This is a genomic window from Streptomyces sp. NPDC031132, assembly GCF_055570595.1.
On record NZ_JBVIGX010000025.1, the window covers coordinates 1 to 57,024 of the forward strand.

Sequence of the window (57,024 nt, forward strand, 5' to 3'; positions counted from 1 at the left end):
CCCCCCCCCCCCCCCCCCCCCCCCCCCCCCCCCCCCCCCCCCCCCCCCCCCCCCCCCCCCCCCCCCCCCCCCCCCCCCCCCCCCCCCCCGCCCCGCCTAGAACACCGCAACCCCGGCCCGGGTCAGCCGCCAGTCCACCGACGCGAACTGCGCCGGGTCGATCGTCCCCTTCGCCTTCACCCACTGGATGATCGTGTTACGGATCTCCTCCGAATTCGCCCACAGCTGCTTCGCCTGCGGCACGTGCGGGAAGTTCCCGCCACCCGACGCCCGGTAGTTGTTCACCGCCAGCACGAACTCCGCAGCCGGATCCACCGCCTTCCCCTGGAACGACAACCCCGAGATCCGCGAACCCACCGGCTGCGCGATGTCGATGTCGTACGCCAGCCCGTACACCGCGTCGTAGTTGTAGTCCGGGACGCTCTCCGAGTTCGTCAGCTTCGCCGGGTCCACCGGAGCACCCGGCGCCGTCTGCACGTAGTACCGCGCCGAGTACTCCAGATAGTCCTTCAGCTGCGCACCCGTCAGCAGCCGCGCCTCCATCGTGTTCTCGAACGGGTACAGCCCCGCCGCATCCTTGATCGTCACCTGCCCGGCCGGAATCGACGCCGTACGCGAGAAACACGACGCCTGCGACAGCACCGGCAGCGCCGCCCACTGCGTACCCGCCAGCGCCCCCTTCACCGTGTCCGCCTGCACATGGTTGATCAGATCTATGATCGCGACGTCCTTGACCGGCCCCTCCGCCGAAGACATCGCCTGCGTGGACGTACCGATCACCTGGTTCACGTACGCCACGACCTTGCGGTGCTCGTCCGACAGCAGCCCGGTGATCTCCGGGTCCTCGGCGACCGTGTTCGAGTTCAGCACCTGCGCCGACACCTTCGCCACCGACCAGCAGCCCTTCGACCACGTCAGCTCGAAGTCGAACAGCGTCAGACGCTGCCCCCACTTCAGCGGCTCCGACAGCACCACGTCCTTGCCGGTCGCCTTGTTCTTCACCCGGTACTCCGGGATCTCCGTGTGCGCGTGCCCCACCAGGATCGCGTCGATCCCCGGCACCTGCTCCGCCACCAGACCCGCCGCGTTCTCGACGTACGGCAACTGGTCACCGTACGAGGACGTACCGCTCGAACCCGAATGCGCGGACACGATCACCACGTCCGCACCCATCGAACGGAGCTTCGGCACGTACTTCGCCGCCTGCTCCTCCAGCCCCGGGAACGTCATCTTCCCCTGCACGTTCGCCTTGTCCCAGATCGCGATCCCCGGGTTCGTCAGCCCCAGCACCGCCACCTTCACGTCCCGCCCGTGCGGGGTGCGCAGCCGGTGCATGCTGTACGGCGCGAACGCGGGCCGCAACGTCTTCGCATCCAGCGCGTTCGCGCCCAGCAGCGGGAAGTCGCACTGCTCCTCGAACTTGCGCAGCACCGGAATGCCGTAATTGAACTCGTGGTTCCCCAGCGCCGCCGCGTCGTAGCCGATCGCGTTCATCGCCTGCGCCATCGGATGCACCGGACCGCGCCGCGCGGTGATCGGATCCACCTTCGCGTAGTAGTACGACAGCTGCGTGCCCTGGATCGTGTCACCCGCGTCGATCAGCAGCGTGTTGCAGCGCCCCTTCTCCGCCCGCACCCGGTTCACGAGCGTCGAGATCTTCGCCAGGCCGACGTCGTTGTGCGCCTTGTCGTCGAACTCCTTGTCCGTGAAGTAGTCCCAGTTGAAGACGTTCCCGTGCAGGTCCGTCGTCCCCATCACCGTGAACGAGTACGTACGCGCCTTCCCGGCGCCCCCGGCGCCGCCCCCGGCGGCCCCGGGAGCCACCTCCGCCGCGGCGGCCGGAGCGCCCGCAGCCCCCGCCAACGCAACAGCCGCACCCGTCGCAGCCGAAGTACCCAGAAACGTCCTACGGTCGAACGCCATGCCATCTCCCCTTGTGAGGCGAACCCATCTCGAAGCGTGAACAACGCGCGTAGATTCTGACCGATCGGTAACAACCAGCAACACCCCCACCAGGTTTCGATCCGATGACCACCGACCCACCCGGCCGACAGTGCGACAGTGGAAACCATGACCCAGGACGCACCGCACCAGCCCTACGGAACCCCCGAAGTCCCCCGCGTCGCCGTCCGCGGCGAAGCCCGCCTCGAAGTCGACCCCGAAATCGCCCGCATCGGCATCACCGTCACCGCCCGCGGCACCGACCGACGCACCGCACTCGAAGACCTCACCCGCCGCAACAACACCGTCCTCGACCTCGTCAAAAGCTACGGCGACCCCGTCGAAAAACTCGAAACCGGCGCCTTCTCCATCAACCCCGAACTCACCCGCCACGGCCGCGCCGAACGCATCCGCGCCTACCACGGCCGCGTCCACATCACCGCCGAACTCGCCGACTTCACCGCCCTCGGCGAACTCACCACCCGCCTCGCCGACCTCGAACTCACCAGCGTCGACGGTCCCTGGTGGGCCCTGCGCCCCACCTCACCCGCCCACGGCGAAGCCCGCCGCCAAGCCGTACTCGAAGCCGTCCAACGCGCCCGCGAATACGCCCACGCCCTCGGCGCCGACCTCGCCGCCCTCGTCGAACTCGCCGACCTCGGCGCCGAAAACGCCCTCCCCTTCCAACCAGCCGCCCCGGGCACCGGCATGCGCACCATGGCCTTCAGCGCCTCCGAAGAAACCGCCCCGCCCCTCGACCTCGAACCCCAACGCCAGACCGTCTACGCCCAGGTCAACGCCCGCTTCACCATGACCCCTCCCCAGCTGTGAACACCGCCGCCCCGACAGGCGAATGGACCCTGGAACGCCTCCGCGCCGACCACGCCCCCGCCCTCCTCGACTTCGAACGGCACAACCGGGCCTACTTCGCACGCAGCATCCCCGACCGCGGCGACGCGTACTTCACCGAATTCGCCGCCCGCCACCGCGCCCTGCTCGCCGAGCAGGACACCGGCCTGTCCCGGTTCCACGTCCTCGTCACCCGCCACGGGACCCTGGCAGGCCGCGTCAACCTCGTCGACATCGAAGACGGCAGCGCCGAGCTCGGCTACCGCATCGGCGAACACGCCGCCGGCCGCGGCCTGGCCACCGCCGCCGTCGCCGAAATCTGCCGCCTCGCGAAGAACACGTACGGGCTCTCCCGCCTCACCGCCCTCACCACCCTCGACAACCCGGCGTCCCTGACCGTGCTCCGGCACAACGGATTCACCCAGATCGAGACCACCACCGTCGACGGCCGCCCCGGCATCCGCCACGAACGCCCGCTCGCCCCCGAGAACGGTTGAAAACGCGTACGCACCACACCCCACGGGGGTGCTCATCAGAGCACCCCCACGCACATTCAACAATTGTCAACAAGCTTTTGCCCAAAGGTTGTTGAGCGGACACCCGGAACCAATTTCCTACCGCCTGGTAGGGGCATACGCTCGCCCCATGCGCCGAGCAAAAATCGTATGTACCCTGGGCCCCGCCACCGACTCATACGACCAGATCAAAGCCCTGGTCGAAGCCGGAATGGACATCGCCCGCCTCAACCTCAGCCACGGCACCTACGCCGAACACGAGGAGCGCTACCAGCGCGTACGCAAAGCCTCCGACGAAACCGGCCGCAGCGTCGGCATCCTCGCCGACCTTCAAGGACCGAAGATCCGCCTCGGCCGATTCGCCGAAGGCCCCGTACTCCTTGAACGCGGCGACGAATTCACCATCACCGTCGAAGACCACGAAGGCGACCGCCACACCTGCGGCACCACCTACAAAGGCCTCGCCACCGACGTCACCACCGGCGAACGCATCCTCGTCGACGACGGCCGCGTCACCCTCGAAGTCACCGGCGTCGACGGCCCCCGCGTCCAGACCCTCGTCATCGAAGGCGGCATGGTCTCCGACCACAAGGGACTCAACCTCCCCGGAGTCGCCGTCTCCGTCCCCGCCCTCAGCGAGAAGGACATCGACGACCTCCGCTGGGCCCTGCGCACCGGCGCCGACGTCATCGCCCTCTCCTTCGTCCGCAGCGGCCGCGACATCGAAGACGTCCACCGCATCATGGACGAAGAAGGCCGCCGCCTCCCCGTCATCGCCAAAATCGAAAAACCCCAAGCCGTCGAAAACATCGACGACATCGTCGCCGCATTCGACGCCATCATGGTCGCCCGCGGCGACCTCGGCGTCGAAATGCCCCTCGAACAAGTCCCCATCGTCCAAAAGCGCGCCGTCAAACTCGCCAAGCGCAACGCCAAACCCGTCATCGTCGCCACCCAGATGCTCGACTCGATGATCGACAACTCCCGCCCCACCCGCGCCGAAGCCTCCGACGTCGCCAACGCCGTCATCGACGGCACCGACGCCGTCATGCTCAGCGGCGAGACCAGCGTCGGCAAATACCCCGTCGAGACCGTCAAGACGATGTCCCGCATCGTCGAAGCCGCCGAAGAAGACATCCTCGCCAAGGGCCTCCCCCCACTCACCGACCGCAGCAAGCCCCGCACCCAAGGCGGAGCCGTCGCCCGCGCAGCCGCCGAAATGGGCGACTTCCTCGGCGCCAAATTCCTCATCGCCTTCACCCAGAGCGGCGACACCGTCCGCCGACTCTCCCGCTACCGCTCACCCATCCCCCTCCTCGCCTTCACCCCCGACCCCGCCACCCGCTCCCAGCTCAACCTCACCTGGGGCGTCGAAACCTTCCTCGGCCCCCACGTCGACTCCACCGACGCCATGGTCGCCCAAGTCGAAGAAGAACTCCTGCGCATCGGCCGCTGCGTACCCGGCGACATCGTCGTCATCACCGCCGGCTCACCCCCCGGAGTCACCGGATCCACCAACCTGGTCCGCGTCCACCACATCGGCGACCCCGTACGCTGACCCCCCTCCGCACCACCCACCGCGTCGGGCCCCGTCCCGCCCGACGCGGCCACCGGCCGGCCGGCGCCGCATCAGGGAAACGCCCGCCCCCGCCACCGCCGTCGGGCCGAGCCACCCGCATGGCTGCCTCTGGGTGAACATCCACCCCGTTCTGGCGTGCCGATCGGCCGGCCACGGGAGCCGGCGGGCGACGATGCGAGCCGTATGTGCCGCTCCGGCGAGGTGAATGAACGCGCAGAGAGGTCCCCATGTCCACCGAGGAGAACAAGAAGCTGGTCCGCCGCTTCTATCGGGAGATCGACGCGGGCAACGTGGATGCCATGGACGATCTCGTCGCCGAGGACTACAAGGACCACTCACCGCCACCGTTTCCGGGTTTCGCAGGCGGGCGTGAGGGGCTCAAGAAGGCGTTCCGTCTGTTCTGGGAAGCCACACCCGGGACGCACGAGATCGAGGACCAGATCGCGGAGGGCGACAAGGTCGTGACCCGGATGACGGCCCGCGGAGTCCACGAGGGAGACCTCCCCGGCATCCCCGCCACCGGCGCGCAGCTCACGATGACCGCGACGGTGATTCACCGCATCGAGGACGGCAAGCTCGCCGAGAAATGGTCGAACAAGGACGAGCTCGGCTTCCTGCAACAGCTCGGTGTCATCCCCCCGCCCGGCGCGGCACCGCAATAGCCCAGGCCCGACCTAGTACTTGGGCCCGATGTGGGCATCCATGAGGGCCACGGAGGCCTTGCGGGCGACGGAGACGTTGAGGGGGTCGCTGCCCCTGGCCAGGATGGTCCACTCGACGCCGACCTTGGCGAGGGTGTCCGTGCAGAGCCGACGGATGTCGTCGGACCTGTTGGTGAAGAAGTACCTCGGATACTCGTACCGCTTGCCGTTCCGGACGGTCCAGTTGGTGATCCGGCACCCATCGGAGTGGATGAGCCCCCGGATGAACTCCCAGGGGTGGGCATCGACGATCTCCTGTTGCCACCGCTCGAGCACGATCCGCCGCTCGTGTTTCCTGCCCGGCCCGTGCTGCGGGAACATACAGGTCCAGTGCCGCCCGTAGCTGGTGACGGCGACGCAGCCCTGACGCTGCAGCACGTAGACCTTGTCGTCGGGCCGCACGGCCGTGATCGCCGCGCGGCATTGCTCGATGAGCCCCGGCCACGCGTCGGCGCAGGCGATCCGGAGGAGGTGCCCGCCGCGGGGGTGCGAGCTGATGCAGCCGTCACCGAGATAGAGGCCCAACAGGTACGCGTACGAGGCCCTGTCGGTGGGTGCTGCGCATGGGAGGGCCTGAGGGAGCAGGCGGGGGAGGGGCTCCAGGCGGGACTGCCACGCCCGGATCGCGGAGCGGGATATCCCCGTTTCCTTGCTGACGGAGTTCATACTGCGCCCGTCGGCGAGCAAGTCGAGCGTGTGCATGCGGGTAGCCAAGTCGTACATGTGGCCGACGCTGCCGCACGCTATTCGCTCACGTGGCGCATTTTGGAAGGCTTCGCTGAAACGAGTGAAGGTCACGCGATTATCGCGTGACCTTGGAAAAGAAGGAAAGTGCCCCGGGTCGGACTCGAACCGACACTGAATGGGTTTTGAATCCATCGCCTGCTGCCAATTGGGCTACCGGGGCCCAACGAATCGAAGGTTAACCCCGACCCGCTGCGAGTCCACCATACCGCAGCTAGGTAGGCTCGGGGGAGCTTGTTATGCCCCGCACCGAGGAGCCATCGTGACCGCCGAGCACGAGTCGACGCCCACGCCCGACGCCGACCAGCCGCACGTTCCGCCGCTGACGACCCGCGTCGTCATCGCCGAGGACGAGGCGCTCATCCGTCTCGACCTGAAGGAGATGCTCGAGGAGGAGGGCTACTCCGTGGTCGGCGAGGCCGGGGACGGGCAGACCGCCGTCGAACTGGCCCGGGAGCACCGCCCCGACCTGGTGATCCTCGACGTGAAGATGCCGGTCCTGGACGGGATCTCCGCGGCCGAGAAGATCGCGGAGGAGTCCATCGCGCCCGTACTCATGCTGACCGCGTTCTCGCAGCGCGACCTGGTCGAGCGGGCGCGGGACGCCGGGGCCATGGCGTACCTGGTGAAGCCGTTCAGCAAGAGCGACGTGGTGCCGGCCATCGAGATGGCGGTGTCGCGTTTCGCGGAGCTGCGGGCGCTGGAGAAGGAGGTCGCGGACCTCTCGCTGCGGCTCGAGACCCGCAAGCTCGTGGACCGGGCGAAGAGCATTCTGCAGACGCAGTACGGGCTGTCCGAGCCCGCCGCGTTCCGGTGGATCCAGAAGACCTCCATGGACCGTCGCATGTCCATGCAGCAGGTCGCGGAGGCGGTCATCGAGGACGCCGAGGAGAAGAAGAACGCCGCGCAGTAGCGGGTACGCGTGAGGCCCGCCACCGTGGACGGTGGCGGGCCTCAGGCTTGAGCGGATCCTTAGTCCTCGCCGAGGTACGCCTTGCGGACGTCCTCGTTGTGGAGGAGCTCCTGGCCGGAGCCGGAGAGCACGATCTTGCCGATCTCCATCACGTGGGCCTGGTCGGCCAGCGAGAGGGCGGCCTGGGCGTTCTGCTCGACGAGCAGGATGGTGGTGCCCGCGGCCTTGAGTTCGGCGATGGTCGCCATGATCTTCTGCATCATGAGGGGGGAGAGGCCCATGGAGGGCTCGTCCAGCATGAGCAGCTTGGGCTGGGACATGAGGGCCCGGCCCATGGCGAGCATCTGCTGCTCGCCGCCCGAGAGGGTGCCGGCGGCCTGCTTGCGGCGTTCGCCCAGGATGGGGAACATCTCGTAGGCGCGCTGGACGTCCTTCTCGATGCCCTCCTTGTCGGTGCGCAGGAAGGCGCCGAGTTGGAGGTTTTCGGCGATCGTCAGCCGGGGGAAGATGTGGCGTCCCTCGGGGGAGTGGGCGAGGCCCAGGGAGACGATCTTGTGGGCGGGGACCTGTGCGAGCGGCTTGCCGTCGAAGGTGATGGTGCCGCTGGCGGGCTTGAGGAGTCCGGAGAGGGTGCGGAGGGTGGTCGTCTTGCCGGCGCCGTTGGTGCCGACGAGGCAGACGATTTCGCCTTCGTTGACCTCGAAGGAGATGCCCTTGACGGCTTCGATCTTGCCGTAGGCGACCTTGAGGTCTTGGACCTCGAGCAGTGCGGTCACTTGGCGTCTCCGTCCGTGCTGGTGGTGCTGGTGGTGCCGGTGGTGCTGTCCGCTTCGGCGTCGGCGTCCGGCTCCGCGTCAGCGGGCGCGTCGGCGTCCGCCTCGGCTTCGGCGTCCGCGTCGGCTTCTGCCGGCGCCTCTGCCTCGGCCGCTGCCGGCGCCTCGGCTTCGGCCGCTGCCGGCGCCTCGGCTTCGGCCTCGGCCGCCGCGTTCGCCTCGGCGGCTTCGACCGCTGCGGCCTCGGCCGCGCCCGGGTCGCCCTCGAAGGGCTCGCCGAGGTAGGCGGCGATGACGCGCTCGTCGCCCTGGACCTCGGCTGCGGTGCCTTCGATGAGCTTCTCGCCCTGGACGAGGCAGGCGACGCGGTCGCAGAGGTTGAAGATGAAGCGCATGTCGTGCTCGATGACGAGTACGGCGATGCCCATGTCCCGGATGGCGAAGATGAGTTCTTCGGCCGCGCGGGTTTCCTGCGGGTTCATGCCGGCGGTCGGCTCGTCCAGGAGGATGAGGCCGGGGTCGCTGGCGAGGGCGCGGGCGATCTCCAGCTTGCGCTGCTCGCCGTAGGGGAGGTTCTTGGCGAGGTGCTGGGCCTTCTTCTCCAGGCCGATGAACTCCAGGAGTTCCATCGCCCGGGCCTCGCTGGCGGCTTCGGCCTTCTTGAAGCCGGGGCCGCGCAGGAGGGCGGACCAGAGGCCTTCCTTGGTGCGGGTGTGGCGTCCGACGAGGACGTTCTCCAGCACCGTCATGTTGTGGAAGAGCCGGATGTTCTGGAAGGTGCGGGCGATGCCGGCGCTGGTGACCAGGTGGGGCTTGGGCGGCAGGACCGTGCCCTTGTAGCTGACGGTTCCCTCGGTGGGGACGTACAGCCCGGTGAGGCAGTTGAAGAAGGTGGTCTTGCCGGCGCCGTTGGGGCCGATGAGGCCGACGATCTCGCCCGCGTTGACCTTGAGGTCGACGCCCTTGACGGCGGTGAGGCCGCCGAAGCGCATGGTGACGCCGCTGGCATCGAGGACGGTGGTCGTCGTGGTGGTGTCTGTGGTGGTCATGGTGTTCACGCCCCCGCCTTGGCGGTGGCCAGGTCCGTGGGGGCCTGGTCAGCGGTGTCGTCGTGGTACTCGAGCTGCGCGCGCTTGTTGGCGATGAGGCCTTCGGGGCGGAAGCGCATGAGCAGGATGAGGGCGATGCCGAAGGCGAGGAGCTGGTAGTCCTGGAGGAAGGCCAGCTTCGCCGGGATCAGGAAGAGCAGTGCGGCGCCGAGGATGGGGCCGCGGATGGTGCCCATGCCGCCGAGGATGACGGCGGCGAGGAGGAACGCGGAGTTCGGCGGGACGGGCCCGGCGAAGACGTAGTTCTCGGGGACGACCGTGCTGTTGACGTGTGCCTGGACGGTGCCGGCGAGGCCGGCGAGGGTGGCGCCGAGGGCGAAGGCGATGAGCTTGACCTTGAAGCCGTTGATGCCCATGGCTTCGGCGGCGGTCTCGTCTTCGCGGATGGCGACCCAGGCGCGGCCGATGCGGCTGTTGCCGGCTCGGGCGAAGACCAGGATGACGAGTGCCATCACGAGCAGCATCAGGAAGTAGTAGTTGGCGTAGGCGCCGAGGACGATGCCGCCGACGGTGTGCGACTCCCCGAAGTTCCACCCGAAGAGTTCGAGGTGGGGGATGTTGGGGATGCCGTTGGGGCCGTTGGTGATGTCGGGGCCGGAGGTGCCGTCGAGGTTGCCCATGGCGATGCGGAAGATTTCTCCGAAGCCGAGGGTGACGATGGCGAGGTAGTCGCCGCGCAGGCGGAGGGTGGGTGCTCCGATGATCACGCCGAAGATGAGCGAGGCGAGGGCGCCGACGATGACCGCTGCCCAGAAGGGGAGCTGGAAGCCGAAGGCGGAGGCGGTGCTTCCGGAGACCAGGGCGGCGGCGTAGGCGCCGACGCCGAGGAAGGCGACGTAACCGAGGTCGAGGAGGCCGGCGAGGCCGACGACGACGTTGAGGCCGAGGGCGACGGTCGCGAAGATCAGGATGTTGACCGCGATGAGCGTGTAGGTGTCGCCGCTCTGCTGGATGAACGGGAAGGTGATCGCGGCGGCCGCGGTACCGATGAGGGTGACCTGGCGGTTCTTCGCGGTGAGCAGGCCGAGTCGGTCGAAGAGACCGGACTTGAGCAGGGCGAAGGCCGCGAAGCCGACGATGATCAGGTAGGTGACGAAGAGCTGCGGTTCCTTGTCGTCGGTGTCGATGCCGAAGGTGACGACGTAGAGGCCGACGGCGAAGGCGCCGATGATGATGAGGATCTCGCCCCAGGAGGGCAGCTTCTTGGCGGCGGCCGCCTTGTGGCTGTCGTCGGGGAGCTTGTACGCGGCGAGGGCCGGTACGAGCGAGCCGATGAGGGCGAGGTAGGCGCCGGGCTCCAGGTGGACGAATCCGCCGAGGACCCAGGCGATGGCGATGACGGTGAACCAGGTGCCGGCGAGGGTGCCGAGCGAGAGGATCCACACGGGCTTGCGGGCGCCGGTGGGGGTGAGCCAGCGCAGGCCCTTGACGCCGAGCGCGGAGAGCGCGTGGGCGGCGGTGAGGAGTGCGCCGACGAGGCTCAGGAACTGGATGGGGGCCGGGCTGCCGTAGTAGGTGAGGTCACCGGGGAACTCGGAGGTCCAGGTCCAGGCGAGGAAGGCGCTGACGACGGTCAGCAGGCTGCCGCCGATGACCGCGTAGAGCAGTGCGGTGCGGGAGACGGCACCGGTGGCTTCGGCGTCGAGCGGGAGGGTTGCTTCGTTGGTCATGGTTCTCACGCCCGATCCGCGACGCGCTCACCGAGCAGGCCTTGTGGCCGCACGAGGAGGACGACGATGAGGAGTACGAACGCCCAGACGTTGGACCAGGCTCCACCGCCGAGCTGCGACATGCCGGGGATGTCTTCGATGTAGGCGATCGACAGGGCTTCGGCGAGGCCGAGGACGACGCCGCCGACCATGGCTCCGTAGATGTTGCCGATGCCGCCGAGGACGGCTGCGGTGAAGGCCTTGAGGCCGAGGATGAAGCCCATCTCGAAGTTGATCTGGCCCTTGTCGAGGCCGTAGGCGACGGCGGCGACGGCGGCGAACGCGGCACCGATGGCGAAGGCCATGACGATGATGCGGTCGGTGTTGATGCCCATCAGCTTCGCGGTGTCGGGGTCCTGCGCGGTGGCCTGCATGGCGCGGCCGCTGCGGCTCTTCTGGACGAAGACGCCGAGGGCGAGCATGCAGAGCGGGGCGAGGATGAGGACGAAGGCGTCCGCGCGCTGGATGGCCAGGCTGTCGGTGATCTTGAAGGCTTCGCCCTTGAACTCGGGGAAGCTGACGGCCTTCTTGGCGTCCGGGTAGAACTGCCAGACGAGCTGCTGGAGCGCGATCGAGAGGCCGATTGCGGTGATGAGTGGTGCGAGCCGGGGAGCGCTGCGCAGGGGACGGTACGCGAAGCGTTCGGCTCCCATGGCGACGAGGACGGAGACGAGGGAGCCTCCGATGATCATGACGGGTATCGCGATCAGCAGGGAGGTGCCGGTCGGGAGGATGGCGTAGGCGGTGAGCGCGCCGAAGCCGCCGATCATGAAGATCTCGCCGTGGGCGAAGTTGATGAGCTGGACGATGCCGTAGACCATGGTGTACCCGATGGCTATGAGGCCATAAAGGGCACCGAGGGCAAGGCCGTTGGCCAGCTGTTGCGGCAGTTCGTGCACCGCAGGGCCTCCGATGAGCGTGTCGGATAAGACTCCGCGCGAGGGCGCTGTTGCGCCCTCGCGCGGTGGGTTTTGGTTCAGGTGCGGCTGGTGATGCGGGGTCCTACGGGATTACTGGTTGAACGTGTCGCTCTTGACGTCGATCCACTTGCCGCCCTCGACCTTGTAGACCGTGAGCTGCTTGTTGGTGGTGTCGCCGTACTCGTCGAAGGCGACCTTGCCGGTCACGCCTTCGAAGGACACCTTGGCGAGGGCCTCGACGACCTTGGCGCGGGCGTCGGTGGGGAGCTTGCCGCCGTTGGCGGCGACGACGGCCTTGACGGCCTGGACGACGGACCAGCCGGCGTCGTAGGAGTAGCCGCCGTAGGCCGCGTAGGGGTCCTTGTAGCCGCCGGCCTGGTAGTCGGCGATGAAGGTCTTGGCGGTGGGCAGCTTCTCGACCGGGTAGCCGATGGAGGTGGAGAGGTCGCCCTCGTTGGCCTCGCCGGAGGCGGTGATGAAGGCGGGGTCCTGGATGCCGTCGCCGCCCATGAGCGGGATGTTGGCTCCGGCCTTCTTGATCTGGTCGGCGAGGAGGCCGCCCTCGGGGTACTGGCCGCCGAAGTAGACGGAGTCGGCGCCGGAGGACTTGACCTTGTCGGCGGTGGAGGAGAAGTCGGTCTCCTTCACGGTGACGTGGTCGGTGCCGACGACCTCGCCGCCGAGCTTCTTGAACTCGTCGGAGAAGATCGCGGCGAGGCCGGCGCCGTAGGTCTGCTTGTCGTCGACGACGAAGACCTTCTTCTTGCCGGCGTCCTTGAAGAGGTACTGGGCGGCGAACTTGCCCTGGACCACGTCGGTGGCGGCGGTGCGGAAGTAGGTCTTGAAGGGGCGCTTGAACTCGCCCTTGCCCCAGTTGTCGCCCTGGCTGAGCGCGGGGTTGGTGTTGGCGGGGGAGACCTGCGCCAGGTTGGCGGAGGCGAACACGCCCTGCATCTGCTGTGCGACGCCGGAGTTCAGGGGGCCGACGACGCCCACGACGTCCTTGTTGCCGACGAGCTTGGTGGCGTTGGCCTGGCCGGAGGCCGGGACGGCCTGGTCGTCGAGGGCCTCGACCTTGAACTCGATGCCCGGAACCTCGTTGTTCTTGTTGGCCGTCTTGGCCGCGAGGTCGACGGAGTTCTTGATGCCCTGGCCGAGGGCGGAGAGCGAGCCGGTGAGGGGGGCGTCCACGCCGATGACGACGACGGTCTTGCCGCCGGACTTGTCCCCGCCGGTCTTGCCCTCATCGCGCGAGCCGCAGGCGGTGAGGGTCAGTGCTCCCGTGGTGATCACGGTGGTGAGGACGAGCAAAGAACGGTGTCGCACGATTCTTCCTTTCCCTGGCGCGGCCCCCTCATTTGAGGTGCCGTTTGGTCGCCGGGCCGCACTGGGAGGTCCACGGCCGTGCTGGGTTGCGCTCGGTGGCGCGGTGACTGGCCGTGACTCTAGGCCGAGGTGGCGAGCGCGGGGAGCGGGGAAAGGAGGATGTGACGCTCTTGTTATGCCAAGGCCAAGAATGTGCGGCGGGAGTGTGGACAAAACGGACTTTTGGTGACGTGGAGGGGTGACCACATGTTGAGAATTCCCTGTTTACCTAAGGGGCTTGAGGCCTTCATGGTCCTGTCATAGATCAAATTCCGCCGAATGTCGCTGCGCGTGTCCGCAGGTATCCGTCGAGTGGCATTTGGCAGGGGAAAAGGGCGATTCCGTAAGGCGTGGGCATTACGGAGCGTAATGGAATGCCTTGATCCACTCCGGGCAGATGGATCTTGTTCGGGCGCGCGAAGGGCCCGCGACCTGCGGTTCGGCGTCGAGGTGCCGCGTGCCCGGAACGCGGACAGCGTGTACTTGAATCCGGTCACCCCGGTCAGGAGGGGGGTCGCCAGTTCTCCGAGCTCCACGTCGCGCCGTTCCGCTCCGCGCAGCGCCGCGCCACGAGCTGGTCGATCAGCTCAAGTGCCTTGTCCTGCCCCGCAGTTCGCTCCTCGGCGCGGCCCGCTTCGACCGCTTCCTCTTGGATCTCGTACTGCTCGTTGGAGAGGCCCTTCTGCTCCCAGTCGAGACCGGACCAGTAGGTGCCCTTGAGGGTCTCCTTGGCCCAGTAGGACACCAGACTTGTGCAGACCTGTGCGGGGGAGGAGGGGCTGGGGGCGGGAGTTGGGGTCCGGGGTGGCGCGGAAGGGGCGGAAGTGGAGCATCCGGACAGGGCGAGCGCCGCGAGGAGGGCGGCGGCCGCGCGACGGCGTGTGGTGGGCGGCGGAGTCCCCATGAGGGGAAGGTAGGCCGTCACCATAGGTGACACAACAGGGGTCACCGCAATCTGCCCGGACTGGCGGATTCCGGGCGGTTTACGGGTCGGCCGTATGCGCCGCAGGCCCGGATCCGGCCCCCGGAGGGGCGAGATCCGGGCCTGCGGGGCTCGTGGGCGGGCGGCTCAGGCCCCGGCGGCGGGGCCCGCGTCGCGCAGCAGGCAGGTCAGGCGGGCGCTGCACACCCGCCGGCCCTCCTCGTCGCTGATCACGATGTCGAAGGTGGTGGTGGAGCGGCCGCGGTGCACGGGGGTGGCGACGCCGGTGACCGTGCCGGAGCGGACGCCCCGGTGGTGGGTGCAGTTCAGGTCCACGCCGACGGCGACCTTGGTGATGCCGCCGTGCATCATTGCGCCGACGGAGCCGAGGGTCTCGGCCAGGACGGCGGAGGCCCCGCCGTGCAACAGTCCGTACGGCTGGGTGTTGCCCTTGACCGGCATGGTGCCGACGACCCGCTCGGCCGAGGCCTCGAGGATGCGGATGTCCATCCGCTCGCCGAGGTCGCCCGCCGAGAACAGCGCGGGCAGGTCGATGCCCAGGGCCGAGTACTCGTCGAGGACCTCCTGCGGGAACTTCACAGCGTGCTGCTCACCCATGGGCGGGCTCCGTTCGTCAACGATCGTTAACCATCTTGTCCTGAGGTCGTTCTATCAGGCCGGTTCGAAGCGCACGACGACGGACTTGCTCGCAGGGGTGTTGCTGGTGTCCGCGGTGGAGTCGAGCGGGACCAGCACGTTGGTCTCGGGGTAGTACGCGGCCGCGCAGCCGCGGGCGGTCGGGTAGTGCACGACGCGGAAGCCGGGCGCGCGCCGCTCGACGCCGTCCTTCCATTCGCTGACCAGGTCGGTGTACGAGCCGTCCGCGAGCCCGAGCTCCGCCGCGTCCTCGGGGTTGACCAGGACGACGCGGCGCCCGCCGGTGATCCCGCGGTAGCGGTCGTCGAGGCCGTAGATGGTGGTGTTGTACTGGTCGTGGCTGCGCAGGGTCTGCAGGAGCAGCCGGCCCTCGGGGATCTTCGGGTACTCGACGGGCGCGGCGGTGAAGTTGGCCTTGCCGGTCTGGGTGGGGAAGCGGCGCTCGTCGCGCGGGGCGTGCGGGAGCCGGAAGCCCTCGGGGCGGGCCGCGCGGGCGTTGAAGTCCTCGAAGCCGGGGATCACGCGGGAGATCCGGTCGCGGATGGCCGCGTAGTCGCGCTCGAAGTCCTCCCACGGGGTGGCGGAGGCGGCGCCGAGGACGGCGCGGGCCATGCGGGCGACGATCGCGGGCTCGGAGAGCAGGTGCGGGGAGGCGGGGGTGAGGTTGCCGCGGGAGGCGTGGACCATGCCCATGGAGTCCTCGACGGTGACGAACTGCTTGCCGCCGGCCTGCACGTCCTTGTCGGTGCGGCCGAGGGTGGGCAGGATCAGGGCGCGCCGGCCGGTGACCGCGTGGGAGCGGTTGAGCTTGGTGGAGACGTGGACGGTCAGGGAGGCGCGGCGGATCGCGGCCTCGGTGACGTCGGTGTCGGGGGTGGCGCCGACGAAGTTGCCGCCCATCGCGAAGAGGACCTTGGCCTTGCCGTCGCGCAGGGCCTGGATGGAGCGGACCACGTCGTAGCCGTGGCCGCGCGGCGAGACGATGCCGAATTCCTTGTCGAGGGCGTCGAGGAAGGCGGGTGCGGGGCGCTCGAAGATGCCCATGGTGCGGTCGCCCTGGACGTTGGAGTGGCCGCGGACGGGGCAGACGCCGGCGCCGGGGCGGCCGATGTTGCCGCGCAGCAGGAGGAGGTTGACGACCTCGCGGATGGTGGCGACGGCGTGCTTGTGCTGGGTGAGGCCCATGGCCCAGCAGACGATGGTGCGCTTCGAGGCCAGGATCATGGCCAGCGCCTGCTCGATCTCGGGGCGGGTCAGGCCGGTGGCGGTGAGGGTCTCGGCCCAGTCGGCCTCCGCGGCCGCGGCCGCGAGCTCCTCGTAACCGTGGGTGTGCTCGCGGATGAACGCCTCGTCGGTGGCTCCGTCCGTCTCGATGACGAGTTTGTTGAGGAGTCGGAAGAGGGCCTGGTCGCCGCCGATGCGGATCTGCAGGAAGAGGTCGTTGAGGGCGGTGCCCTTGAGCATGCCGACCGGGGTCTGCGGGTTCTTGAACCGCTCCATGCCCGCCTCGGGCAGCGGGTTCACCGAGATGATCTTCGCGCCGGAGGTCTTGGCCTTCTCCAGGGCGGAGAGCATGCGCGGGTGGTTGGTGCCCGGGTTCTGCCCGGCGACGATGATCAGGTCGGCCTGGTGGAGGTCCTCGAGGGAGACGCTGCCCTTGCCGATGCCGATGGTCTCGTTCAGTGCGGAGCCCGAGGACTCGTGGCACATGTTGGAGCAGTCGGGCAGGTTGTTGGTGCCGAACTCGCGGGCGAACAGCTGGAAGAGGAACGCGGCCTCGTTGCTGGTGCGGCCCGAGGTGTAGAAGAGGGCCTCGTCGGGGGAGCCGAGGGCCGTCAGCTCCTCGGCGATGATCTCGAAGGCCCGCTCCCACGGGACCGCCTCGTACCGGTCGCCGCCTTCGGGCAGGTACATCGGCTCGGTGATGCGGCCCTGCTGGCCCAGCCAGTACCCGGAGCGGCCGGCGAGGTCGGCCAGGGGGTGCTCCGCGAAGAAGTCCGGGGTGACCCGGCGCAGCGTGGCCTCCTCGGCGACGGCCTTGGCGCCGTTCTCGCAGAACTCGGCGGTGTGCCGCTTGTCTCCCTCGGGCCAGGCGCAACCCGGGCAGTCGAAACCGTTCTTCTGGTTGACCTTGAGCAGGGTGCGCGCGGTGCGGGCCACGCCCATCTGCTGCTGGGCGATCCGCAGGGTGTGCCCGATCGCGGGCAGGCCCGCCGCCGCGTGCTGGGGGGGCGCGACCTGCGGCGCGTCCTGTACGGGATCACCTGCGGGCGGCTTGGTGGCCATGTCGCTCCCCTTTGAGCAGTCGAGCATCGCAGCGTCGGCCGCTGCGCGTATTCGCGTAGACGTCCGATCCTGTCACGCCCTGCGGACATCGCCGACGCCGGAAATGTCAGCGGGGCCGCCTAGGATCGGGTGCGTGGCAGAGAACGCATCGAAGAAGACCGACCAGACGACCGCAGCGGACCGCCCCCGCCTGATGCTCATGGACGGGCACTCCCTGGCGTACCGGGCGTTCTTCGCGCTGCCCGCGGAGAACTTCACGACCGCGACCGGCCAGCCGACGAACGCCATCTACGGCTTCGCGTCGATGCTGGCGAACACGCTGCGCGACGAGGCGCCCACGCATTTCGCGGTGGCGTTCGACGTCTCGCGCAAGACGTGGCGCTCGACGGAGTTCCCCGAGTACAAGGCGAACCGCTCCAAGACCCCCGACGAGTTCAAGGGGCAGGTCGAGCTGATCGGCGAGCTCCTGGACGCGATGAACGTGCCGCGGTTCGCGATCGACGGCTTCGAGGCCGACGACGTGATCGCCACGCTGGCGACGCAGGCGGAGGCCCTCGGCTTCGAGGTGCTGATCGTCACCGGCGACCGGGACTCCTTCCAGCTCGTCTCCGAGCACACCACCGTGCTGTACCCGACCAAGGGCGTCTCCGAGCTGACCCGGTTCACCCCGGAGAAGGTCGAGGAGAAGTACGGGCTCACCCCGCAGCAGTACCCGGACTTCGCGGCGCTGCGCGGCGACCCGTCCGACAACCTGCCCGGCATCCCGGGCGTCGGTGAGAAGACGGCCGCGAAGTGGATCACCCAGTTCGGGTCGTTCGCGGAGCTGGTGGACCGGGTCGAGGAGGTCAAGGGCAAGGTCGGGCAGAACCTGCGCGACCACCTGGAGGCCGTGAAGCTGAACCGGGTCCTGACCGAGATGGTCAAGGACGTCGAGCTGCCCAAGGCCGCGGCCGACCTGGCGCGCCTCCCGTACGACCGCTCCGCCGTCACCGGCGTGCTGGACGTGCTGGAGATCCGCAACGCCTCGCTGCGCGAGCGGCTGCTCGCGGTGGACCCGGGCGCGGCCGAGGAGGAGGCCCCGGCTCCGGCCGCCGGCGTGGAGCTGGACGCGAGCGTGCTGGGCGCGGGCGAGCTGGCGCCGTGGCTGGCGAGCCACGCGGGCGGGCCGCTGGGCATCTCCACCGTGGACAGCTGGGCGCTGGGTCAGGGCAACGTCAGCGAGATCGCGCTGGCCGCGGCCGGCGGGGCCGCCGCCTGGTTCGAGCCGTCCGAGCTGGACGAGGCCGACGAGCAGGCCTTCGCCGCCTGGGCCGCCGACCCGGCGCGCCCCAAGGTGGTGCACAACGCCAAGGGCCTGATGCGGGTCTTCCCCGAGCACGGCTGGAGCCTGGCCGGCGTCACCATGGACACCGCGCTCGCCGCGTACCTGGTCAAGCCGGGCCGCCGCTCCTTCGCCCTGGACGTGCTGTCCAACGAATACCTGCACCGCGAGCTCCAGCCCGCCGCGGCCGACGGCCAGCTGGCCTTCGGCGCCGACGAGACCGCCGAGGCGGAGGCCCTGATGGCGCAGGCCCGCGCCGTCCTCGACCTCGGCGACGCGTTCACCGGCAAGCTCGCCGAGGTCGGCGCCGCCGAGCTGCTCCACGACATGGAGCTGCCGACCTCGGAGCTGCTGGCCCGGATGGAGCGCTCCGGCATCGCCGCCGACCGCGACCACCTGGAGGCCATGGAGCAGCAGTTCGCCGGCGCCGTGCAGCAGGCCATAAAGGAGGCGCACGCGGCGGTCGGGCACGAGTTCAACCTCGGCTCGCCCAAGCAGCTCCAGGAGGTCTTCTTCGGCGAGCTGGACCTGCCGAAGACGAAGAAGACCAAGACCGGCTACACCACGGACGCGGACGCGCTGGCCTGGCTGGCCACGCAGACCGACCACGAACTGCCGGTGATCATGCTCCGCCACCGGGAGCAGGCCAAGCTGCGCGTCACCGTCGAGGGCCTCGTCAAGACGATCGCCGCCGACGGCAGGGTGCACACCAGCTTCAGCCAGACCGTCGCCGCGACCGGACGCCTGTCCTCCACCGACCCCAACCTGCAGAACGTGCCGGTGCGCACCGACGAGGGCCGCGCCATCCGCCGCGGCTTCGTCGTCGGCGAGGGCTTCGAATCCCTCATGACGGCCGACTACAGCCAGATCGAGCTGCGCGTCATGGCCCACCTCTCCGAGGACGAGGGCCTGATCGAGGCGTTCCTGTCCGGCGAGGACCTGCACACCACGGTCGCCTCCCAGGTGTTCGGCGTGGAGCGCTCCGGGGTCGACGCCGAGATGCGCCGCAAGATCAAGGCGATGTCCTACGGCCTGGCGTACGGGCTGTCGGCCTTCGGCCTCTCGCAGCAGCTGAACATCGAGCCCGCCGAGGCGCGCGGCCTGATGGAGACCTTCTTCGAGCGGTTCGGCGGGGTCCGGGACTACCTGGGCCGTGTGGTCGAGGAGGCCCGGGCCACCGGGTACACGGCGACGGTCTTCGGACGCCGCCGCTACCTGCCCGACCTCAACAGCGACAACCGCATGCGCCGCGAGGCCGCCGAGCGGATGGCGCTGAACGCCCCGATCCAGGGCACCGCCGCCGACATCGTCAAGGTCGCCATGCTGCGCGTGGACCGGGCGATCACCGAGGCGGGTCTGAAGTCGCGGATGCTGCTCCAGGTCCACGACGAAATCGTGCTGGAGATCGCCCCCGGCGAGCGGAAGAAGGTCGAGGAGCTGGTGCGCCGCGAGATGGCCGCCGCCGTCGAGCTCCGCGCCCCGCTGGACGTGTCCGTGGGCGTCGGCACCGACTGGGAGTCCGCCGCGCACTGAGCAGGTACGCCGGACGCCCGTCCCCGCAAGCCGCTATGCGGCGGGGACGGGCGTTCGCGCGTCGTCCTCCTCCTCCGTACGGGACGCCTCGCGCCGCTGCAGGAGCCGTACGAGGACCCCGTACAGCAACAGGCCCACGGCGAGGCCGCCGCCCGCGCCGAAGCAGACGGTGGGAATGATGTCGAGCGGGGTGCGGATCCGGTCGAAGAACGTGAAGAACCGCAGCACGCGCATCGTCACCCCGACCCCCACGCACACCGCGACCAGGGCGACCGCGCCCAGCATCTCCGCCCGCCCGAGCACCGGCACGGACGCGGGGGCGGCGCGGTCGGGCAGCCGGCGCAGCGCGGTCACCGTGAACCAGACCAAGGCGCCGGCCGCGACCGCCGAAGTCCCGTACTGCACGAACGAATAGAGGGGAAGCCCGAAGGCGAACGGCTCGCCGAGCAGGGGCAGCGCGTCCGTCCCCCACCGGTGCGGGTGAGTGAAGCTGTCCCACACGACATGCGTGAGCGAGCCGACGACCGCCGACAGGTAGAACCACAGCGCGAGCGCAGCCGGCCGGCGGCCCCGCCAGTCCTCACCCCGTACGAAGAGGTAGGTCCGGCCCTGACGGCGGCGCGGCAGGAGCGCGATCAGCGGTTCGCGCAGCAGCAGCCAGCACGCCGCGAGGACGGCCGCCAAAACGACGTCCGCGGTGAACACTCCGAGCAGCGAGTGCGCGAACTCCCCGTACGGCCAGACGCCCGAGACGACGGCGTCCGCGAAGTAGAACGTATCGGGCGCGAACGACCCGAGGACGAGCGCCGACGCGACCAGCGGCCCGCGGGCGCGGCCCGCCCGGCTGACGGCCGGCAGGACGGCGGCCGCATGGCTGAGGGTGAACGGCATGGCACCTCTTCCTTACTTCGGGCCAATGCGTCCCGAATGGGTCCGGAGCACGTGGGGAACTCGTGAAATCCGAACGACGATCCGTGCAGTATGAAGGGAGCTGACATAGGGTCACGCCGACGTCGAGGGGGAGGGGACCCGGCTCATGTCGGCTCGTAAGACGGCCCGGAAGACGACTCGGTTCGCAGGCACGCTGCGCGAGCTGCGCAAAGGAGGGGCCGCGGCCCTGATCTGCGCACTCGTGGCCGCCGCGGTGACCGCCTCCCAAGGACCGCCGGGGGAACGGATATCCGCGGCTGCCGACGACGGCGCGCAGTCGGCCGACTCCGGCGGTGACGCCGCCTACTTCACCGAACTCCCGCCCCTGCCCAGCCCCGAGCCCCCGGCAGCGCTTCCCTCGCAGGAGCCCCCGGCCGCGCAACCGGGTACGACGACCGCGGAGAGCGCGGCGCGCAACGAGCCGGTGGCCATGGGCGCCGGCGAGCAGGGGATACCGGCGACCGTCCTGGCGGCGTACCGGCTGGCGGAGAAGAAGGTGGGCGAGACCGACCCCGGATGCGGACTGCGCTGGCAGCTGCTCGCGGCCATCGGCAAGGTCGAGTCCGGGCAGGCGGGCGGCGGCCGCGTGGACGCCGCCGGCACCACGCTGCGGCCGATCCTGGGCCCCGTGCTCGACGGCAACGGCTTCGCGAACATCCGCGACACGGACGGCGGGGCGTACGACGGGGACGCCGCGTACGACCGGGCGGTCGGCCCGATGCAGTTCATCCCGTCCACGTGGGCGGCATGGGGCCAGGACGCGGACGGCGACGGCCGCCGCAACCCGAACAACGTCTACGACGCCTCCCTCGCGGCCGCCCGCTACCTCTGCGCAGGCACCCGGGACCTGCGCCTCCCCGCCGACCTGGACCGCGCGGTCCTCTCGTACAACCAGTCCGCGGAGTACCTCCACACGGTGAAGTCGTGGTTCACGTACTACCTCGAGGGAACGCACGAAATCCCGGACGGCACCGGCGCCGAGCCCCCCACCCCGAGCCCGACGCCCACCCCCACCCCGACGCCCACCCCCACCCCGAGCCCGACACCCACGCCGACACCGAGCCCGACGCCCACCCCGAGCCCGGCGCCGACACCCTCCCCCACGCCCACGCCGAGCCCGAAGCCGACCCATACGCCGACCCCCACCCCGACACCCAGCCCGACGGCGACCGTGCCCCCGTCGCCGAGGCCCGGCCCCACGCCGAGCGCCACGCCCAGCCCCACACCGAGCGCCAAGCCGAGCCCGAGCGCCAAGCCGAGCCCGAGCTCCACGCCGAGCCCGAGCGCCAAGCCAACGCCCACTGCGAGCCCGTCCCACACCCCCTGAGGGGGTCCTGGCCGAAAGGTTCTCATCTCGCCCCCGCATTGCTACGGTGCCTCCGCCCTGACAGCCTGACGCCCAATCAGATTCCGGAGGCCCGGCATGCGCGCATTCGTCGCCGCCGCCATCGGGCTGGCCGCCGCGCTGGCCCTCGTGTTCGCCGTCACGGCGTTCGGGGTGCCGGAAGGCAAGACCTCGCCCAAGCCGCTTCTCACCACCGCGCCCGCCGCGCCCGGAAAGTAAGAGGAGGCCCGGCCATGCGACGCAGAGCGAGCCTCGTCCTGCTTGCCCTGGCGGTGTTCTGCGCAGCCCTCGCACCGCTGCTGCGCTGGTACGCGTACCCCCGGCTCGCCAAGATCCCGCCGAACCAGTACCAGGAGATGGTCCTGGAGGCGAAGGACGCGACCCTCCTCGACTACACCGCCGGCATGCAGCCGAAGAAGGTCGACAAGGTCACCATCGTCCAGACCCTCAAGGGCAACGTCGAGGCGTCGAAGGAGATCGAGGCGAGCGCCGGCAAGGACGTCGTCGTCTGGGACACGCTGTCGTACATCATGGGCCCGGACGGGAAGATGGTCTCCCAGATCCCCGAGCGCTACATCTTCGACGCCCACACCCAGGACCCGGTGCACGCCACCGGCGAGGCGGTGGACGGGGACCCGGTCAGGCGCGAGGGCATCGAGTTCAAGTGGCCGTTCTTCACCGAGCCGCGCGACTACCTCTACTTCGACGCGCAGACCCGCACCGCCTCGCCCATCCACTACGTCGGCCCGCGCACGTACCGCGGGATGAACGTCTACTACTACGAGCAGACCGTCCCCTGGACGAAGGTCTCGCTCCCGAAGAAGATGCCGATCGAGGGCATCGACCCGGCGACGTTCGAGCAGAGCACCGGAACCAGCCTCTGGTACCAGGTCAAGGCGATGTTCTGGGTCGACCCGGTCACCGGGGCGCCCGTCAACGCCGAGCAGATCATCGAGCAGGAGATGCGCGGCGGCATCGCGGCCGGCGCACCAGACGGCAGGCTCACCGTCTTCGCCGGGCACGTGAAGATGCGCGAGGACTACGCCGACTACACCGTCGACCTGGTCGAGTCCAACCGTACGAAGGTCCTCGCGCTGCACACGTACGCCCCGATCGGCCTCGCGGCCGGCGCCCTCGTACTGCTCGGGCTCGCGCTGTGGCTGGAGGCCCGCGGCCGCCGCGGCGAGAGGGAGGACGGGGAGGGGCTCGCCACGAGGCTCACTGCTGTCGTCTGAGCCGGGCGTTGGTGTACCGGGTCGGCTCGGCGGTGGCCGGGTCCTCCGGCCAGGGGTGCTTGGGGTAGCGCCCGCGGAGCTCGGCGCGTACGGCGCGGTAGCCGCCCTGCCAGAACGACGCCAGGTCGGCGGTCACGGCCGCAGGCCGCCCGGCCGGGGACAGCAGATGCACGAGCACGGGCACCCCGGCCACCTTCGGGGTCTCGGCCAGCCCGAACATCTCCTGGAGCTTGACGGCGAGGACGGGCTGCCCGTGCCCGTGCTCGTGCTCGGCGGAGTAGTCCACCCGGATGCGGGAGCCGCTGGGCACCTCGATCCGCTCCGGGGCCAGCTCGTCGAGGCGGGCGGCCTCGCCGGTGGCCCAGGGCAGCAGCCGGTTCAGCGCCTGCCCGGCGTCGATCCGCCCGAGGTCGGCCCGGCGCCGGGCCCGCGACAGCTCGGGCTCGAGCCAGTCGCCCGCCCGAGCCAGCAGGGCACGGTCGTCCGACACGTCGGGCCACGCGCCGCCGAGCGTCCGGTGCAGGAAGCCGAGCCGGGCCCGGAGCGCGAGGGCGTCCGCGGACCAGCGCAGCAGGCCGAGCCCTTCGCTGCGCAGGCCGTCGAGGAGGGCCTCGCGCACGAGGTCCGGGTCGGGGTTCCGCAGCGGCCGTGCGGCCAGCTCGATGGCGCCGAGCCGTTCCACGGAACGGGCGACGAGGTCGCCGTCCTCCCAGCGCACCTCTTCGCCGGCTTGCAGCAGGTGGTCGGCCGCGGCCCGGGCGGTGTTCTCGTCGAGGACGGCGGCCAGCCGGACCCGGGCGGACGCGGAATGCGGACCCCGGTCGGCGACGGCGACGGCCACCCACCCCGCGTTCCGCAGCCGCGACCCGTCGCCGAGCTCGGCGGCGGTACCGCCGGCCATGAGGAAGGCCCCCTCGCTCCGGGCCTTGGCGACCCGCTCAGGGAAGGCCAGCGCTGCGACGAGCCCGGCGGCGGCATCGTCGGAGAGGGAGCCTTCCCCCGCCCCGCCCTTGCTCCGAGCCCCCGAAGGGGTCCGGGGCGGAGCCTCGTCCGCGGCGGAGCCGCTGATCGGCGCTGCGGGGAGGGGCGGGGTGGGGGAAGGCCCCGCGGGGTCCGGTACGGCACGGCGCAGGCGCTCGGCCTCCGTGCGCCAGCGCGCGGCGTACGCGTCGCCGCCCGCGCGGGCCCGGCGCCAGGCGGCGGCCAGGTCGTCCCCGTACTCCCGCGGCGGCTCCTCGCTCAGCAGGGCGACCAGCTCCGCCGCCCGGCGGGCCCCCAGCGCGGCGGAGCCGTCCAGCAGGGCCCGGGCCAGGCGCGGGTGCAGGCCCAGCCGGGCCATCCGCTGCCCGCGCGGGGTGACCCGGCCCGCCGGGGACTGCGCGCCCACCGCCACCAGCACCTCCCGCGCCGCGGCCATCGCCCCGGCGGGCGGCGGGTCCAGCAGCGCCAGGCCCGCCGCGTCCGGGTCGCCCCAGCAGGCGGCCTGCAGCGCGAACTGCGCCAGGTCCGCGATCCGGATCTCGGGAGAGGGGAACGCCGCCAGGCGGCCGTCCTCCGCCTCCGCCCAGCAGCGGTACACCGCGCCCGGCGCCTCGCGCCCCGCCCGGCCCGCCCGCTGGCGTCCGGCCGCGCGGGACGCCCGTACGGTCGCCAGCGCGCCCAGCCCCCGGGCATGGTCGACCCGGGGCTCGCGGGCCAGCCCGGAGTCCACGACCACCCGTACGCCCGGCACGGTCAGGCTCGACTCCGCCACGGCGGTGGAAAGGATCACCCTGCGGTGCTGTGCGACGGAGAGCGCCGCGTCCTGGACCGCCGCCGGGGCCCGGCCGTGTATCTGGAGCACCTCCGCCTCCACCCCGCCCAGCCGGCCCGCGACCCGGGCGATCTCGCCGACGCCGGGAAGGAAGCACAGGACGTCGCCGCTGCGTTCCGCGAGCGCCCGCCGCACCACCGAGGCCACGTGCGTCAGCAGCGCCGGGTCCACCCGCATCCCGTGCGGGGGCCGCACCGGCCGCGGCGGCGGGGCCCAGACCGTCTCGACCGGGTACGCGACCCCCGCGGCCTCCACCACGGGCGCGCCGCCGGGACGGCCGTGACCGAGTACGCGGGCCCAGCCGGCCGCATCGGTCGTCGCCGAAGCCGCCACCAGCCGCAGCTCCGGGCGCAGGGTTTCCCGTACGTCCAGGAGGAACGCGGCGACCGTGTCGGCGTCGAGGTGCCGCTCGTGGCACTCGTCCAGGACCACCACGTCCACGCCGGACAGCTCCTGGTCGCGCTGCAACCGCTGGAGCAGTACGCCGGTGGTCACGACCTCGACCACGGTTCCCGGCCCCACGGCCCGCTCGCCGCGCACCGTGAAGCCCACCTGGCCGCCGACCGCCCCGCCCAGCAGCCAGGCCATCCGGCGCGCCGCCGCCCGGGCGGCGATCCGCCGGGGCTCGGCGACGACGACCCGGCGCCGCGGCCCGCCGCCGACCAGCCCGGCCAGGATCAGCGGCACCAGCGTGGTTTTGCCGGTGCCGGGCGGGGCGCAGAGCACCGCCGTGCCGTGGGCGTCCAGCGCGGAGACCAATGCGGGCACGGCCCCCCGTACGGGAAGGGCGTCGAGGGCGGCCTGGCGGATCGCGGTCACGTCGGTCAGTCCCTCACACAGACGAAGATCGCGGTGCCGGGGATCAGGTTGCCGCGCAGCGGGGACCAGCTGCCCCACTCCTGGGTGTTCCAGGAGGGCCACTCCGGCTCGACCAGGTCGACCAGGCGGAACCCGCCGGCCACCACGTCGCGGACCCGGTCGCCGAGGGTGCGGTGGTGCTCCACATATACGGCGCGGCCCTGCTCGTCCTGCTCGACGTACGGGGTCCGGTCGAAGTAGGAGGCGGCGACGGAGAGCCCTTCGGGGCCGGGCTCGTCGGGGAAGGCCCAGCGGATCGGGTGGGTGACGGAGAAGACCCAGCGGCCGCCGGGGCGCAGGACGCGGTGCACCTCGCGCATGACGTTGACGGGGTCGGCGACGAAGGGGACGGCCCCGTAGGCGGAGCAGGCCAGGTCGAAGGAGCCGTCGCGGAAGGGCAGCCGGCCGGCGTCGGCCTCGACGAGGGGGACGTCGTCGCCGATGCGCAGGGCGTGCTGGAGCTGGCGGTGGGAGAGGTCCAGGGCCACCGGGCGGGCCCCCCGGGCGGCCAGCCAGCGCGAGCACTGGGCGGCGCCGGCGCCGATCTCGAGGACGTCCTTGTCTTTGAGGGACTCCGCCGGGCCGAGCAGCGCGGCCTCCGCCTCGTCCAGGCCCTCAGGCCCCCAGACGAAGCGGTCGTCCCCGAGGAACGCTCCGTGCTCGTTCTGGTACTCGTCGGCGTTGCGGTCCCACCAGCCGCGGCTCGCCCGGCTGCTCTCCGCATCGTCGGCGTCACGCCGGGTGGCCTCGGCGTCGTCGCCGGCGCCGAGATCGGCCTCGTACGCTTCTTCGGGGGCGTAGTCCTCTTGGTTCATGGGGCCTGTCGTCGTAGTCTGCGGAAAGAGTTCGAAACGAGGTGGGGAAGCGCCATCGGCGCCCGCCCGCCCACGAATTGTGCCGGTTATGCGGTGATCCGCCCGGGGTGTGCGCCTTCGCGCATTGACCCTGTCCGGCTGCCCCCGTATGCTACAAGTTGCGCTGCGAGCCTGTGCTCCTCAGACCTAGCAGGCTGCGCTTGCATCTGTTGATGACCCCTCGGTTCTCGAGGCCCGGTCCGCTTCACGGCGGAGCATGGGCTTCCTTGGCTGTCCGGCTTCTTCGGCAGATGCCGATAAGGGCTCCCGGCGTAGCAGTACCTACGACTTTCTGTCCGTAACCGGAGCCCTTACCCACATGACGAGCAGCACCGAGACCACCGCCACCACCCCGCAGGTTGCGGTCAACGACATCGGTGACGAGGAAGCATTCCTCGCCGCGATCGACGAGACGATCAAGTACTTCAACGACGGCGACATCGTCGACGGCGTCATCGTGAAGGTCGACCGGGACGAGGTCCTGCTCGACATCGGTTACAAGACCGAAGGCGTGATCCCGAGCCGTGAGCTCTCGATCAAGCACGATGTCGACCCGAACGAGGTCGTCAAGGTTGGCGACGAGATCGAGGCCCTGGTTCTCCAGAAGGAGGACAAGGAAGGCCGTCTGATCCTGTCCAAGAAGCGCGCCCAGTACGAGCGCGCCTGGGGCACGATCGAGAAGATCAAGGAAGAAGACGGCATCGTCACCGGTACCGTCATCGAGGTCGTCAAGGGTGGTCTCATCCTCGACATCGGCCTCCGCGGCTTCCTGCCGGCCTCCCTCGTCGAGATGCGTCGCGTCCGCGACCTCCAGCCCTACGTGGGCAAGGAGCTCGAGGCGAAGATCATCGAGCTGGACAAGAACCGCAACAACGTGGTCCTGTCCCGCCGCGCCTGGCTGGAGCAGACCCAGTCCGAGGTCCGCCAGACGTTCCTCACCACCCTGCAGAAGGGTCAGGTCCGCTCCGGCGTCGTTTCCTCGATCGTCAACTTCGGTGCCTTCGTGGACCTGGGTGGCGTCGACGGTCTCGTCCACGTCTCCGAGCTGTCCTGGAAGCACATCGACCACCCGTCCGAGGTTGTCGAGGTCGGCCAGGAAGTCACCGTCGAGGTCCTCGACGTCGACATGGACCGCGAGCGTGTCTCCCTGTCGCTGAAGGCGACGCAGGAGGACCCGTGGCAGCAGTTCGCCCGGACCCACCAGATCGGTCAGGTCGTCCCGGGTAAGGTCACCAAGCTGGTTCCGTTCGGTGCGTTCGTCCGCGTGGACGAGGGCATCGAGGGTCTGGTCCACATCTCCGAGCTGGCCGAGCGCCACGTGGAGATCCCGGAGCAGGTCGTCCAGGTCAACGACGAGATCTTCGTCAAGGTCATCGACATCGACCTCGAGCGTCGCCGGATCTCGCTGTCGCTGAAGCAGGCCAACGAGTCCTTCGGTGCCGACCCGGCGTCGGTCGAGTTCGACCCGACCCTGTACGGCATGGCCGCGTCTTACGACGACCAGGGCAACTACATCTACCCCGAGGGCTTCGACCCCGAGACCAACGACTGGCTCGAGGGCTACGAGACCCAGCGCGAGACCTGGGAGCGTCAGTACGCCGAGGCGCAGGTCCGCTTCGAGCAGCACCAGGCTCAGGTCATCAAGAGCCGCGAGGCCGACGAGGCCGCCGCTGCCGAGGGCGCTGCCGCCCCGGCCGCCGGTGGCAACGCCGGTGGTGCGGGCATCTCGGGTGGTTCGTACTCCTCGGAGTCGGACGAGACCTCGGGCGCCCTGGCCTCCGACGAGGCCCTGGCCGCGCTCCGCGAGAAGCTGGCCGGCGGCCAGAGCTGATCGCAGCGCATCACACCCCGGTGTGAGCTGAGCTGAGAGCAAGGCCCGTCCCCTCAGGGGGGCGGGCCTTGTTGCGTTCCCGGTTCCTGCGAAAGGGGCCAACTGGGGAATGCAGCAGCCGTCTTGGACGTTCTTCGCTGAGAAGGCGGCGAGGAGGAGTGGTGGCGGTGCTTGATCCACAGGGTTTGTACGAATGGGATGCCAAGGGCCTGGCGGTGGCGGACCTGGCGCTCGCCCAGGACTCGGCCGGGCTGGTCATGCTGTACCACTTCGAGGGGTACATCGACGCGGGCGAGGCCGGGGAGCAGATCGTCGAGCGGCTGCTCGACACCCTGCCCCACCAGGTCGTGGCCCGGTTCGACGCGGACCGTCTGATCGACTACCGCGCCCGGCGCCCGCTGCTGACGTTCCAGCGCGACCACTGGACCGAGTTCGAGGAGCCCCGGCTCGAGGTGCGCCTCGTCCAGGACGCGACGGGCGCCCCGTTCCTGCTGCTCTCCGGTCCCGAGCCGGACGTGGAGTGGGAGCGCTTCGCCGTCGCCGTCCGGCAGATCGTCGAACGCCTCGGCGTCCGGATCTCGGTCAACTTCCACGGCATCCCCATGGGTGTCCCGCACACCCGGCCCGTCGGGATCACCCCGCACGGCAACCGGACCGACCTCATGCCGGGGCACCGCAGCCCGTTCGACGAGGCGCAGGTGCCGGGCAGCGCGGAGTCCCTGGTGGAGTTCCGGCTCGGCCAGGCCGGGCACGACGTGCTGGGCGTCGCCGCGCACGTACCGCACTACATCGCGCGCTCCCCGTACCCGGACGCCGCGCTGACGGTGCTGGAGGCGATCACGGCGGCGACCGGGCTGGTCCTGCCGGCGGTGGCGCACGCGCTGCGCACCGAGGCACACCGCACCCAGACGGAGATCGACCGGCAGATCCGCGAGGGCGACGAGGAGCTGGTCGCCCTGGTCCAGGGGCTGGAGCACCAGTACGACGCGGCGGCCGGCGCCGAGACGCGCGGCAACATGATCGCCGAGCCGCAGGAGATCCCGTCGGCGGACGAGATCGGCCGCGAGTTCGAGCGGTTCCTGGCGGAGCGCGAGGGCGAGGGCTGAGGGGTCCGCTCCGGCGGGGGCACGGGGGCCCAGGGACCGGCGGCCGATTCGGCCGGGCCGGGGGGCTGTACGGGCGCCGGGGGGCGGGGTCTAGTGTGCTGGGCATGTTGAAGGTGGGATTGACGGGCGGAATCGGTGCCGGCAAGAGCGAGGTCTCGCGGCTGCTGGCGGGGTACGGGGCGGTCGTCGTGGACGCCGACCGCATCGCGCGGGAGGTCGTGGAGCCCGGTACGCCCGGGCTGGCGGCCGTCGTGGCGGCCTTCGGGGAGTCCGTGCTGAGCGCGGAGGGGGCGCTGGACCGGCCGAAGCTGGGGTCGATCGTGTTCGCCGACCCGGCGAAGCTGCAGACCCTCAACGCGATCGTGCACCCGCTGGTCGGGGCCCGGTCGGCCGAGCTGGAGGCCGCCGCAGGGCCCGACGCGATCGTGGTGCACGACGTACCGCTGCTCGCGGAGAACGGCCTGGCGCCGCTGTACGACCTCGTGGTCGTGGTGGACGCCGCTCCCGAGACCCAGCTGGCCCGGCTGACCGCGCTGCGCGGGATGGCCGAGGAGGAGGCGCGGGCCCGGATGGCCGTGCAGGCCACGCGGGAGCAGCGGCTGGCGGTGGCCACGCTCGTGATCGACAACGACGGCCCGCTGGAGGCGCTGGAGCCGCAGGTGCGCAAGGTGTGGGCGGAGCTCAAGGAGCGGGCGGCGGCGGCAGCAGCCGACACGGCCGGTGCCTGACGTGCGCATGGAATAGCGGGCGGGGCGCGGGGCGTTGAACGCGCCTGCAGAGGGAAGGAACAGACCGTGTCCGACACCACGCCGCAGCCCGTACCGTCGCAGCCGCCTCCGCCGTCCGGATCGTCGCCGGAGACGCACGTCATCGACTACCGGGCCGCCGAGCACCTGCTGGCCGCGCGGGACCCGCGGGGCGCCGTGAAGCTGCTCGACTCGGTCATAGCCGCGCACCCGGAGAACACGGCGGCCCGGCTGCTGCGCGCCCGCGCCTTCTTCGCCGCAGCCCAACTGCGTCCGGCGAGGCTGGAGTTCGAACTGGTGCTGGAGCGGGAGCCGGACAACGCCTTCGCGCACTTCGCACTGGCCCGCACCCACGAGCGCTCCGGCCGGCCCGAACAGGCCCGCAAGCACTTCCGCCTGGCGGCCGCCCTGGACCCCCGGCCGGACTACCTGGCAGCGGCCCGCTTCGAGGACTGAGCCGGTATCACCGGCTGTGGGGAGGTTCGTACGGGGGGACGTCCGGGCCGGGCTGGTAGTGCGGGCCCTGGTGGATGTGGTGGAGGACCACGGCCAGGTCCACGGCGGCGAGCACCGCGAGCACGCCGCAGGCGGCCGCCCACCCGGGACGGCCGACCAGCGAGAACGCGGCCGTCCCGGCGACGGCCCAGATCAGCCCCCACAGGCTCAGCCAGAACCGCAGCCGCAGCGGACTGCGGGCGGTCACCGGCTCGTTTCCTGAACGCATGACCATCGCCTCAGGTCCATGGTCCCACCAGTTCGGCGGTCAGGGATCGAGGCGGTTCACGGCCGTCGTGATCGTCTTCTTGAAGGCCGCGACGGGGGCGTCGCCCAGGTCGCCCATCCGACCCCACTGGACGACGGTCACGGTGGAGCCGTCGCGTCCGATGCCGAAGAGGTGCACGCCGGGCTCGGACTCCGGGATCGAGGTGTGCACCCCGTAGACGTGGGCGCCCTCCTCGACGGGGAGCACGCCGTAGTCCTTCGAGGCCGCCTTCCCGTCCGGGTGCTCCCGCAGCCAGTCGGCGGCGCAGGCGGCGACCCGGCGCTCCAGGGTGCGGGTCAGCCGGGCGGCCGCGGAGTCGGAGGAGGCCCGTACGGAGATCTGCACGGCGCCGGTGTCGAGGTCGGTCCCGAAGCTCCGATGCCAGCTGCCGGTGGCCGGAAGCACCCCGTCCAGGCAGAAGGGCGCCGCCTCGGGCAGCCCCTGGGTGACCTTGCCGGCATGCCAGGGCGAGCCGGCATGCGGCGGCAGATCGGCGGCGCCGAGGAATCCGGGAGCGGTGAGCACGAGCGCGACGGCAGCGGCGAGGCCTTGGAGCATGGTCGTTTCTCCCCGATTTCATGGGTAAGGGCCGTGTGTCATCCCTTCCCGAATCGCCCTCGTTTCAGCCCACCCGCCCTACCCGGCCCCGTCGGCGTTCGAGGCGCGGGGTCCGGGGCGGGCGCAAGCGCCGCGCAGCGGCCCCGGAGCCGGTATCTGCCCAGCTCAGCGGCATTGTCAGTGTCCGCACCTAGACTCGACGGCAGACGGGATCCGTCTGACCTGACGGCACCGAGGGCGAGGGGAGGCACACCGTGACACCGCAGCCGCAACGGCAGCAGCCGCATCCGCACGCCCCCCTCCTGCGCCACCCCGCCGTCTTCCTCCCCGCCCCGGTCCCGCGCGAGGCCCGCTTCGCCTTCTGGGCCCCCGACGGGGACGCGCTCCCGGAAGGCGTCGGGACACCGGCCCCGCTCACGGTCGTACGCCCCCACGGCCAGGGGATCCGTACCCGTACCGTCCCCTCCGTCGGCCTCTCCGTCACCGACGCCCTGCCCCTGCTCGCCCGCGCCCCCCGCGGCGCCGCCAGCCACCCCGCCACCCGCGCCTGGGGCACCGCCGCCCTCCACGCCCTCGCGCTCGTCGCCCGCGGCCGGCTGCTCCCCGGGGTCACCCCCGACGGGGTCGACGCCTGGCGGGCCGGCCCGCTCGACGCCGAGGACGTCGGGCACCTGCGGGCGGTGGCCGCCGCGCTCCCGTACGAGGGGTACGCAGTCCCGCTGCCCGGCCGCCGCCCGCTCCAGCTGCCCGATCCGCAGGCCCTGGTCCGGGCGTTCCTCGATGCCGTCGCCGACAGCCTGCCCCGCACCCCGGCGGCGCCGCTGGCCGCCGGGCGGCCGTTCGCCGCGCAGGAGCCGCAGCGGGTGCCCGGGATACAGGACTGGGCCGCGCAGGTCGCGGCGGGCGCCGATGCCGGGGTGGGGATCTCGCTGCGGCTCGACCTGTCCTCCTTCCGCCTCTTCGACGGGGCGGAGGAGGCGGAGGCGGCGGGCGGGGCGGACGCGGAGGACATCCGGCGCGCGGGCGCCGCCGTCGTCCAGGTCCACAGCCTCGCCGACCCCACCCTCGTCACCGACGCCGGGCTGCTGTGGGCCGGTGCGGCAGCCGCCGGCTTCGGTCCGCGCGCCCGGATCGACGCCGTACTGGCGCTGCGCCGGGCCGCCCGGGTCTGGCCGCCGCTGCTGCGGCTGCTGGACCAGCCGGTGCCCGATGTGCTGGCCCTCTCCGATCCGGAGCTCGAAGACCTGCTGGGCCGGGCCGCGAACCGGCTCGCGGCCGCCGGGGTCGTGGTCCACTGGCCGCGGGAGCTGGCTCGTACGCTGTCCGCGACCGCGGTCGTACGGTCCACCGCGCCGGGCTCCGCCACCGACGGCACGGCGTTCTTCGACGCCGGGCAGCTGTTCGCCTTCTCCTGGGAGCTCGCGCTGGGCGGCGACCGGCTCACCCCGGGGGAGATGGACGCACTGGCGCAGGCCCACCGGCCCGTGGTGCGGCTGCGCGACCAGTGGGTTCGGGTCGATCCCGAGCTGGTGCGCAAGGCGCGCAAACGGGAGCTGGGGCTGCTGGACCCGGTGGATGCGCTGGCGACCGTACTGACGGGGACGGCCGAGGTGGACGGGGAACCGGTCGAGGCGGTTCCGGTGGGCGCGCTGGCCGCCCTGCGGGAGCGGCTGACCGGCGAGCTGGCCCCGCTGCCGCAGCCCGTCGGGCTGAAGGCCACCCTGCGCGACTACCAGGGCCGCGGCCTGGCCTGGCTGGACCTGATGACCTCGCTCGGCCTCGGCGGCTGCCTCGCCGACGACATGGGCCTGGGCAAGACCGTCACCCTGATCGCGCTGCACCTGCACCGGGACCGCCCCGAGCCCACGCTCGTCGTCTGCCCCGCGTCGCTGCTGGGCAACTGGCAGCGGGAGATCGAGAAGTTCGCGCCCGGGGTCGCGGTGCGGCGCTTCCACGGCGGCAGCCGCAGCCTCGCCGGGCTGGCCGGGGGATTCGTGCTGACCACGTACGGGACGATGCGCGCGAGCGCGGCCCGGCTGGCCGAGCAGCCCTGGGGCATGGTCGTCGCCGACGAGGCGCAGCACGTGAAGAACCCGCATTCGGCGACGGCGAAGGCGCTGCGCACGATTCCGGCGCCCGCCCGGGTGGCGCTGACCGGCACCCCGGTGGAGAACAACCTGTCCGAGCTGTGGGCGCTGCTCGACTGGACCACGCCGGGGCTGCTGGGCCCGCTGACGGCGTTCCGGGCCCGGCACGCCCGCCCGGTGGAGCACCAGCAGGAGGAGGACGGGGGCAACGAGGCGGCGGTGGCCCGGCTGGCCGCGCTCGTACGGCCGTTCCTGCTGCGGCGCAAGAAGTCGGACCCGGGGATCGCCCCCGAGCTGCCGCCGAAGACGGAAACGGACCATCCGGTCTCCCTCACGCGCGAGCAGGCCTCGCTCTACCAGGCCGCGGTGGACGAGGCGATGGCCGTGATCGAGGAGAGCGAGGGCATCGAGCGGCGCGGCATGATCATGAAGCTGCTGGCCTCGCTCAAGCAGATCTGCAACCACCCCGCGCAGTACCTGAAGGAGGAGCAGCCCCGGATCCCGCACCGCTCGGGCAAGCTGGCCCTGCTGGACGAGCTGCTCGACACGATCCTCGCGGAGGACGGCTCGGTTCTGGTCTTCACCCAGTACGTGACGATGGCCCGGATCATCGAGCGGCATCTGGCCGCCCGGGGGATCTCCCACCAGCTCCTGCACGGCGGGACCCCCGTGCCGCGCCGCGAGGAGCTCGTGGACCGCTTCCAGTCCGGTGAAGTCCCGGTCTTCCTCCTCTCCTTGAAGGCGGCGGGCACGGGGCTGAACCTCACGCGGGCCGGCCACGTCATCCACTTCGACCGGTGGTGGAACCCGGCGGTGGAGGAGCAGGCCACCGACCGCGCCTACCGGATCGGCCAGACGCAGCCCGTCCAGGTCCACCGGATCATCGCCGAGGGCACCGTGGAGGACCGGATCGCCGAGATGCTGGAGGCGAAGCGGGCCCTGGCCGATGCCGTGCTCGGCTCGGGGGAGTCGGCGCTGACCGAGCTGACCGACCGCGAGCTGGCCGACCTCGTCTCCCTGCGGAGGCCTGCATGAGCACGGCGTGGAGGTCTGCATGATCACCGCTCGGGACGACCGCCGCCGCACCTTCGAGACCGTGCCCGCCGGGGTGGAGGCCATCAGCTGGTGGGGCCGGGCCTGGGTGTCGGCGCTCGAGGGGGTGTCCCGCGACCCGGCCCGCCTGGCCCGGGGCCGCGCGTACGCCGCCGAGGGCCATGTCGACGCGGTCACGGTCACCCCGGGCCGGATCGTGGCGTACGTACGGGGCAGCCGGGCCCGCCCGTACCGCACCGAACTGGCCCTGAGCCCCTTCCCGGACGCCGAGTGGAGCGAGCTCCTGGAGGAGGTGGCCGCGGACCCCACGGCCCTCGCCGGCCTGCTGGAGAGGGAGGTGCCGCAGTCGCTGGCGGGCGCGGTCCTGCCCGGCGCGGGCGAGCTCGTCCCGCGCTGTTCCTGCCCGGACACCGCCCGTCCGCCGTGCAAGCACGCCGCGGCCCTCTGCTACCGGGCGGCCCGCCTCCTCGACGAGGACCCGTTCGTCCTGCTGCTCCTGCGCGGCCGGGGCGAGCGCGAGCTCCTCGACGAGCTGACCCGCCGCAGTGCCGCCCACGCCGCCCGCGAACAGCCCGACGCCGCACCGGACTTCCCCGGTGTCCCGGCCCGCGCCGCGCTGGCCCGCACCAGCCTGCCGCTGCTGCCGGCCCCGGTGGCCGCTCCCGCGGCCGTGGGCCTCCCGCCCGCCTACCCGGCCGACCCGGCAGCGCCCGACCCGCTGGCCCTGGACCAGCTCGCCACGGACGCCGCCGCCCGCGCCCTCGCGCTCCTCACCACCGCCGAGGACCCGATCGCCGGCCTCACCCTCTGGCAGGACGCCGTCCGCCTGGCCTCCGCGCACCACACGGCCGGCCTCACGGGCGCGGCCCGCACCCTCTACCGGGACCTGGCCCGCGCCACCGGCCGCACCACCACCGACCTGGCCCGGGCCGCAGCGGCCTGGCGCCAGGGCGGCCTGCCCGCGCTCGCCGCCCTCGAGGAACCCTGGGACCCCCCGGCGGGCCCCTTCGACCGGGCCCGACCGGCCCTCCTGGCCGCCTCCCACGGGGCCTTCCGCCCCGACCGCAACCGCCTCACCGCGCACACCCGCCAGCTCCGCCTGGGCCGCGACGGCCTCTGGTACGCCTACGAGTCCCGCCCGGGCAGCGACGACTGGTGGCCCACGGGCACCCCCTCCCCGGACCCTCTCACCGCCCTCCGCCACTGACCTCGGCCGCCCAGCGCGTCAACGTGGTGAAGTCGCGGGCGCGTAGGCCGTGGCGGGGGTGGATCCGAAGGAGGAGCGCCGGGGCCGGGTGGTGGGCGGCGATCCAGGCGCGGTCCTGGGGGGTGATCATGTCGTCGACCCAGGCGAAGGGCCGGCCCGCGGCCCAGGCGAGGAGCGGGCGGGTCTTCCAGAAGAGTCCGTCCGGGTCGTCGGCGAAGAGTTCCGGCCACTCGATGACGGGTAGATCACCGGGTAGCCCGATGTGCGGGGCGATCATCGTGTTGGCCTCGTGCATCCAGGCGGTGGCCCAGGTGAGTTCGTAGGGCAGGGCCAGCAGACGGACGCCGTGCGACGGGTGCAGGCGGACCCGCAGCCCGCGCCGGGCGCTGCGCGATTCCGGGTCCCGGTGGGACATCCAGCCGGCCGGACGCATCCGGTGACTGGTGTATCCGCGCAGTCCGGCGAGGCGGGACCGAAAGGGGTTGAGGGGGCCGTCCACGTCGAGGAGCAGGAGCGGGCGATCGGTCATGAACAAGGGACTACCCAGTACACGATGGAGTGAAATGCCTACCTGCTCTATAACCCGAATGGGTTTACGGCGTTGTTTCCGGTGCGGGTGCAGCACCCGTGAACTCCTCCAGAAGGCAGGGAAGCTGATGCGACACAGTCGTCGGAATGGCTTGATCGCGGCGGTGGTTGCGGGAGGTGGACTGGCGGTCGCGGGTGTCGGCGGGTTCGCCTACGCCGATGCGGACGCGGGCGGGAAGGCCGAGCGTTCTCCGGGGCTGCTGTCCGGGAATCTGGTGCAGCTGCCGGTGCACACCCCGGTGAACGTGTGCGGCAACACCGTGAGCGTGGTCGGCTTGCTCAACTCGGCCGCGGGCAACCGCTGTGCCAACGAGGCCGGGGGCGGTGGCGACGGGCGTCCAGGGTCCGTGTCCTCGCATCCCGCGAAACCCGGGACCCGGAGCGGGAACGGGACCGGCCAGGGCGGGGGAGCCCGTGCCGAAGGAAGCGGAAAGGATTCGCCGGGGCTGCTGTCCGGCAACGGGATCCAGCTCCCGGTCGACGTCCCGGTCAACATCAGCGGGAACGCGGTCAGCGTCGTCGGGATCGGCAACAGTTCCACCGGCAACACCTCCGTCAACGGCGAGGAGCCCAGCGGTGGGAAGCCTCCGCAGCAGCCGCCCGTCGTCGAGCGGCCGGTCACCCCGTCCGCGCCCTCGGTCACCCCGTCCGCGCCGTCGGTCACCGCGCCCGCGCCGCCGCAGCACGGCCCGGCGCTCGCCCACACCGGGGCCGACGGCGCCGGCTACCTGCTGCCGGGCGGCGGGGCGCTGCTGCTGGGCGGGGTCCTGCTCTACCGCCGTTTCCGCCTCCAGTAGGCCGCAGGGCCTACGGCTCGGGGCCCGAAGCGTGCGGCGGGGGCGGGGGTGGCGGGGGAGTGCGCCAGCCGTCCAGGATCGCGTCGATCCGCGCCGCCAGCCGGGCCCGGGCCGCGAACCGCGGGACGCCCGCCATCAGCAGGGCGTCGTACTCGGTGTCGGTGTGCCGCACCGCCGCCCGGACCGCCACCGACACCGCCTGTACGTCGAGGGCCCGGCCTGCCGCCGTACGGCCCACCCGGCCGCTGCCGCGCAGCGAGGCGTGGGCGGCGATCGCCGCCGCCCGCTCGGCGGGACAGCCCGGGAACAGCCGCCGGATCTCCGCGGTGAAGGCAGCGGTGAACCGGGTGTCCTCGACCGCGCGGCGCAGCCGGTCGCGCTCCCGGCGGCGGGCCCGCGCCTCGGCGTCCGCGAGGCAGGCACGCTCCGCGCGGGCCAGGGCGGGGTCCTCGACCAGGAGCCCCTGGCGCTCGTAGCGGCGGCGCCGCTTGTTGAAGCGGACGACGACGGCGGAGAGCGAACTGGCCTCACGGGCCCGTCGTGTGAGCGCCGCATCCCCGCGCGGCAGGTAGACGAGGTGCCCGAGGTCGGCGCAGTCCAGACAGCGGGGCACACCGGCCTCGCGGACGAGATGCCGGAGCGGCCCCTGGCGGCACTCCGCACAGTTGATCTGCTTCGGCGACTCGAACACCACGAGGCTCATGACGATGTGATACCGCCGTCCGGTCGGCTTATCACCTTGCCGAAAAGGGTGGTTGAGGTTTCGCCATCTTTTCCGGATGTCCGGATGTCCCTCTACCGTGGGGCGCTGGGGCTGCGGTAGGGCCGTGATGCCCATGGGGGAGGGGCGCACACATGGCTGGACGGCAGGCGACGGCGCGGCTTGCGCGGGACACGCCCGGCGCGGAGGACCTTGCGGGCCGGGAGGTCGTCATAGAACCCGGCGGCTGCACCGGCTGGCACTTCCACCGCGTCCCGCTGATCGCACTCGTCAAGTCCGGGACGCTGACCCGGATCCTGCACGACAACTCGGTCGTCGTGCACCGGCCGGGCTCCAGCTTCGTCGAGCCGCCCGGCATCGAGCACCTCCACCTCGGCCGCAACCTCGGCACCGAACCGGTCGTGCTGTACGTGACCTCCACGCTGGCGGAGGGCGAAGCCTTCTCCATACCTGCTGCCGCCCCGCGCGGCGCAACACCGTGCTCCTGCTCGGGGGACTTCGCGTGAACCGGCCTCCCGCGAGCCGCTCCGTTCGGCCCCGCCCCGCTCAGACCAGGCGGCGTATCTCCCCGCGCACGCGGTAGAAGCCACCCGAAGCCGCGTGCAGCCCGTCCACCACGTACCGGGCCCCGGGCTCCCGGATCCCGCGCGGGAACTGCACGTTCCACGAGGGCTCGAAGCCGCCCGACACCACCTGCACCCGCATCCGGCCGCCCTGCTGGACGCACTCCACCACCACACCGTCCGCCGGCGCCGCCGCCACCGAGACGGTCGCCACCGCCGCGGCGGAAGCCGCCGGGGTGAACACCGGCAGCGCAGCCGCCGACTTCACATCCACGGCCGTCGGCACCGAGCCCTGCTGGGCCGCGAGGATCGCCGCCTCGCCGGCGTCCATGCAGATCAGGGACCCGTCCGTGGTCACCAGGTACAGCCGCTCGTCCAGGTACTGCATCGACAGGGCCGAACCGCCGCCGGTGCCCAGCTTCCACAGCCGCTGCCCGTCGGCATCGAAGCAGTACACCGAGGAGGCGTAGTCGGCGGCGAACACGTGCCGGCCGTCCGGCGAGGTCGCACACGCGTACACGGCGGCGTCGCACCGGTACGAGGCCTCCACGGCGCCCGTCGCCTTCGCCAGCCGCTGCACGGTGTTGCGCCCCGTGCCCGCGTAGACCGTGTGGTCCTCCTGCCAGCCGAAGAGCACCGAGCCGTTGGTCGGCGTGTGCCACAACTGCGCCCCGCCGTCCGCCGCGTACGCGGTCACGCCCTGGCTGTGCCCGTGGTAGACCGCCCGCTCGTCCGCCCGGACCATCCACGCGTTCGAGCCCGAGGAGCGCCGCGACCACTGGAACTCGTCCTCGTGGTCGATGACCGTCAGCCCGCCGCTGCGGTCGGACACGCTCAGCACGCCCTCGTGGATGTCGAGCCAGAAGATGTCCACGTCCGCCGCGATGTCGTACGCGCCGAACGGCACCTTCGACGACAGGTCGTACACCGTGCCGTCGTCACAGCCCGCGTATATCCAGAACTCGTCCGCCACCAGGCACTTCACCCCGTCCGGCAGCGAGTACCGGGCCAGCACCTCGCCCCCGTGGCTCAGCGTGTAGACGTCCCCCGCCTGGTTGCCCACCCAGCAGCGGTCCTCGTCCACATGGATCCCGAAGGCCGAGGAACCCGTACGGAACCGCCACAGCACCGGGGCCACGGCCCGCGCCGTCGACGGAGCGGAGGTGACCTGGCGGCGCGTCACCGACCGGGCCGCGCGCTGCCCCGCCACCGCCGGCGCGTACCCCTTGCGGACCTTCTCCCCGATCTTCTTGGCGGCCGCCGCCCGGGCCTTCTCGACGGTCGGGAACGACGAGCTCTGCAGCTGGCCGTCCGCGCCGATGCGCCCGTACCGCACCGAGACGGCCGTGCCGTCCACGGTCACCTCGTAGAACTTGTGCGCTCCGCCGCCATCCTGCGACAGCTCCAGATACGTCGTCTCGCGAGCCACGTCAGACCCCTCCCCAAGGCCGGGCCAACGGCTCTTTCCCGCCGGTGATCCCTCGTGGAAAACGCTACGGTCCACCACTGACAATGGGCCCGTGCAGCTGGAAGCGATCACATGGCAGCGGATGGCCGAGCGGCTCGCCGGTCACCTCGACGAACACAAGGCGGCCCCCGGGCTGGGGACTTGGCAGCGGGTGGGCATCGACGGCGCACCCGCCGCCGGTACCGGCGTGCTCGCCGGCCACCTCGCCGACGCGCTGCGCCTGCGCAGCCGCCCGGTCCTGGTGGTCCCGGCCGAGGGCTTCCTGCGGCCGGCCTCGCTCCGCTTCGAGTTCGGCCGCGAGGACGTGGACTCCTACCTCGGCGGCTGGTACGACACCGCCGCCCTCTGGCGCGAGGTGTTCGGCCCGACCGACCCGGGCGGCACCGGCCGGGTGCTGCCCGACCTCTGGGACCCGGCGACCGACCGGGCGACCCGCAGCCCGTACACCGAACTCCCGCCGGGCGGCGTCGTGATCGTGCACGGCCCCCTGCTGCTGGGCCACTGGTTCCCCTTCGACCTCAGCGTGCACATCCGGCTCTCCCCGGGGGCGCTGGCCCGCCGCACCGAGGAGTCCGCGCGCTGGACCCTGCCCGCCTTCGCGCGGTACGAGGCGGAGACCGACCCGGCGGCGCAGGCCGACGCCGTGGTCCGGGCCGACGACCTTCGCCATCCCGCCTGGACCGGTCTCACGGGCCCCACCGGCTGACCTCCGCGGCCGCCGTACCGTCACGGACGTCCGGGATCCGCAACAGCGGCATCGCGGCTCTGCGACGAACGGGATCCGGCCATCGCCGCGGCGCGAACCCCGGCGCTACGTTGACGTCACGCTTCGACGGCGGCCACCGGGTGGCGCCTTGGCAGAGGGAGACGGCAATGGGCGGACGTGGTAGGGCGGTTCAGGGTCCGAGACGGCTGCGGCGGCAGGCCGCCTGCGCCGCGCTGGTGCTGTGCGGGGCCCTGGCCCTCTCGGCCTGCAACGGCGACGACGGCAGTGACGCGGGAGCGGGAGCCGCCGGTACGAGCCCCGGTGCGAGCCCGGCGAGCCCGTCGGCCACCCCTGCCACCTCTGCCACCCCGGCGGGCGGAGGGGCGCCGTCCGCAGCGGCGTCCGCGAAGAAGCCGGCCCCGACCACCACCGCTCCGGCCAAGCCGAAGCCGCCCGCGCCCGGACCCACCTGCGCCCCCAAGCCGCCCATCTCGCCCGACGAGATCGCCGTGTACCGGTACACCCCCGAGGGCGGCGCCCTCAGCCTGATCGTCAAGCGCGGGAACTGGGGCTGCCCCGTCCCGGGAGGCAGCACGCCCTTCGTCACGGTCGGCGAGGAAACCTTCATCACGGTCGCCGACGACGCCAAGATCACCGCCATGGCCCCCATCGTCTCCGGCTCCGTGAGCAAGCCGATCACCGCGCACGAGCTCACCTCGTGGCTGGAGTCCCACCCGAACAAGGGCCTGGTGTTCCACTACAACGTGAACCACAGGGGCATGATCGAGACCCTCGGTCAGGAGGAGTACACCCTTTAGGGGGTGTCCGCGAAGTCCTGCCCGGCCCGCGGCGTCACTCCCCGGCCGCGGCCGAGGTGTCCGCCCCGCACCGGTCCCGCAGCTACGGTCGCCCGCCCAGCCGGGTGACCGCCTGTGCGGCCGCCCGGCACCCCGCCCGGGCCGCGTCAGCCGGGGCCGCCCCCGCGAGCCGGGCCGCCAGGAACCCGCCGGTGAACGCGTCCCCGGCCCCCGTCGAGTCCACCGCCTCGGCCGCCTCCGCCGACACTTCCGCGGTCACCCGGCCCGCCTCCGCCACCAGCGCCCCCGCCGCGCCGCGGGTGACCACCACCAGCGGGACCCGCCGGCTCAGCTCCGCCGCCGCCCTGGCCGCCCCATCCGCTCCCGCCTCCCCGGGCAGTCCGGCCAGCAGCCGCGCCTCGTCCTCGTTGGGCAGCAGTACGCCGGTCCCCGCCACGGCATCGAGGAAGCGCTCCGGCCCCAGCGCGACCAGGAATCCCGCCGAGGCCGGGTCCACGCTCACCGGAACCCCGCGGGCCCGGGCCGCCCGCAGTGCGACGAGGGCCAGTTCGCGGCTGCTGTCGGCGAAGAAGAGGTAGCCGGACAGGTGCAGATGGGCCGCCCCGTCCAGCAGGGCCGGCGCCCAGTCCTCGGGGCACAGCCGCAGCGCGGCGCCGCTGTCGGTGAGGAAGGTCCGCTCCGCGTCCTTGCCGACCAGCGCCACCACCGTCCCGGTCGGCTCGGCCGGATCGATCACCAGCCGCGGCCGCACCCCGCAGTCGCGCAGCGACTGCTCGTGCCAGCGGGCGGATTCGGCGCCGACCCGCGCGAGCAGGCGTACCTCCGCCACCCCCGCGCGGGCCGCCCAGCAGGCCGCGTTGGCCCCGGCGCCGCCCGGCAGGGTCCGGATCCGCGCGGCCGTGTCCGTGGCCGGGGTCAGCGGCTCCGGATGCACGGCCACGACGTCCGTCACCACGTCCCCGACCACCAGCAGCGCCCCGGGTGCGGTCACGCGCGCGCCGCCCAGGCCCCCGCGATCCTGGCCCCGAGCACCACGTTGCCCCGTACCGCCGCCAGGTTGGCCTCCAGCGAGGCCCCGCCCGTCGCCCGTACCAGGAACCCCAGCAGGAACGGGGTCACCGCCTGCCCCGTGATCCCCCGCTCGCGGCACTCCTCGAGGGCCTCGGCCAGCACCCGGTCGTGCAGGTCCGGATCCAACTGATCCGCCTCCGCCACCGGATTGGCCACCAGCAGCGCCGACTGCGGTCCGCCGAGGGCGTCCTGAGCGGCCATCACCGCCGCCACCTCCTGTGGCCGGTGGACGGTCCAGTCCACGGGCTCGCCGGAACTGGCCAGGTAGAAGCCGGGGAAACGTTCCGTCCCGTACCCCACCACCCCCACCCCGAGCGTCTCCAGCCGCTGCAGCGTGGCCGGCACGTCCAGGATCGACTTCACCCCCGCGCACACCACCGTGATGCGCGTCCGCGCCAGCAACTGCAGGTCCGCCGACTCGTCCTGGGTCTGCGCGTACTCGCGGTGTACGCCGCCCAGCCCGCCCGTGGCGAAGACCCGCAGCCCGGCCCGCGCGGCCAGGAACGCCGTCGCGGACACCGTCGTGGCCCCGGTCGCGCCCGCCGCGAGCGCGGGAGCCAGATCCCGGTGGCCGAGCTTGCGTACGCCCTCGCCGCCGGCGATCCGCTCCAGCTGCGCCTTGTCGAGGCCCGCGTACGCCACCCCGTCGACGACCGCGATCGTGGCCGGAACCGCCCCCTCGGCGCGCACCAGCGCCTCCAGTTCGGCGCCCACGGCGAGATTGCGGGGGCGGGGCAGGCCGTGCGCGATGATCGTCGACTCCAGCGCCACGACGGGACGGCCCCGTTCGAGCGCCTCGCGGACCTCTTCGGACAGGACGGGGACCTCGGGTGATGTGTGCATGTCCCATCCATGGCACGGGACGTGCGCCCCCAAACGCGCTCCCGGCCCGCCTTCCGAACCTGTCCGACCAGCGTGCCCCCATGAACCCCCGGGACACGCGCGCCTTCTACGACGAACTCGCCGACCGGTACGACCTCCTGTACGCGGACTGGGACGCGGGCATCGCCCGCCAGGGCCGGGCGCTGAACGCCCTGCTCACCGCCTGCCCGGGCCCCGGCCCGCACCGCGTCCTCGACCACGCCTGCGGAATCGGCACCCAGGCCTTGAAATGGGCCGCCCTGGGCCACCGGGTCACCGGGTCACCGGAACCGACCTGAGCCCGCCCTCGGCCGCCCGGGCCGGCCGCGAGGCGGCCGCGCGCGGGCTCGCCCTCTCCACCGCTGCCGCGGACATGCGGGCCCTGCCCTTCCGGGACGGCTCCTTCGACGCGGTCGTGTGCGCGGACAACGCCCTGCCGCACCTCCTGACGGCCGACGACGTGTGCACCGCCCTGGCCGAAACCCTGCGGGTGCTGCGCCCGGGCGGCCTGCTGCTGCTCTCGACCCGCCCGTACGGCGAACTGCGGCGGGCCCGGCCGCAGAGCGACGCCCCGCACGTGCGGACCGGCCCGGACGGACGCACCATCAGCTTCCAGCTCTGGCGGTGGCACGAGGACGGAGAGCGGTACGACCTGGAGCCCTTCCCGCTGTTGCCGTCCGCCGGGCCCGGCCCGGAGACGTGGACCACCCGCACGGCCAAGACCACGTACTGGGCGCTGCCCGAGGAGGAGACGCAGGGCTACGCCCGCCGGGCCGGGTTCGCCGAAACGGTGTGGCACCCGGCGCAGGCCACCGGATTCCACCAGCCGGTGCTCAGCGCCCGACGGCCCGGCCGGGGCCGGGGCCGGGGGCGGCTGGACAGATTGACCTGTCCGGCGGGCGGAACCTGGACGTTCTGGTCACCGCGGTGCGCCGGACGGCCGGATTAGGCTGACTCGGCATGAGCACCAGTGAGCACGGCCCCGTCTCGTTCGCCGTATCCGTACCGGATGCCGAGCTGGAGGTCGAGGACCTCGATCCCGGCCAGATCCTCTCCGGCGAGCCCGTCGTGACGGGCAAGGTGCTGTGGGAGTCGCCCGACGGCAAGCAGCTGCGGGGCATCTGGCAGATCACCCCGGGCGTGGTCACCGACACCGAGGCGAACGAGCTGTTCGTCGTGGTCAGCGGCCGCGCCACCATCGAGGTCGAGGGCGGGGAGACCCTGGAGGTGGGCCCCGGCTCCGCCTGTGTGCTCCGGGAGGGCGACAAGACCACCTGGACCGTCCACGAGACGCTGCGCAAGGCCTACCACATCAGCTACTAGCCGCAGGAGCGGAAGCGACGGCAGCGGGATGGCGGCGCCCGGTGAACAGGGCGAGCGCCGCCATCGGCAGCAGCAGGCCCGCGCCGATCACGTTCAGCCAGCCGTAGCCCGCGTGGGACATGACCAGGCCGGCGGCCGCGCCGCCCACGCCCGCGCAGGTGTTCATCGTGAGGTCGCTCAGACCCTGTACGGCGGCCCGCGCGGCCTGCGGCACCGAGTCGGTGAGCAGCGCCGAGCCGGAGACCATGCCGGCGGACCAGCCGAGGCCGAGCAGGAACAGGCCGACGGCGCTCTGCGCGTGGTCGGGACCGGCGGTGCCGGCGAGCAGGGCGGCCAGCGACAGCAGCCCGGCCGCGAGGCCGATGACCGACAGCCGGCCGACGCGGTCCGCGAGCCAGCCCATGACCGGCGAGAAGGCGAACATGCCGGCGATGTGGCCGCTGATCACCAGGCCGACGAGCTCCAGCCCTGCGCCGTGGTGGCCCAGGTCGACCGGGGTCATCACCATGATCGAGACCATGGTGGTGTGCGAGACCGCGACGGTGACCAGGGCCAGGCGCGCCCGCGGGGAGGCCTTGACGGCCGCGAGCCCGGCGCGCAGCGAGCGGCCCTCGCGGGTCTGCTCCTCGGGCGAGGCCAGCGCCCGGGCCGTCAGCAGCGGGTCCGGCCGCAGGAGCACGCCGATCAGGGTGCCGGTGAGGACGAAGACGGCTCCGGCCCAGACGAAGGGGCCCGCCGTCTCGGGTATGGAGGTCCCGGCGAAGCTGCGGCTGGCCGGGGCGGAGAGGTTGGGGCCGAGCACCGCGCCGAGGGTCGACGCCCAGACGACGACGGCGACGGCCCGGGCCCGCCGGTCCGGCGCGGCGAGATCGGCGGCCGCGAACCGGGCCTGGAGGTTGGCGGAGGAGGCTGCTCCGAAGGCGGCCATGCCGAGCATGAGCAGCGGGAAGCTCTTGATCGCGGTGGCGAGGACGACCAGGGCCGCACCCGCTGCGCCGATCCCGTACCCGAGGACCAGCCCCGGGCGCCGGCCGCGCGCGGTCATCAGGGCGGCGAGCGGCAGGGAGACCGCCGCGGTGCCGATCACCGCGGCGGTGGAGGCGAAGCCGGACAGCGACTCGGTGCCGCTGACCTGCGTCGCGAGGACCGGGGCCAGCGCGATGCTGATGGGCACGCCGAGGCCGCCCAGCATCTGGCTCGCTATCAGCACCGCGGAGGTGCGCCGTTGGAGCCCGGGCAGGTCCGCCGGGCCGGCCGGCGGAGCAGGCCGGTCGGTGCCGGGTACGGCGGTCATGCGGCCCACCGCCGTCGCGGCGGCGCAGGGCGGTCTACGGGCGCGGGCGCGGTCCGGCCCGAGGCAGCAGGAGTAGTCACCGCGGCAGTCTCCCACCCCTTACCGCCCGACGGAACGGGGGATGCACCCCCGTCCACCCCCGCATCCCCCGCACACTCCCGTCAGAACAGCGGCTGCGGCAGGACGCCCTCCAGCGCCAGCAGGGACCGCTTGGTCTCCACCCCGCCGCCGAAACCGCCGATGCCGCCGTCGTTCTCCACGACCCGGTGGCAGGCCACCACCAGCGGCAGCGGATTCGACCCCATGGCGTTGCCCACGGCCTGGGCCGCGCCCGGCTGTCCGACCCGGGCCGCGAGCTCCCCGTACCCCACGACCGCCCCGTACGGCACCGAGCGGTCCAGCTCCTGGAGCACCTGCCGGTTGAAGCCGGAGCTGAGCCGCCAGTCCAGCGGCAGGTCGAAGCGCTTGAGCGAGCCCGCGAAGTAGGCCGTCAGCTGGCGTACCGGCTCGGCCAGGAGCACCTCCTCGCCCGGTGCCGGGCGCCAGGCGTCGGCGCCGAGCCGGGAGACGAGGGAGCCGATCATCTTCTCGACCCGGTCCGGACCGGCATGGAACTCGACCCGGACCAGACCCTCCGGGGTCGCGGCCAGGAGCAGGGGCCCGACGTCGCTGGGGACGACGGTCCATTCGAGGTGCGGCCCGCGGGGCCGCTCGGTGCTGTCCACCCCTCCACCGTACGGGGCGGGTACGACACCCCTGGGGATGCCCTAGTACGGGAAGGCGCCGAGCACCGCCTCCGGGCCGAGCACCGCCTCCTGCACGACGTCCGGGGCGTTGGTGATGATCCCGTCCACGCCCATCCCCTGTACCTTCCGGGCCGTCGCCGCGTCGTCCACGATCCAGGTGTCCACCTCCATCGTCTTGCCGTGGGCGCCCAGCAGGCCGTGCACCGCCGCCACCCAGTCGGCCGAGATGGTGGTGTGCCACGGGTTGATCCGGTCCGTGAACGCGGCGTACTTCGGCAGGTCGGCGACGGTCGGGGTGCCCAGGAAGGCCGTCACGAGGTCCGGGCGCAGGCCGTGCACGAGTTGCACGGAGTCCGCGCTGAAGCTCTGCACGACCAGGCGGCGCCGCACGTGGTCCGCGTCGAGCCAGCCCGTCTCGTCCAGCACCTGCAGCGTCTCCTTCTCGATCCCGGGGTAGAGCTCGGGCTTCTTGATCTCCAGCAGCAGCCGCTGCCGGTTGTCCTGCACCCGGTCGAGGTATGCCCGCAGGGTCGGCACCCGGGCCCCCGTGAACTCCGCGCCGAACCAGCTGCCCGCGTCGAGCGTGGCGATCTCCGCCGCCGTGAAGTCCTTGACCCGCCAGGGGCTCCGGTCCGGGAACGCCTGCTCGACGTCGGTCGTCCGCGCCAGGGTGTCGTCGTGGACCACGACCAGCTCACCGTCCTTGGTGCGCTGGACGTCGTTCTCGACCCAGTCGAAGCCCAGCCGCATCGCGAGGTCGATCGCGTCGAGGGTGTTCTCCGGCGCGTACGCCGAAGCCCCCCGGTGGGCGTACACGACGGGGCCCAGCAGCCCCGCCCCGCCGCCGGCGCCGGCGGGGGAGGCCGGGGAAGAGGGGGAGGAGGGGCCGGTGGCGGCGGACGAGGTCGTCCCGCCCAGGACGGTCAGGGTGAAGCCCAGGAATGCGGCGGCGGCCGCGGCGGCGGGTCGGACGTACATGTGCGTTCTCCTCGGTTCGGAGCCCTGTTCCTGCGTCAGACGCGTGCGGAATGGCAGACGTTGCGGCGATGCACTACACGGGGGACCTCTACGGCGATCATGCGGTTGATGATCACGGCGCCGCCACCGAACTACGACAAACGGACCAGAAAGGAGGACTTCCGTCCCGCCCGCCGGACCTGGCCCGGCGCCGCGGACCCGCGCGCGGCCGCATGAGTGTCAGTGCGGGGTCGTACGGTGGAGTCATGCGGCCCGTATCGAAGATCGAACGCACGGTGGCGCCTTTCGAGGTCGTCAGCCCCTACCAGCCCAGCGGCGACCAGCCGGCGGCCATCGCCGACCTGGAGAAGCGCATCCGTGCAGGTGAGAAGGATGTCGTCCTGCTGGGTGCGACCGGCACCGGCAAGTCGGCGACCACCGCCTGGATGATCGAGAAGCTCCAGCGCCCCACCCTGGTCATGGCGCCGAACAAGACCCTCGCCGCCCAGCTGGCGAACGAGTTCCGCGAGCTCCTGCCGAACAACGCCGTCGAGTACTTCGTCTCGTACTACGACTACTACCAGCCCGAGGCCTACGTACCGCAGTCGGACACCTACATCGAGAAGGACTCCTCGATCAACGAGGAGGTGGAGCGGCTGCGCCACTCCGCGACCAACTCGCTGCTCACCCGGCGCGACGTGATCGTCGTGGCGTCCGTGTCCTGCATCTACGGCCTCGGCACCCCGCAGGAGTACGTCGACCGGATGGTCCCCCTCAAGGTCGGCGAGGAGATGGACCGGGACCAGCTGCTGCGCCGCTTCGTCGACATCCAGTACACGCGCAACGACGTGGCCTTCACCCGCGGCACCTTCCGCGTGCGCGGGGACACCATCGAGATCTTCCCGGTCTACGAGGAACTGGCCGTCCGCATCGAGATGTTCGGCGACGAGATCGAGGCCCTCTCCACCCTGCACCCGCTGACCGGCGAGGTCATCAGCGAGGACCGCGAGCTGTACGTCTTCCCCGCCAGCCACTACGTCGCCGGCCCCGAGCGCATGGAGAAGGCGATCGCCGGCATCGAGACGGAGCTCGCCGAGCGCCTCGCCGAGCTGGAGAAGCAGGGCAAGATGCTCGAGGCGCAGCGCCTGCGCATGCGCACCACGTACGACCTGGAGATGATGCGCCAGATCGGGTCCTGCTCCGGCATCGAGAACTACTCGCTGCACATGGACGACCGCGAGCGCGGCTCCGCGCCCAACACCCTCATCGACTACTTCCCCGAGGACTTCCTCCTCGTCATCGACGAGTCGCACGTCACCGTGCCGCAGATCGGCGCGATGTACGAGGGCGACGCCTCGCGCAAGCGGACCCTGGTCGACCACGGCTTCCGGCTGCCGTCCGCCCTCGACAACCGGCCGCTGAAGTGGGAGGAGTTCCAGGAGCGGATCGGCCAGACGGTCTACCTGTCGGCGACCCCGGGCAAGTACGAGCTCTCCCGCGGCGACGGCTTCGTCGAGCAGATCATCCGCCCCACCGGCCTCGTCGACCCCGAGGTCGTGGTCAAGCCCACCGAGGGGCAGATCGACGACCTGGTCCACGAGATCCGGCAGCGGGTGGAGAAGGACGAGCGCGTCCTGGTCACCACCCTCACCAAGAAGATGGCCGAGGACCTCACGGACTACTTCCTGGAGCTCGGCATCCAGGTCCGCTACCTGCACAGCGACGTCGACACGCTGCGCCGGATCGAGCTGCTGCGCGAGCTGCGCGCCGGCGAGTACGACGTCCTGGTCGGCATCAACCTGCTGCGCGAGGGCCTCGACCTGCCCGAGGTGTCGCTCGTCGCGATCCTCGACGCCGACAAGCAGGGCTTCCTGCGCTCGGGGACCTCCTTGATCCAGACCATCGGCCGCGCGGCGCGCAACGTGTCGGGCCAGGTCCACATGTACGCGGACAGCATCACCCCGGCGATGGCACAGGCGATCGACGAGACCAACCGCCGCCGGGAGAAGCAGGTCGCCTACAACACGGCCAAGGGGATCGACCCGCAGCCCCTGCGCAAGAAGATCAACGACATCGTCGCCACCATCGCCCGGGAGGAGCTGGACACCGAACAGCTCCTCGGCACCGGGTACCGCCAGGGCAAGGACGGCAAGGCTCCCGTGCCTTCGCTCGGCGTGGTCAAGGCGGGCCAGATCACCGTGGACGGCAAGGGGGTCAAGGGCGCCAAGGCCGCCAAGGCGGCCAAGGAGGCCGCGGTGCTGACGGACCGTCCGGCCGAGGAACTGGCGGCGCTCATCGAGCAGATGACGGAGCGGATGCGCGGTGCGGCGGCCGAGCTCCAGTTCGAGGTCGCGGCCCGGATCCGCGACGAGGTGGGCGAGCTGAAGAAGGAGCTGCGACAGATGAAGGAAGCGGGCCTCGCCTGACCCGGGGCCGGTCAGTAGGGTTGGCAGCAGCCGCAGGTACATGTGCGCACCCACATCGGGGGCGGGCTAGGAGAGGGGACAGCGCGTGACGGTCAACATGACCAAGGGTCAGGCCATCAGTCTGCAGAAGCAGGACGGGGGCACGCTGACCGCGGTCCGGATGGGCCTCGGCTGGCAGGCGGCCAAGCGCCGCGGGCTGTTCGGCTCGCGGACCCGGGAGATCGACCTGGACGCGTCGGCGGTGCTCTTCGCCGACAAGCAGCCGGTCGACGTGGTGTTCTTCCGGCACCTGCAGAGCGACGACGGCTCGGTCCGGCACACCGGTGACAACCTCGTCGGCGGCGCCGGCCAGGGCGGGGACGACGAGTCGATCCTCGTCGACCTCCAGCGCGTGCCGGTGCACATTGACCAGATCGTCTTCACGGTGAACTCGTTCACCGGCCAGACGTTCCAGGAGGTGCAGAACGCGTTCTGCCGCATCGTCGACGAGACCAACGGCCAGGAGCTGGCCCGCTACACCCTGGACGGCGGCGGGCAGTACACCGCGCAGATCATGGCGAAGGTGTCGCGCGCCGGAAGCGGCTGGCAGATGACGGCCCTCGGCAACCCGGCCAACGGCCGCACCTTCCAGGACCTGATGCCGGCGATCCTGCCGCACCTGTAAGCAGTACCGCACCACCGCAGTACCGGCACCACCGCAGAGCACCGGAAAAGAAGAGCAAGGGCACGGGGGAGGGCTGCACGATGACGGCCGAACTGGTCCGGGGGCAGAACCACCCCCTGTCCCGGACACAGGTGGAGATCAGGGTCTCGGCGGGCACGCCCGTCCTGGCCCTGGCCTCGGCCTGCGACGACTCGGGCCGGCTGGCCGGCCCCGAGTCGGTGGCCCACCCCGGTGCCCGGAACCTGCCCGGACTGGAGGTGCCGGGGGCCGTGGCGGGCGAGCACCGCTTCGCCGTCGACCTCGCCGCCGTGGAACCGACCGTGCACCGGCTCGGGGTGGTGCTCGTCCTGCCGCCCGGCGGTCCGACGCGCTTCGGCGCGGCTCCCGCCTCGTACGTGGCCGTGGCCGAACCGGAGGGCGCCGAGCTCGCCGCGTACACGGTGACCGGGCTGGAGTCCGAGACCGCCGTCGTGGCCCTCGAGCTCTACCGGCGCCAGGGCGCCTGGAAGGTCCGCGCCGTGGGCCAGGGGTACGCCGACGGGCTCGGCGCGCTGCTCGCCGACGCCGGCCTGGGCGCACCGGCCGCCATCGCCCTGGCCGCCGCGGTCGTGGGAGCGGCCGCGCGGGACGAGGCCGCGCCCGCGCCCACCGTGTCCCTGCCCACCGTGGCCGCCCCCGGGACTCCGCTCGGCCGCCCGGAACCGCAGGACGCGGCCTCGGCCGCGCCCGCCCCGGTGGCCCCCGCGCAGCCGGGGCCCGTCCCGGTCTCCGGAGTCCCGTACGCCGGTATGCCGGGCACCCCGCCCGCGGACGCCGGCGACGGGCCGCCGACGCTGAGCGCGCCCACGCTCAACTACGTGCACCCGCGCCGGCGCCGCAGCACCACCGAGCCGCCCGAACCGGCGCCGCAGGCCGCGGCGCCCGCGCAGCCCGGCCGGCCGGCCGCGCCCGTCGCCGGAGACGCCGGCGGCTGGTCGATGGACGAGCGGCTCTACAACCAGGTCTGGGGCATGTTCGAGGACCTGGCCCGCTCGGTGGCCGCCTACCGCAGCGCCTGCGACTTCGCCGAGTCCCGGATGGACCGCGAGCTCGACGAGGCGCTGTCCGACCCCCGCCACCGCCTGGGCGGCTCCGGCAACGCCGCCCGCGACGAGGCCCGGGCCCGCCACGACGAGCTCGTCGACCAGGCCAAGGCCGTGCTCGACCGGGACCTCGCCCAGCTGATCGCCGAGTCCGAGGTGGTCGAGCCCGCGCTGCCGGCCCCGTACGCCCGCTGGGCCAACCCCGTCTGGCACGGGCACGGGGTCCCCGAGGAGGCCCCGATGGCCCTGCGCCTCGGCGACCTGCACCTGCCCGAGCGTCCCGACCTGCGGATCCCCATGCTCGTGCGGCTCCCGCTCGAGCGCGGGCTGTGGATCGACAACGGCCGCACCGGCTCCGAGGCCGCGATGACGATGGACACCGACCGGCTGCGCCGGGCCGCCATGGACATGGCCGTCACCCACGCGGTCCGGCTCCTCGCGGTCCACCCCGGGGACCGGTTCTCCGTGCACGTCATCGACGCGGCGGGGGCGGGTGCCGCCTCCCTGGCGCCGCTCGTCGCGGCCGGGGCGCTGGCCGGCCCGCCCGCCGCCGGGGCCGAAGGGGTCACCCGGACCCTGGCGGAGCTGACCCGGCGGGTGGACCTCGTACAGATGGCCGTGCGGGCCGGAGCCCCCGAGGACCTGCCGCCCGATGTGGACACCGCCGACCAGCTGCTGATCGTGCACGACTTCCCGCACGGCTTCGACGACCGGGCCGTCACCCGGCTGCGCTACCTGGCCGACGAGGGTCCGGCGGTCGGCGTGCACCTGCTGATGGTGGCGGACCGCGACGAGGCCTCGGCGTACGGGCCGCTGCTGGACCCGCTGTGGCGTTCGCTGATGCGGCTGTCGCCGGTGCCGGACAACCACCTCGCCGACCCGTGGGTCGGCCACGCCTGGACCTTCGAGCCGGACCTGCCGCCGCAGGGCAGCCGCGTCCTGGAACAGACCCTGGACCGGATCGCCGCGGCCCGGCGCAATGCCCGCCCGTGACCGGTTCTTGGGCTTCTCTTTACCTTTCCGGGGTCTGACGGGTAACCTGGGCGCGCGGAGGGGAGTATTCCTGCTTTCCTGCTACGGCGTGCCCGTCAATACGGACCCCACTTCGGTCGATGAACCGCGGTCGGTCCCGGGGCGCCGGCCCACGGCCTCCAGGCCGTCCGGGTGGAAGAGACCTCCGGCAGCGATGACGCTGACGTGTGTGCTGAGCCATCTGCCGGAGGCGAATGAGCAGTGGATGTTTCGTTGAACCTCTGGGTGCTGACCATTCTCGGTCTGAGCATCCTGATCGGCGCCGATTTCTTCATCGGCCGCAAGCCCCACGACGTGTCGGTGAAGGAAGCCGGCATCTGGACGGTCGTCTGGATCGTCCTCGCCGGACTCTTCGGCCTCGGCCTGATGTTCTTCGGCAACAGCCAGGCCTCCCAGGAGTTCTTCGCCGGCTTCATCACCGAGAAGTCCCTGAGCGTGGACAACCTGTTCGTGTTCGTCCTGATCATGGCGAAGTTCGCGGTGCCCTCCCAGCTCCAGCAGCGCGTGCTGCTGGTGGGCGTGCTGATCGCCCTGGTGCTCCGCGCGATCTTCATCGCGGCCGGCGCCGCGATCATCACCAACTTCTCGTGGGTCTTCTACATCTTCGGCGCGTTCCTGATCTACACCGCCTGGAAGCTCATCCAGGAGGCGCGCCAGGACGAGGACGAGGAGGAGTTCGAGGAGAACCGTCTCCTCAAGTCGGTCGAGAAGAAGTTCGGCGTCTCCGACCAGTACCACGGCACGAAGCTCTTCATCCGGAACAACGGCAAGCGGATCATGACCCCGCTGATGATCGTGATGCTGGCCATCGGCACCACCGACGTGCTGTTCGCCCTGGACTCGATCCCCGCGATCTTCGGCCTCACCCAGGACCCGTACATCGTCTTCACCGCCAACGCCTTCGCCCTGATGGGTCTGCGCCAGCTGTACTTCCTCATCGGCGGTCTGCTCAAGAAGCTGGTCCACCTCAGCTACGGCCTGTCCGTCATCCTCGGCTTCATCGGCATCAAGCTGGTGCTGCACGCCCTCCACGAGTCCGGGGTGCACGTCCCGCAGATCTCCATCCCGGTCTCCCTGGGCGTCATCTGCGGTGTCCTCGTGATCACCACGATCACCAGCCTGATGGCCTCGAAGAAGCAGGCGGCCGCCGAGGCCGCCGCCCGCTCGGAGAGCATCGACGCGTAGGGCTCGACAGCCCCGAGGGGCTACGCGGGGGCGGCCGCTTCGGCCGCCCCCGTTCCCGTACCCGCGCTCGTGCCCGACTCGGTACCGGGGCCGGTCGTCCGGGCCCGCACGACCGTCGGGTTCGTCTCCGGGAGCAGCGCGAAGCAGACCAGGCTGAGCAGGGCGATCGCGCTCAGGTACACGGCCACGCCCCACGGCGGACCGGAACCGTCCGCCAGCGCCGTCGCCACGATCGGGGTCAGCGCGCCGCCCAGCACCCCGCCCAGGTTGTAGCCCACGGCCGCGCCCGTGCAGCGGATCCGGGGGGCGTACAGCTCCGGCAGGTACGCACCCACCACGGCGAACATCGTCACCATGCCCAGCAGCCCGCCGAGGCAGCCCAGCGTCATCAGCAGCGGGTCCCCGGTGCGCAGCAGCGCGATGAACGGGAACATCCACACCAGGCAGAGCGCACAGCCGACCAGGCACAGCGGCCGCCGGCCGTGGCGGTCGCCGAGCACCGCCATCACCGGGGTCATCAGGCCCTTGAGCGCGACGGCGCTCATGATGCAGGCCAGCATCACCGTACGGTCCACGCGCAGGTGCTCGGTCGCGTACGCGAGGGACCAGGTGGTGACCGCGTAGAAGACCGCGTACCCGACGGACAGGGCCCCGCCGGTCAGCAGGAGCAGCCGCCAGTGCCCGCGGACCACCTCGGACAGCGGGGCGTCGGAGCGCCGGCCGGTTTCGGCGAGGGCGCGGAACTGCGGGGTCTCCTCCACCGAGCGGCGAAGCCACAGCCCGGCGAGGGCCAGCACCCCCGCCGCCCAGAACGGGACGCGCCAGCCCCATGAGGCGAACTGCCCGTCGGTCAGCGTCGCGGACAGGGTGAGGGTCATGCCGTTGGCCAGCAGGAAGCCCACCGCGGGGCCGGCCTGCGGGAAGCTCGCCCACAGCCCGCGCCGCTGCTCGGGGGCGTGCTCGGCGGTCAGCAGGACCGCGCCGCCCCACTCGCCGCCGAGGCCGAGCCCCTGCAGGAAGCGGAGCACCAGCAGCAGGAGGGGCGCTGCCATGCCGATCGTCGCGTACGTCGGCACGCAGCCGACCGCCACCGTGGCGAGGCCCGTGAGCAGCAGGGAGCCGAGCAGGACCGGGCGCCGCCCGTAGCGGTCGCCGATGTGGCCGAAGACGACGGAGCCCAGCGGGCGGGCGAGGAATCCGACGCCGAAGGTGCCGAAGGCGGCGAGGGTCCCGGCGAGCGGGGAGAAGGACGGGAAGAACAGCGGGCCGAGCACGAGGGCGGCGGCCGTGCCGTAGACGAAGAAGTCGTAGAACTCGATGGCGGTTCCGGCGAGCGAGGCCGAGGCCAGCCGCAGCATCGAGGGAGACCGGGGAACGACGGGGAGAGGGAGGGCGGGGGAGGGGTCTCGTTGCATGGTGCAGCAATTACCCCGCCCCACACCCCCAGGACGTGCGTTCGGTCATCTTCGACCGGAAGGAGTGCTTCCTGTCGCGGTGTTGACCAGGACCGGGCGGGTGCTACCAGCCGCGCTCGCGCCATTCGGCCAGGTGCGGCCGCTCCGCGCCGAGCGTGGTGTCGTTGCCGTGCCCCGGGTAGACCCAGGTCTCGTCCGACAGCTGCTCGAAGAGCTTGTGCTGCACGTCGTCGATGAGGTTGGCGAAGGCCTTCGGGTCGTTGTCGGTGTTGCCGACGCCGCCCGGGAAGAGGCAGTCCCCGGTGAACACGTGTGCGTGCCCGTGCGGGTCGTCGTAGATCAGCGCGATCGAGCCGGGGGTGTGCCCGACCAGGTGGCGCGCGGTCAGCGTGACCCGCCCCACCTGGATCGTGTCCCCGTCCGCCACGGGTACGTCGGTGGCCACCGGGATGCCCTCGACGTCGTCGGCGCCCGCGTAGGTGCGTGCGCCGGTCGCCTCGACCACGGCCTGGAGCGCGCCCCAGTGGTCACCGTGCCGGTGCGTCGTGACGACGGACGCGATGCCGTCGTCGCCGATCAGCTGCAGCAGGGTCGCCGGCTCCGCAGCCGCGTCGATCAGCAGCTGCTCGTCGGTGGCCCGGCAGCGCAGCAGGTACGCGTTGTTGTCCATGGGGCCCACCGCGACCTTGGAAATCATCAGGTCCGGGAGTTCGTGCACGTCGGCCGGACCGCCGACCTTGACCGCTCCGCTGTACGTCATGTCCTGATCCTAAAGCGGGGGGAGGGCGGGGAGGAGGCCGCCGACGACAGTGAGGTGTGCGCCCTTGTCCCCGCGCCCCGCCAGCCAGCCCAGGAGCTCGGCGCCGGTGCCGACCAGGGTGACCGGGCCGCCCTCGGCGCCGCCGGTGTGCCACGTGGGGCCGCTGCCGTCGCCCTCGCTCTGCAGGGTCACCGGGGGCACCTCGGGGCGCCCGGCCCAGCGGTCGGCGAGGAAGGCGATCTCGCGCCCGGTGAACTCCTCCGGGAGGTCGGAGAGCTCGTAGCCGATGTTCAGGTCGACGTGGTGCAGCTCGACCTCGACGAG

At 71.9% G+C, this 57,024-nt stretch carries 50 protein-coding genes, 1 tRNA gene and 1 pseudogene (1 of these 52 only partly in view); 25 read left to right on the top strand and 27 right to left on the bottom strand.

The window, feature by feature from the left end; translation table 11 throughout:
- Positions 1-96: 96 nt before the first annotated feature.
- Positions 97-1,923, bottom strand: coding sequence for a bifunctional metallophosphatase/5'-nucleotidase (locus ACZ49B_RS28370; RefSeq protein ID WP_468311297.1), 1,827 nt, complete (start codon positions 1,921-1,923; stop codon positions 97-99).
- A gap of 147 nt (positions 1,924-2,070) precedes the next feature.
- On the opposite strand from ACZ49B_RS28370, the gene ACZ49B_RS28375 reads away from it, so the two are divergent.
- The 4 genes from ACZ49B_RS28375 to ACZ49B_RS28390 all read left to right on the top strand — a co-directional run bounded on the left by ACZ49B_RS28375 (position 2,071) and on the right by ACZ49B_RS28390 (position 5,546).
- Positions 2,071-2,772, top strand: a complete 702-nt coding sequence (locus tag ACZ49B_RS28375) for an SIMPL domain-containing protein (protein WP_468311299.1) — start codon at positions 2,071-2,073, stop codon at positions 2,770-2,772.
- The gene (locus ACZ49B_RS28380) at positions 2,769-3,287 is read left to right on the top strand and encodes a GNAT family N-acetyltransferase (RefSeq protein ID WP_468311301.1); all 519 of its coding nucleotides are present in this window, start codon (positions 2,769-2,771) and stop codon (positions 3,285-3,287) included. Before ACZ49B_RS28375 ends, ACZ49B_RS28380 begins: the two co-directional genes overlap by 4 nt.
- A gap of 148 nt (positions 3,288-3,435) precedes the next feature.
- Positions 3,436-4,863 (top strand): pyruvate kinase, encoded by a 1,428-nt coding sequence (gene pyk / locus ACZ49B_RS28385; protein WP_468311303.1) that lies wholly within the window; start codon positions 3,436-3,438, stop codon positions 4,861-4,863.
- Between the two features lie 248 nt (positions 4,864-5,111).
- Positions 5,112-5,546 carry an ester cyclase gene (locus ACZ49B_RS28390; RefSeq protein WP_468311305.1) on the top strand — a complete coding sequence of 145 codons (435 nt, stop codon included), beginning with the start codon at positions 5,112-5,114 and terminating at the stop codon, positions 5,544-5,546.
- 12 nt (positions 5,547-5,558) lie between these two features.
- Here the strand turns inward: ACZ49B_RS28390 and ACZ49B_RS28395 are convergent, their stop codons facing one another.
- Positions 5,559-6,308, bottom strand: a complete 750-nt coding sequence (locus tag ACZ49B_RS28395; RefSeq protein ID WP_468311307.1) for a transcriptional regulator — start codon at positions 6,306-6,308, stop codon at positions 5,559-5,561.
- A 109-nt stretch (positions 6,309-6,417) separates the two neighbouring features.
- Positions 6,418-6,492: transfer RNA gene (locus ACZ49B_RS28400), tRNA-Leu, on the bottom strand.
- 99 nt (positions 6,493-6,591) lie between these two features.
- Here ACZ49B_RS28400 and ACZ49B_RS28405 point away from each other — a divergent pair.
- Positions 6,592-7,242 carry an ANTAR domain-containing response regulator gene (locus ACZ49B_RS28405; protein WP_468311309.1) on the top strand — a complete coding sequence of 217 codons (651 nt, stop codon included), beginning with the start codon at positions 6,592-6,594 and terminating at the stop codon, positions 7,240-7,242.
- Positions 7,243-7,301: 59 nt separating this feature from the next.
- Here ACZ49B_RS28405 and ACZ49B_RS28410 read toward each other — a convergent pair whose 3' ends face one another.
- From ACZ49B_RS28410 to ACZ49B_RS28445, 8 genes are all read right to left on the bottom strand, one after another.
- Positions 7,302-8,018 (bottom strand): ABC transporter ATP-binding protein, encoded by a 717-nt coding sequence (locus ACZ49B_RS28410; protein WP_468311311.1) that lies wholly within the window; start codon positions 8,016-8,018, stop codon positions 7,302-7,304.
- A complete protein-coding gene (locus ACZ49B_RS28415) occupies positions 8,015-9,064 on the bottom strand; it encodes an ABC transporter ATP-binding protein (RefSeq protein ID WP_468311313.1) in 1,050 nt (349 codons plus the stop codon). Before ACZ49B_RS28415 ends, ACZ49B_RS28410 begins: the two co-directional genes overlap by 4 nt.
- Positions 9,065-9,069: 5 nt before the next feature.
- Positions 9,070-10,794, bottom strand: a complete 1,725-nt coding sequence (locus ACZ49B_RS28420) for a branched-chain amino acid ABC transporter permease (protein ID WP_468311315.1) — start codon at positions 10,792-10,794, stop codon at positions 9,070-9,072.
- Between the two features lie 5 nt (positions 10,795-10,799).
- Entirely contained in the window at positions 10,800-11,732 is a 933-nt protein-coding gene (locus ACZ49B_RS28425; protein ID WP_030292127.1) for a branched-chain amino acid ABC transporter permease, read from the bottom strand.
- A 111-nt stretch (positions 11,733-11,843) separates the two neighbouring features.
- Positions 11,844-13,079 (bottom strand): branched-chain amino acid ABC transporter substrate-binding protein, encoded by a 1,236-nt coding sequence (locus ACZ49B_RS28430; protein ID WP_468311317.1) that lies wholly within the window; start codon positions 13,077-13,079, stop codon positions 11,844-11,846.
- A gap of 541 nt (positions 13,080-13,620) precedes the next feature.
- A complete protein-coding gene (locus tag ACZ49B_RS28435) occupies positions 13,621-14,022 on the bottom strand; it encodes a hypothetical protein (protein WP_468311319.1) in 402 nt (133 codons plus the stop codon).
- Between the two features lie 165 nt (positions 14,023-14,187).
- Positions 14,188-14,658, bottom strand: a complete 471-nt coding sequence (locus tag ACZ49B_RS28440) for a PaaI family thioesterase (protein ID WP_468311321.1) — start codon at positions 14,656-14,658, stop codon at positions 14,188-14,190.
- A 54-nt stretch (positions 14,659-14,712) separates the two neighbouring features.
- Positions 14,713-16,983: an FdhF/YdeP family oxidoreductase gene (locus tag ACZ49B_RS28445; RefSeq protein WP_468311323.1), complete on the bottom strand. Its 2,271-nt coding sequence runs from the start codon at positions 16,981-16,983 to the stop codon at positions 14,713-14,715.
- A 133-nt stretch (positions 16,984-17,116) separates the two neighbouring features.
- Here ACZ49B_RS28445 and polA point away from each other — a divergent pair, with 133 nt between their 5' ends.
- On the top strand, positions 17,117-19,837 hold the full coding sequence (gene polA, locus ACZ49B_RS28450) for a DNA polymerase I (RefSeq protein WP_468311325.1): 2,721 nt from the start codon (positions 17,117-17,119) through the stop codon (positions 19,835-19,837).
- A gap of 33 nt (positions 19,838-19,870) precedes the next feature.
- Here the strand turns inward: polA and ACZ49B_RS28455 are convergent, their stop codons facing one another.
- Positions 19,871-20,728: a DUF4184 family protein gene (locus tag ACZ49B_RS28455; protein ID WP_468311326.1), complete on the bottom strand. Its 858-nt coding sequence runs from the start codon at positions 20,726-20,728 to the stop codon at positions 19,871-19,873.
- 145 nt (positions 20,729-20,873) lie between these two features.
- Between ACZ49B_RS28455 and ACZ49B_RS28460 the strand changes: the two genes are divergently transcribed.
- The 3 genes from ACZ49B_RS28460 (at position 20,874) to pgfA (ending at position 23,347) form a co-directional block, all read left to right on the top strand.
- Positions 20,874-22,094: a lytic transglycosylase domain-containing protein gene (locus tag ACZ49B_RS28460; protein WP_468311327.1), complete on the top strand. Its 1,221-nt coding sequence runs from the start codon at positions 20,874-20,876 to the stop codon at positions 22,092-22,094.
- A gap of 96 nt (positions 22,095-22,190) precedes the next feature.
- Positions 22,191-22,331 (top strand): SPW_0924 family protein, encoded by a 141-nt coding sequence (locus ACZ49B_RS28465; RefSeq protein ID WP_468311329.1) that lies wholly within the window; start codon positions 22,191-22,193, stop codon positions 22,329-22,331.
- A gap of 14 nt (positions 22,332-22,345) precedes the next feature.
- Positions 22,346-23,347 (top strand): cell envelope lipid trafficking protein PgfA, encoded by a 1,002-nt coding sequence (gene pgfA, locus ACZ49B_RS28470; RefSeq protein ID WP_468311331.1) that lies wholly within the window; start codon positions 22,346-22,348, stop codon positions 23,345-23,347.
- Here pgfA and ACZ49B_RS28475 read toward each other — a convergent pair.
- Complete coding sequence (locus ACZ49B_RS28475) at positions 23,331-25,979, bottom strand: ATP-dependent RNA helicase (protein ID WP_468311333.1); 2,649 nt, start codon at positions 25,977-25,979, stop codon at positions 23,331-23,333. The two genes, pgfA and ACZ49B_RS28475, sit on opposite strands and share 17 nt — an antisense overlap.
- Before the next feature lie 5 nt (positions 25,980-25,984).
- On the bottom strand, positions 25,985-26,833 hold the full coding sequence (locus ACZ49B_RS28480) for a class I SAM-dependent methyltransferase (protein WP_468311335.1): 849 nt from the start codon (positions 26,831-26,833) through the stop codon (positions 25,985-25,987).
- A gap of 358 nt (positions 26,834-27,191) precedes the next feature.
- Between ACZ49B_RS28480 and rpsA the strand changes: the two genes are divergently transcribed.
- From rpsA to ACZ49B_RS28500, 4 genes are all read left to right on the top strand, one after another.
- Positions 27,192-28,703 carry a 30S ribosomal protein S1 gene (gene rpsA / locus ACZ49B_RS28485; RefSeq protein ID WP_468311337.1) on the top strand — a complete coding sequence of 504 codons (1,512 nt, stop codon included), beginning with the start codon at positions 27,192-27,194 and terminating at the stop codon, positions 28,701-28,703.
- 167 nt (positions 28,704-28,870) lie between these two features.
- Entirely contained in the window at positions 28,871-29,809 is a 939-nt protein-coding gene (locus tag ACZ49B_RS28490; protein WP_468311339.1) for a PAC2 family protein, read from the top strand.
- A gap of 104 nt (positions 29,810-29,913) precedes the next feature.
- Complete coding sequence (gene coaE, locus ACZ49B_RS28495) at positions 29,914-30,537, top strand: dephospho-CoA kinase (protein ID WP_468311341.1); 624 nt, start codon at positions 29,914-29,916, stop codon at positions 30,535-30,537.
- Positions 30,538-30,603: 66 nt separating this feature from the next.
- Entirely contained in the window at positions 30,604-31,011 is a 408-nt protein-coding gene (locus ACZ49B_RS28500; protein ID WP_468311343.1) for a tetratricopeptide repeat protein, read from the top strand.
- Between the two features lie 7 nt (positions 31,012-31,018).
- Here ACZ49B_RS28500 and ACZ49B_RS28505 read toward each other — a convergent pair whose 3' ends face one another.
- Both ACZ49B_RS28505 and ACZ49B_RS28510 read right to left on the bottom strand, forming a co-directional pair.
- Positions 31,019-31,279 carry a DUF6343 family protein gene (locus tag ACZ49B_RS28505; protein ID WP_468311345.1) on the bottom strand — a complete coding sequence of 87 codons (261 nt, stop codon included), beginning with the start codon at positions 31,277-31,279 and terminating at the stop codon, positions 31,019-31,021.
- A 39-nt stretch (positions 31,280-31,318) separates the two neighbouring features.
- Positions 31,319-31,876, bottom strand: coding sequence for a hypothetical protein (locus ACZ49B_RS28510; RefSeq protein WP_468311347.1), 558 nt, complete (start codon positions 31,874-31,876; stop codon positions 31,319-31,321).
- A 254-nt stretch (positions 31,877-32,130) separates the two neighbouring features.
- On the opposite strand from ACZ49B_RS28510, the gene ACZ49B_RS28515 reads away from it, so the two are divergent.
- The gene (locus ACZ49B_RS28515) at positions 32,131-34,998 is read left to right on the top strand and encodes a DEAD/DEAH box helicase (RefSeq protein ID WP_468311349.1); all 2,868 of its coding nucleotides are present in this window, start codon (positions 32,131-32,133) and stop codon (positions 34,996-34,998) included.
- Between the two features lie 19 nt (positions 34,999-35,017).
- Complete coding sequence (locus tag ACZ49B_RS28520; protein ID WP_468311350.1) at positions 35,018-36,223, top strand: SWIM zinc finger family protein; 1,206 nt, start codon at positions 35,018-35,020, stop codon at positions 36,221-36,223.
- Here ACZ49B_RS28520 and ACZ49B_RS28525 read toward each other — a convergent pair.
- Positions 36,204-36,752 (bottom strand): hypothetical protein, encoded by a 549-nt coding sequence (locus ACZ49B_RS28525; protein ID WP_468311352.1) that lies wholly within the window; start codon positions 36,750-36,752, stop codon positions 36,204-36,206. The genes ACZ49B_RS28520 and ACZ49B_RS28525 overlap by 20 nt on opposite strands.
- 163 nt (positions 36,753-36,915) lie before the next feature.
- Between ACZ49B_RS28525 and ACZ49B_RS28530 the strand changes: the two genes are divergently transcribed.
- Positions 36,916-37,608: a chaplin gene (locus tag ACZ49B_RS28530; RefSeq protein ID WP_468311354.1), complete on the top strand. Its 693-nt coding sequence runs from the start codon at positions 36,916-36,918 to the stop codon at positions 37,606-37,608.
- 10 nt (positions 37,609-37,618) lie between these two features.
- Here ACZ49B_RS28530 and ACZ49B_RS28535 read toward each other — a convergent pair whose 3' ends face one another.
- Complete coding sequence (locus ACZ49B_RS28535; RefSeq protein WP_468311356.1) at positions 37,619-38,311, bottom strand: DUF2293 domain-containing protein; 693 nt, start codon at positions 38,309-38,311, stop codon at positions 37,619-37,621.
- 152 nt (positions 38,312-38,463) lie between these two features.
- On the opposite strand from ACZ49B_RS28535, the gene ACZ49B_RS28540 reads away from it, so the two are divergent.
- Positions 38,464-38,835 (top strand): cupin domain-containing protein, encoded by a 372-nt coding sequence (locus ACZ49B_RS28540; protein ID WP_468311358.1) that lies wholly within the window; start codon positions 38,464-38,466, stop codon positions 38,833-38,835.
- A gap of 40 nt (positions 38,836-38,875) precedes the next feature.
- On the opposite strand, the gene ACZ49B_RS28545 is transcribed toward ACZ49B_RS28540, so the two are convergent.
- Complete coding sequence (locus ACZ49B_RS28545) at positions 38,876-40,321, bottom strand: WGR domain-containing protein (RefSeq protein WP_468311359.1); 1,446 nt, start codon at positions 40,319-40,321, stop codon at positions 38,876-38,878.
- A gap of 91 nt (positions 40,322-40,412) precedes the next feature.
- On the opposite strand from ACZ49B_RS28545, the gene ACZ49B_RS28550 reads away from it, so the two are divergent.
- Positions 40,413-41,066 carry a nucleoside/nucleotide kinase family protein gene (locus ACZ49B_RS28550; protein WP_468311360.1) on the top strand — a complete coding sequence of 218 codons (654 nt, stop codon included), beginning with the start codon at positions 40,413-40,415 and terminating at the stop codon, positions 41,064-41,066.
- Positions 41,067-41,233: 167 nt separating this feature from the next.
- Complete coding sequence (locus ACZ49B_RS28555) at positions 41,234-41,884, top strand: hypothetical protein (RefSeq protein WP_468311362.1); 651 nt, start codon at positions 41,234-41,236, stop codon at positions 41,882-41,884.
- Positions 41,885-41,966: 82 nt separating this feature from the next.
- Here the strand turns inward: ACZ49B_RS28555 and ACZ49B_RS28560 are convergent, their stop codons facing one another.
- Both ACZ49B_RS28560 and ACZ49B_RS28565 read right to left on the bottom strand, forming a co-directional pair.
- A complete protein-coding gene (locus ACZ49B_RS28560) occupies positions 41,967-42,875 on the bottom strand; it encodes a carbohydrate kinase family protein (RefSeq protein ID WP_468311364.1) in 909 nt (302 codons plus the stop codon).
- Positions 42,872-43,798: a pseudouridine-5'-phosphate glycosidase gene (locus ACZ49B_RS28565; RefSeq protein WP_468311365.1), complete on the bottom strand. Its 927-nt coding sequence runs from the start codon at positions 43,796-43,798 to the stop codon at positions 42,872-42,874. The genes ACZ49B_RS28560 and ACZ49B_RS28565 overlap by 4 nt, the downstream gene beginning before the upstream one ends.
- Before the next feature lie 80 nt (positions 43,799-43,878).
- On the opposite strand from ACZ49B_RS28565, the pseudogene ACZ49B_RS28570 reads away from it, so the two are divergent.
- Both ACZ49B_RS28570 and ACZ49B_RS28575 read left to right on the top strand, forming a co-directional pair.
- Positions 43,879-44,765: pseudogene (locus tag ACZ49B_RS28570) on the top strand (class I SAM-dependent methyltransferase).
- 11 nt (positions 44,766-44,776) lie between these two features.
- On the top strand, positions 44,777-45,139 hold the full coding sequence (locus tag ACZ49B_RS28575) for a cupin domain-containing protein (protein WP_468311367.1): 363 nt from the start codon (positions 44,777-44,779) through the stop codon (positions 45,137-45,139).
- Here ACZ49B_RS28575 and ACZ49B_RS28580 read toward each other — a convergent pair.
- From ACZ49B_RS28580 to ACZ49B_RS28590, 3 genes are all read right to left on the bottom strand, one after another.
- Complete coding sequence (locus tag ACZ49B_RS28580) at positions 45,129-46,433, bottom strand: MFS transporter (RefSeq protein WP_468311369.1); 1,305 nt, start codon at positions 46,431-46,433, stop codon at positions 45,129-45,131. The genes ACZ49B_RS28575 and ACZ49B_RS28580 overlap by 11 nt on opposite strands.
- Before the next feature lie 161 nt (positions 46,434-46,594).
- A complete protein-coding gene (locus ACZ49B_RS28585) occupies positions 46,595-47,158 on the bottom strand; it encodes a methylated-DNA--[protein]-cysteine S-methyltransferase (RefSeq protein ID WP_468311371.1) in 564 nt (187 codons plus the stop codon).
- A 42-nt stretch (positions 47,159-47,200) separates the two neighbouring features.
- Complete coding sequence (locus ACZ49B_RS28590) at positions 47,201-48,157, bottom strand: glycerophosphodiester phosphodiesterase (RefSeq protein ID WP_468311373.1); 957 nt, start codon at positions 48,155-48,157, stop codon at positions 47,201-47,203.
- 245 nt (positions 48,158-48,402) lie between these two features.
- On the opposite strand from ACZ49B_RS28590, the gene uvrB reads away from it, so the two are divergent.
- The 4 genes from uvrB to ACZ49B_RS28610 all read left to right on the top strand — a co-directional run bounded on the left by uvrB (position 48,403) and on the right by ACZ49B_RS28610 (position 54,525).
- A complete protein-coding gene (gene uvrB / locus ACZ49B_RS28595; protein ID WP_468311375.1) occupies positions 48,403-50,562 on the top strand; it encodes an excinuclease ABC subunit UvrB in 2,160 nt (719 codons plus the stop codon).
- An 85-nt stretch (positions 50,563-50,647) separates the two neighbouring features.
- Entirely contained in the window at positions 50,648-51,226 is a 579-nt protein-coding gene (locus ACZ49B_RS28600; protein WP_030292185.1) for a TerD family protein, read from the top strand.
- An 80-nt stretch (positions 51,227-51,306) separates the two neighbouring features.
- Positions 51,307-53,301 carry a TerD family protein gene (locus tag ACZ49B_RS28605; RefSeq protein ID WP_468311377.1) on the top strand — a complete coding sequence of 665 codons (1,995 nt, stop codon included), beginning with the start codon at positions 51,307-51,309 and terminating at the stop codon, positions 53,299-53,301.
- Positions 53,302-53,541: 240 nt separating this feature from the next.
- The gene (locus tag ACZ49B_RS28610; protein WP_468311379.1) at positions 53,542-54,525 is read left to right on the top strand and encodes a TerC/Alx family metal homeostasis membrane protein; all 984 of its coding nucleotides are present in this window, start codon (positions 53,542-53,544) and stop codon (positions 54,523-54,525) included.
- A 20-nt stretch (positions 54,526-54,545) separates the two neighbouring features.
- Here the strand turns inward: ACZ49B_RS28610 and ACZ49B_RS28615 are convergent, their stop codons facing one another.
- The 3 genes from ACZ49B_RS28615 to ACZ49B_RS28625 all read right to left on the bottom strand — a co-directional run.
- Positions 54,546-55,883 (bottom strand): MFS transporter, encoded by a 1,338-nt coding sequence (locus ACZ49B_RS28615; protein WP_468311381.1) that lies wholly within the window; start codon positions 55,881-55,883, stop codon positions 54,546-54,548.
- Between the two features lie 160 nt (positions 55,884-56,043).
- The gene (locus ACZ49B_RS28620; protein ID WP_468311383.1) at positions 56,044-56,700 is read right to left on the bottom strand and encodes an MBL fold metallo-hydrolase; all 657 of its coding nucleotides are present in this window, start codon (positions 56,698-56,700) and stop codon (positions 56,044-56,046) included.
- 9 nt (positions 56,701-56,709) lie between these two features.
- On the bottom strand, positions 56,710-57,024 hold the final stretch of the coding sequence (locus ACZ49B_RS28625) for a maleylpyruvate isomerase family mycothiol-dependent enzyme (RefSeq protein ID WP_468311385.1). 384 nt of this gene lie beyond the right edge of the window; the window shows 315 of its 699 coding nt (coding positions 385-699); the start codon falls outside the window, past its right edge — the gene reads right to left on this strand; its stop codon occupies positions 56,710-56,712.

Coding starts and splice junctions, on each gene's coding strand:
- ACZ49B_RS28370 (WP_468311297.1), bottom strand. CDS start 1,923: ATGGCGTTCGACCGTAGGACGTTTCTGGGTACTTCGGCTGCGACGGGT.
- ACZ49B_RS28375 (WP_468311299.1), top strand. CDS start 2,071: ATGACCCAGGACGCACCGCACCAGCCCTACGGAACCCCCGAAGTCCCC.
- pyk (WP_468311303.1), top strand. CDS start 3,436: ATGCGCCGAGCAAAAATCGTATGTACCCTGGGCCCCGCCACCGACTCA.
- ACZ49B_RS28390 (WP_468311305.1), top strand. CDS start 5,112: ATGTCCACCGAGGAGAACAAGAAGCTGGTCCGCCGCTTCTATCGGGAG.
- ACZ49B_RS28395 (WP_468311307.1), bottom strand. CDS start 6,308: ATGTACGACTTGGCTACCCGCATGCACACGCTCGACTTGCTCGCCGAC.
- ACZ49B_RS28415 (WP_468311313.1), bottom strand. CDS start 9,064: ATGACCACCACAGACACCACCACGACGACCACCGTCCTCGATGCCAGC.
- ACZ49B_RS28420 (WP_468311315.1), bottom strand. CDS start 10,794: ATGACCAACGAAGCAACCCTCCCGCTCGACGCCGAAGCCACCGGTGCC.
- ACZ49B_RS28435 (WP_468311319.1), bottom strand. CDS start 14,022: ATGGGGACTCCGCCGCCCACCACACGCCGTCGCGCGGCCGCCGCCCTC.
- ACZ49B_RS28440 (WP_468311321.1), bottom strand. CDS start 14,658: ATGGGTGAGCAGCACGCTGTGAAGTTCCCGCAGGAGGTCCTCGACGAG.
- ACZ49B_RS28445 (WP_468311323.1), bottom strand. CDS start 16,983: ATGGCCACCAAGCCGCCCGCAGGTGATCCCGTACAGGACGCGCCGCAG.
- ACZ49B_RS28455 (WP_468311326.1), bottom strand. CDS start 20,728: ATGCCGTTCACCCTCAGCCATGCGGCCGCCGTCCTGCCGGCCGTCAGC.
- ACZ49B_RS28460 (WP_468311327.1), top strand. CDS start 20,874: ATGTCGGCTCGTAAGACGGCCCGGAAGACGACTCGGTTCGCAGGCACG.
- ACZ49B_RS28465 (WP_468311329.1), top strand. CDS start 22,191: ATGCGCGCATTCGTCGCCGCCGCCATCGGGCTGGCCGCCGCGCTGGCC.
- pgfA (WP_468311331.1), top strand. CDS start 22,346: ATGCGACGCAGAGCGAGCCTCGTCCTGCTTGCCCTGGCGGTGTTCTGC.
- ACZ49B_RS28480 (WP_468311335.1), bottom strand. CDS start 26,833: ATGAACCAAGAGGACTACGCCCCCGAAGAAGCGTACGAGGCCGATCTC.
- rpsA (WP_468311337.1), top strand. CDS start 27,192: ATGACGAGCAGCACCGAGACCACCGCCACCACCCCGCAGGTTGCGGTC.
- coaE (WP_468311341.1), top strand. CDS start 29,914: ATGTTGAAGGTGGGATTGACGGGCGGAATCGGTGCCGGCAAGAGCGAG.
- ACZ49B_RS28505 (WP_468311345.1), bottom strand. CDS start 31,279: ATGCGTTCAGGAAACGAGCCGGTGACCGCCCGCAGTCCGCTGCGGCTG.
- ACZ49B_RS28510 (WP_468311347.1), bottom strand. CDS start 31,876: ATGCTCCAAGGCCTCGCCGCTGCCGTCGCGCTCGTGCTCACCGCTCCC.
- ACZ49B_RS28520 (WP_468311350.1), top strand. CDS start 35,018: ATGATCACCGCTCGGGACGACCGCCGCCGCACCTTCGAGACCGTGCCC.
- ACZ49B_RS28525 (WP_468311352.1), bottom strand. CDS start 36,752: ATGACCGATCGCCCGCTCCTGCTCCTCGACGTGGACGGCCCCCTCAAC.
- ACZ49B_RS28535 (WP_468311356.1), bottom strand. CDS start 38,311: ATGAGCCTCGTGGTGTTCGAGTCGCCGAAGCAGATCAACTGTGCGGAG.
- ACZ49B_RS28540 (WP_468311358.1), top strand. CDS start 38,464: ATGGCTGGACGGCAGGCGACGGCGCGGCTTGCGCGGGACACGCCCGGC.
- ACZ49B_RS28555 (WP_468311362.1), top strand. CDS start 41,234: ATGGGCGGACGTGGTAGGGCGGTTCAGGGTCCGAGACGGCTGCGGCGG.
- ACZ49B_RS28565 (WP_468311365.1), bottom strand. CDS start 43,798: ATGCACACATCACCCGAGGTCCCCGTCCTGTCCGAAGAGGTCCGCGAG.
- ACZ49B_RS28575 (WP_468311367.1), top strand. CDS start 44,777: ATGAGCACCAGTGAGCACGGCCCCGTCTCGTTCGCCGTATCCGTACCG.
- ACZ49B_RS28580 (WP_468311369.1), bottom strand. CDS start 46,433: ATGACCGCCGTACCCGGCACCGACCGGCCTGCTCCGCCGGCCGGCCCG.
- ACZ49B_RS28590 (WP_468311373.1), bottom strand. CDS start 48,157: ATGTACGTCCGACCCGCCGCCGCGGCCGCCGCCGCATTCCTGGGCTTC.
- uvrB (WP_468311375.1), top strand. CDS start 48,403: ATGCGGCCCGTATCGAAGATCGAACGCACGGTGGCGCCTTTCGAGGTC.
- ACZ49B_RS28605 (WP_468311377.1), top strand. CDS start 51,307: ATGACGGCCGAACTGGTCCGGGGGCAGAACCACCCCCTGTCCCGGACA.
- ACZ49B_RS28615 (WP_468311381.1), bottom strand. CDS start 55,883: ATGCTGCGGCTGGCCTCGGCCTCGCTCGCCGGAACCGCCATCGAGTTC.
- ACZ49B_RS28620 (WP_468311383.1), bottom strand. CDS start 56,700: ATGACGTACAGCGGAGCGGTCAAGGTCGGCGGTCCGGCCGACGTGCAC.